The 56,019-nt window shown below is 70.6% G+C and carries 52 protein-coding genes, 2 tRNA genes and 3 pseudogenes (1 of these 57 only partly in view); 27 read left to right on the top strand and 30 right to left on the bottom strand.

Features of this window, described 5'->3' with window-relative positions; translation table 11 throughout:
* Positions 1-346, bottom strand: the start of a protein-coding gene (locus ACZ53N_RS26575) for a flavin-containing monooxygenase (protein WP_469143313.1). The gene continues 1,175 nt to the left of window position 1, outside the view; the window shows 346 of its 1,521 coding nt (coding positions 1-346); the start codon lies at positions 344-346; its stop codon lies off the left edge, out of view.
* Between the two features lie 313 nt (positions 347-659).
* On the opposite strand from ACZ53N_RS26575, the gene ACZ53N_RS26570 reads away from it, so the two are divergent.
* The gene (locus tag ACZ53N_RS26570) at positions 660-1,445 is read left to right on the top strand and encodes a MerR family transcriptional regulator (protein ID WP_469143312.1); all 786 of its coding nucleotides are present in this window, start codon (positions 660-662) and stop codon (positions 1,443-1,445) included.
* Between the two features lie 80 nt (positions 1,446-1,525).
* Positions 1,526-2,347, top strand: a complete 822-nt coding sequence (locus ACZ53N_RS26565) for a MerR family transcriptional regulator (RefSeq protein WP_469143311.1) — start codon at positions 1,526-1,528, stop codon at positions 2,345-2,347.
* Between the two features lie 51 nt (positions 2,348-2,398).
* Here the strand turns inward: ACZ53N_RS26565 and ACZ53N_RS26560 are convergent, their stop codons facing one another.
* Positions 2,399-2,572 (bottom strand): hypothetical protein, encoded by a 174-nt coding sequence (locus ACZ53N_RS26560; protein ID WP_469143310.1) that lies wholly within the window; start codon positions 2,570-2,572, stop codon positions 2,399-2,401.
* Positions 2,569-2,865 (bottom strand): hypothetical protein, encoded by a 297-nt coding sequence (locus ACZ53N_RS26555; RefSeq protein WP_469143309.1) that lies wholly within the window; start codon positions 2,863-2,865, stop codon positions 2,569-2,571. The genes ACZ53N_RS26560 and ACZ53N_RS26555 overlap by 4 nt, the downstream gene beginning before the upstream one ends.
* A 486-nt stretch (positions 2,866-3,351) precedes the next feature.
* Between ACZ53N_RS26555 and ACZ53N_RS26550 the strand changes: the two genes are divergently transcribed.
* Entirely contained in the window at positions 3,352-3,945 is a 594-nt protein-coding gene (locus ACZ53N_RS26550) for a phospholipase D-like domain-containing protein (RefSeq protein ID WP_469143339.1), read from the top strand.
* A 10-nt stretch (positions 3,946-3,955) separates the two neighbouring features.
* Positions 3,956-4,075 (top strand): annotated as a pseudogene (locus tag ACZ53N_RS26545) (DUF6879 family protein); the annotation flags it as partial.
* 66 nt (positions 4,076-4,141) lie between these two features.
* Here ACZ53N_RS26545 and ACZ53N_RS26540 read toward each other — a convergent pair.
* On the bottom strand, positions 4,142-5,353 hold the full coding sequence (locus ACZ53N_RS26540; RefSeq protein WP_469143308.1) for a helix-turn-helix transcriptional regulator: 1,212 nt from the start codon (positions 5,351-5,353) through the stop codon (positions 4,142-4,144).
* A 334-nt stretch (positions 5,354-5,687) separates the two neighbouring features.
* On the opposite strand from ACZ53N_RS26540, the pseudogene ACZ53N_RS26535 reads away from it, so the two are divergent.
* Positions 5,688-5,882, top strand: a pseudogene (locus ACZ53N_RS26535) (DUF7848 domain-containing protein); the annotation flags it as partial.
* Between the two features lie 259 nt (positions 5,883-6,141).
* Complete coding sequence (locus ACZ53N_RS26530; RefSeq protein WP_469143307.1) at positions 6,142-6,351, top strand: DUF397 domain-containing protein; 210 nt, start codon at positions 6,142-6,144, stop codon at positions 6,349-6,351.
* A gap of 248 nt (positions 6,352-6,599) precedes the next feature.
* On the opposite strand, the gene ACZ53N_RS26525 is transcribed toward ACZ53N_RS26530, so the two are convergent.
* On the bottom strand, positions 6,600-7,391 hold the full coding sequence (locus ACZ53N_RS26525) for an exodeoxyribonuclease III (protein WP_469143306.1): 792 nt from the start codon (positions 7,389-7,391) through the stop codon (positions 6,600-6,602).
* Between the two features lie 67 nt (positions 7,392-7,458).
* Between ACZ53N_RS26525 and ACZ53N_RS26520 the strand changes: the two are divergent.
* A pseudogene (locus ACZ53N_RS26520) lies at positions 7,459-7,949 on the top strand (GNAT family N-acetyltransferase).
* A gap of 8 nt (positions 7,950-7,957) precedes the next feature.
* Here the strand turns inward: ACZ53N_RS26520 and ACZ53N_RS26515 are convergent.
* The 3 genes from ACZ53N_RS26515 to ACZ53N_RS26505 all read right to left on the bottom strand — a co-directional run bounded on the left by ACZ53N_RS26515 (position 7,958) and on the right by ACZ53N_RS26505 (position 10,381).
* A complete protein-coding gene (locus ACZ53N_RS26515; RefSeq protein WP_469143305.1) occupies positions 7,958-8,458 on the bottom strand; it encodes a DUF1269 domain-containing protein in 501 nt (166 codons plus the stop codon).
* A 92-nt stretch (positions 8,459-8,550) separates the two neighbouring features.
* Positions 8,551-9,789: an ATP-binding protein gene (locus ACZ53N_RS26510; protein WP_469143304.1), complete on the bottom strand. Its 1,239-nt coding sequence runs from the start codon at positions 9,787-9,789 to the stop codon at positions 8,551-8,553.
* 136 nt (positions 9,790-9,925) lie between these two features.
* Positions 9,926-10,381, bottom strand: a complete 456-nt coding sequence (locus tag ACZ53N_RS26505; RefSeq protein WP_469143303.1) for a hypothetical protein — start codon at positions 10,379-10,381, stop codon at positions 9,926-9,928.
* A 231-nt stretch (positions 10,382-10,612) separates the two neighbouring features.
* Here ACZ53N_RS26505 and ACZ53N_RS26500 point away from each other — a divergent pair, with 231 nt between their 5' ends.
* The 3 genes from ACZ53N_RS26500 to ACZ53N_RS26490 all read left to right on the top strand — a co-directional run bounded on the left by ACZ53N_RS26500 (position 10,613) and on the right by ACZ53N_RS26490 (position 14,720).
* Positions 10,613-12,862, top strand: coding sequence for an alpha-N-acetylglucosaminidase (locus ACZ53N_RS26500; protein ID WP_469143302.1), 2,250 nt, complete (start codon positions 10,613-10,615; stop codon positions 12,860-12,862).
* Between the two features lie 275 nt (positions 12,863-13,137).
* Positions 13,138-14,109, top strand: coding sequence for a GlxA family transcriptional regulator (locus ACZ53N_RS26495; protein ID WP_469143301.1), 972 nt, complete (start codon positions 13,138-13,140; stop codon positions 14,107-14,109).
* Positions 14,106-14,720 carry a DJ-1/PfpI family protein gene (locus ACZ53N_RS26490; RefSeq protein WP_469143300.1) on the top strand — a complete coding sequence of 205 codons (615 nt, stop codon included), beginning with the start codon at positions 14,106-14,108 and terminating at the stop codon, positions 14,718-14,720. Before ACZ53N_RS26495 ends, ACZ53N_RS26490 begins: the two co-directional genes overlap by 4 nt.
* A 54-nt stretch (positions 14,721-14,774) precedes the next feature.
* On the opposite strand, the gene ACZ53N_RS26485 is transcribed toward ACZ53N_RS26490, so the two are convergent.
* Positions 14,775-15,200, bottom strand: coding sequence for a GlcG/HbpS family heme-binding protein (locus ACZ53N_RS26485; RefSeq protein WP_469143299.1), 426 nt, complete (start codon positions 15,198-15,200; stop codon positions 14,775-14,777).
* Positions 15,201-15,332: 132 nt separating this feature from the next.
* Here ACZ53N_RS26485 and ACZ53N_RS26480 point away from each other — a divergent pair, with 132 nt between their 5' ends.
* Entirely contained in the window at positions 15,333-16,142 is an 810-nt protein-coding gene (locus ACZ53N_RS26480) for an IclR family transcriptional regulator (RefSeq protein WP_469143298.1), read from the top strand.
* 291 nt (positions 16,143-16,433) lie between these two features.
* Here ACZ53N_RS26480 and ACZ53N_RS26475 read toward each other — a convergent pair.
* The 7 genes from ACZ53N_RS26475 to galU all read right to left on the bottom strand — a co-directional run bounded on the left by ACZ53N_RS26475 (position 16,434) and on the right by galU (position 21,818).
* A tRNA-Ala gene (locus tag ACZ53N_RS26475) sits at positions 16,434-16,507 on the bottom strand.
* A gap of 101 nt (positions 16,508-16,608) precedes the next feature.
* Positions 16,609-17,634, bottom strand: coding sequence for a divisome protein SepX/GlpR (sepX, locus tag ACZ53N_RS26470; protein WP_469143297.1), 1,026 nt, complete (start codon positions 17,632-17,634; stop codon positions 16,609-16,611).
* Positions 17,635-17,784: 150 nt separating this feature from the next.
* Complete coding sequence (locus ACZ53N_RS26465; RefSeq protein WP_469143338.1) at positions 17,785-18,462, bottom strand: GNAT family N-acetyltransferase; 678 nt, start codon at positions 18,460-18,462, stop codon at positions 17,785-17,787.
* On the bottom strand, positions 18,459-18,971 hold the full coding sequence (locus ACZ53N_RS26460; RefSeq protein ID WP_469143296.1) for a MogA/MoaB family molybdenum cofactor biosynthesis protein: 513 nt from the start codon (positions 18,969-18,971) through the stop codon (positions 18,459-18,461). The genes ACZ53N_RS26465 and ACZ53N_RS26460 overlap by 4 nt, the downstream gene beginning before the upstream one ends.
* On the bottom strand, positions 18,968-19,495 hold the full coding sequence (gene moaC / locus ACZ53N_RS26455; protein WP_469143295.1) for a cyclic pyranopterin monophosphate synthase MoaC: 528 nt from the start codon (positions 19,493-19,495) through the stop codon (positions 18,968-18,970). The genes ACZ53N_RS26460 and moaC overlap by 4 nt, the downstream gene beginning before the upstream one ends.
* 106 nt (positions 19,496-19,601) lie before the next feature.
* Positions 19,602-20,912: a molybdotransferase-like divisome protein Glp gene (gene glp / locus ACZ53N_RS26450; protein WP_469143294.1), complete on the bottom strand. Its 1,311-nt coding sequence runs from the start codon at positions 20,910-20,912 to the stop codon at positions 19,602-19,604.
* 3 nt (positions 20,913-20,915) lie between these two features.
* Positions 20,916-21,818: a UTP--glucose-1-phosphate uridylyltransferase GalU gene (gene galU, locus ACZ53N_RS26445; protein WP_469143293.1), complete on the bottom strand. Its 903-nt coding sequence runs from the start codon at positions 21,816-21,818 to the stop codon at positions 20,916-20,918.
* A 93-nt stretch (positions 21,819-21,911) separates the two neighbouring features.
* Between galU and ACZ53N_RS26440 the strand changes: the two genes are divergently transcribed.
* Positions 21,912-22,502: a 5-formyltetrahydrofolate cyclo-ligase gene (locus ACZ53N_RS26440; protein ID WP_469143292.1), complete on the top strand. Its 591-nt coding sequence runs from the start codon at positions 21,912-21,914 to the stop codon at positions 22,500-22,502.
* Between the two features lie 162 nt (positions 22,503-22,664).
* Here the strand turns inward: ACZ53N_RS26440 and ACZ53N_RS26435 are convergent, their stop codons facing one another.
* Complete coding sequence (locus tag ACZ53N_RS26435) at positions 22,665-25,577, bottom strand: penicillin acylase family protein (protein WP_469143291.1); 2,913 nt, start codon at positions 25,575-25,577, stop codon at positions 22,665-22,667.
* A 301-nt stretch (positions 25,578-25,878) separates the two neighbouring features.
* Between ACZ53N_RS26435 and ACZ53N_RS26430 the strand changes: the two genes are divergently transcribed.
* The 5 genes from ACZ53N_RS26430 (at position 25,879) to mscL (ending at position 31,414) form a co-directional block, all read left to right on the top strand.
* Positions 25,879-27,348, top strand: coding sequence for a potassium/proton antiporter (locus ACZ53N_RS26430; RefSeq protein WP_469143290.1), 1,470 nt, complete (start codon positions 25,879-25,881; stop codon positions 27,346-27,348).
* A 311-nt stretch (positions 27,349-27,659) separates the two neighbouring features.
* A complete protein-coding gene (locus ACZ53N_RS26425; RefSeq protein ID WP_469143289.1) occupies positions 27,660-28,937 on the top strand; it encodes an MFS transporter in 1,278 nt (425 codons plus the stop codon).
* A 66-nt stretch (positions 28,938-29,003) separates the two neighbouring features.
* The gene (locus tag ACZ53N_RS26420; protein ID WP_469143288.1) at positions 29,004-29,345 is read left to right on the top strand and encodes an FmdB family zinc ribbon protein; all 342 of its coding nucleotides are present in this window, start codon (positions 29,004-29,006) and stop codon (positions 29,343-29,345) included.
* Between the two features lie 218 nt (positions 29,346-29,563).
* Complete coding sequence (locus tag ACZ53N_RS26415) at positions 29,564-30,415, top strand: S-methyl-5'-thioadenosine phosphorylase (RefSeq protein ID WP_469143287.1); 852 nt, start codon at positions 29,564-29,566, stop codon at positions 30,413-30,415.
* Positions 30,416-30,934: 519 nt separating this feature from the next.
* Positions 30,935-31,414, top strand: a complete 480-nt coding sequence (mscL, locus tag ACZ53N_RS26410) for a large conductance mechanosensitive channel protein MscL (RefSeq protein WP_469143286.1) — start codon at positions 30,935-30,937, stop codon at positions 31,412-31,414.
* A gap of 23 nt (positions 31,415-31,437) precedes the next feature.
* On the opposite strand, the gene ACZ53N_RS26405 is transcribed toward mscL, so the two are convergent.
* Entirely contained in the window at positions 31,438-31,620 is a 183-nt protein-coding gene (locus tag ACZ53N_RS26405) for a hypothetical protein (protein ID WP_130879109.1), read from the bottom strand.
* A 266-nt stretch (positions 31,621-31,886) separates the two neighbouring features.
* Here ACZ53N_RS26405 and ACZ53N_RS26400 point away from each other — a divergent pair, with 266 nt between their 5' ends.
* A complete protein-coding gene (locus tag ACZ53N_RS26400; RefSeq protein ID WP_469143285.1) occupies positions 31,887-33,116 on the top strand; it encodes a low temperature requirement protein A in 1,230 nt (409 codons plus the stop codon).
* 39 nt (positions 33,117-33,155) lie between these two features.
* Entirely contained in the window at positions 33,156-34,340 is a 1,185-nt protein-coding gene (locus tag ACZ53N_RS26395) for a P1 family peptidase (protein ID WP_469143284.1), read from the top strand.
* Positions 34,341-34,365: 25 nt separating this feature from the next.
* On the opposite strand, the gene ACZ53N_RS26390 is transcribed toward ACZ53N_RS26395, so the two are convergent.
* The 4 genes from ACZ53N_RS26390 to ACZ53N_RS26375 all read right to left on the bottom strand — a co-directional run bounded on the left by ACZ53N_RS26390 (position 34,366) and on the right by ACZ53N_RS26375 (position 39,978).
* A complete protein-coding gene (locus ACZ53N_RS26390) occupies positions 34,366-36,396 on the bottom strand; it encodes a PTS fructose transporter subunit IIABC (protein WP_469143283.1) in 2,031 nt (676 codons plus the stop codon).
* A gap of 170 nt (positions 36,397-36,566) precedes the next feature.
* Positions 36,567-37,514 (bottom strand): 1-phosphofructokinase, encoded by a 948-nt coding sequence (gene pfkB, locus ACZ53N_RS26385; protein ID WP_469143282.1) that lies wholly within the window; start codon positions 37,512-37,514, stop codon positions 36,567-36,569.
* Positions 37,511-38,272: a DeoR/GlpR family DNA-binding transcription regulator gene (locus ACZ53N_RS26380; protein ID WP_469143281.1), complete on the bottom strand. Its 762-nt coding sequence runs from the start codon at positions 38,270-38,272 to the stop codon at positions 37,511-37,513. Before ACZ53N_RS26380 ends, pfkB begins: the two co-directional genes overlap by 4 nt.
* Before the next feature lie 167 nt (positions 38,273-38,439).
* The gene (locus tag ACZ53N_RS26375; protein WP_469143280.1) at positions 38,440-39,978 is read right to left on the bottom strand and encodes an MFS transporter; all 1,539 of its coding nucleotides are present in this window, start codon (positions 39,976-39,978) and stop codon (positions 38,440-38,442) included.
* A gap of 101 nt (positions 39,979-40,079) precedes the next feature.
* On the opposite strand from ACZ53N_RS26375, the gene ACZ53N_RS26370 reads away from it, so the two are divergent.
* Positions 40,080-41,054, top strand: a complete 975-nt coding sequence (locus ACZ53N_RS26370) for a helix-turn-helix transcriptional regulator (protein ID WP_469143279.1) — start codon at positions 40,080-40,082, stop codon at positions 41,052-41,054.
* A 263-nt stretch (positions 41,055-41,317) separates the two neighbouring features.
* Here ACZ53N_RS26370 and ACZ53N_RS26365 read toward each other — a convergent pair whose 3' ends face one another.
* The gene (locus ACZ53N_RS26365; RefSeq protein WP_184733994.1) at positions 41,318-42,331 is read right to left on the bottom strand and encodes a sigma-70 family RNA polymerase sigma factor; all 1,014 of its coding nucleotides are present in this window, start codon (positions 42,329-42,331) and stop codon (positions 41,318-41,320) included.
* Positions 42,332-42,960: 629 nt separating this feature from the next.
* Here ACZ53N_RS26365 and ACZ53N_RS26360 point away from each other — a divergent pair.
* On the top strand, positions 42,961-43,380 hold the full coding sequence (locus tag ACZ53N_RS26360; protein WP_469143278.1) for a hypothetical protein: 420 nt from the start codon (positions 42,961-42,963) through the stop codon (positions 43,378-43,380).
* A 211-nt stretch (positions 43,381-43,591) separates the two neighbouring features.
* Here the strand turns inward: ACZ53N_RS26360 and ACZ53N_RS26355 are convergent, their stop codons facing one another.
* On the bottom strand, positions 43,592-44,386 hold the full coding sequence (locus tag ACZ53N_RS26355; protein ID WP_469143277.1) for a dioxygenase family protein: 795 nt from the start codon (positions 44,384-44,386) through the stop codon (positions 43,592-43,594).
* Between the two features lie 117 nt (positions 44,387-44,503).
* Between ACZ53N_RS26355 and ACZ53N_RS26350 the strand changes: the two genes are divergently transcribed.
* Complete coding sequence (locus ACZ53N_RS26350; RefSeq protein WP_469143276.1) at positions 44,504-45,010, top strand: MarR family winged helix-turn-helix transcriptional regulator; 507 nt, start codon at positions 44,504-44,506, stop codon at positions 45,008-45,010.
* A 159-nt stretch (positions 45,011-45,169) separates the two neighbouring features.
* Here ACZ53N_RS26350 and ACZ53N_RS26345 read toward each other — a convergent pair whose 3' ends face one another.
* Together ACZ53N_RS26345 and ACZ53N_RS26340 are read right to left on the bottom strand one after the other, a co-directional pair.
* Positions 45,170-46,690 carry an MFS transporter gene (locus tag ACZ53N_RS26345; RefSeq protein ID WP_469143275.1) on the bottom strand — a complete coding sequence of 507 codons (1,521 nt, stop codon included), beginning with the start codon at positions 46,688-46,690 and terminating at the stop codon, positions 45,170-45,172.
* 192 nt (positions 46,691-46,882) lie between these two features.
* Positions 46,883-47,509 carry a TetR/AcrR family transcriptional regulator gene (locus ACZ53N_RS26340; protein ID WP_469143274.1) on the bottom strand — a complete coding sequence of 209 codons (627 nt, stop codon included), beginning with the start codon at positions 47,507-47,509 and terminating at the stop codon, positions 46,883-46,885.
* A 260-nt stretch (positions 47,510-47,769) separates the two neighbouring features.
* Here ACZ53N_RS26340 and ACZ53N_RS26335 point away from each other — a divergent pair, with 260 nt between their 5' ends.
* Together ACZ53N_RS26335 and ACZ53N_RS26330 are read left to right on the top strand one after the other, a co-directional pair.
* The gene (locus tag ACZ53N_RS26335) at positions 47,770-49,047 is read left to right on the top strand and encodes a M6 family metalloprotease domain-containing protein (protein WP_469143273.1); all 1,278 of its coding nucleotides are present in this window, start codon (positions 47,770-47,772) and stop codon (positions 49,045-49,047) included.
* A gap of 68 nt (positions 49,048-49,115) precedes the next feature.
* Positions 49,116-49,188, top strand: a tRNA-Arg gene (locus ACZ53N_RS26330).
* A 96-nt stretch (positions 49,189-49,284) separates the two neighbouring features.
* Here ACZ53N_RS26330 and ACZ53N_RS26325 read toward each other — a convergent pair.
* The gene (locus ACZ53N_RS26325) at positions 49,285-50,883 is read right to left on the bottom strand and encodes a tyrosine-type recombinase/integrase (RefSeq protein ID WP_469143272.1); all 1,599 of its coding nucleotides are present in this window, start codon (positions 50,881-50,883) and stop codon (positions 49,285-49,287) included.
* Positions 50,884-51,057: 174 nt separating this feature from the next.
* On the opposite strand from ACZ53N_RS26325, the gene ACZ53N_RS26320 reads away from it, so the two are divergent.
* Both ACZ53N_RS26320 and ACZ53N_RS26315 read left to right on the top strand, forming a co-directional pair.
* Entirely contained in the window at positions 51,058-51,252 is a 195-nt protein-coding gene (locus tag ACZ53N_RS26320; protein WP_469143271.1) for a helix-turn-helix domain-containing protein, read from the top strand.
* A 262-nt stretch (positions 51,253-51,514) separates the two neighbouring features.
* Positions 51,515-52,531: a recombinase zinc ribbon domain-containing protein gene (locus ACZ53N_RS26315; RefSeq protein WP_469143270.1), complete on the top strand. Its 1,017-nt coding sequence runs from the start codon at positions 51,515-51,517 to the stop codon at positions 52,529-52,531.
* Between the two features lie 56 nt (positions 52,532-52,587).
* Here ACZ53N_RS26315 and ACZ53N_RS26310 read toward each other — a convergent pair whose 3' ends face one another.
* A complete protein-coding gene (locus ACZ53N_RS26310; protein ID WP_469143269.1) occupies positions 52,588-53,406 on the bottom strand; it encodes an IclR family transcriptional regulator domain-containing protein in 819 nt (272 codons plus the stop codon).
* A 117-nt stretch (positions 53,407-53,523) separates the two neighbouring features.
* On the bottom strand, positions 53,524-54,468 hold the full coding sequence (locus ACZ53N_RS26305) for a quinone oxidoreductase family protein (RefSeq protein WP_469143268.1): 945 nt from the start codon (positions 54,466-54,468) through the stop codon (positions 53,524-53,526).
* Positions 54,469-54,792: 324 nt separating this feature from the next.
* On the opposite strand from ACZ53N_RS26305, the gene ACZ53N_RS26300 reads away from it, so the two are divergent.
* Positions 54,793-55,101, top strand: coding sequence for a WhiB family transcriptional regulator (locus tag ACZ53N_RS26300; protein WP_469143267.1), 309 nt, complete (start codon positions 54,793-54,795; stop codon positions 55,099-55,101).
* Positions 55,102-55,478: 377 nt separating this feature from the next.
* On the opposite strand, the gene ACZ53N_RS26295 is transcribed toward ACZ53N_RS26300, so the two are convergent.
* Entirely contained in the window at positions 55,479-55,772 is a 294-nt protein-coding gene (locus ACZ53N_RS26295) for a hypothetical protein (RefSeq protein WP_469143266.1), read from the bottom strand.
* Positions 55,773-56,019: the final 247 nt, after the last annotated feature.

Below are 56,019 nucleotides of genomic sequence, written 5' to 3'. Positions count from 1 at the left end.
CGACGTCCCAGCGCATGGACCGCACCTCGGCGTCGAACCGCAGATGGGGCCGGAGGCCGAAGGTGTCGGCGACCCGCTCCAGATAGGCGCGGATGTGCGGCTGGCCGGAGAAGGCGCGCGGCCACTCGGGGTTGGGGGCGAAGGAGAAGGAGTAGAGATGGGAGGGCACATCGCAGGCGCAGCCCGGGTAGGTGTTGTCCCGCCAGGTCCCGCCGAGGCTGTCGGCCCGCTCCAGGACCACGAAATCGGTGATGCCCTCGCGGCGCAGCCGCACGGCCGCCCCCAGCCCGCCGAACCCGGACCCGATCACCGCCACCCGTACGTGCTCACCCTTGCCGCCGACCATGCCGCCGCCTCCGGTTCGACTCGACCGTGCCAGCAGTCACTGGCATGGTGGGGAGCGTAGGGCAGACGTCCGGGGAGCGATAGGGGTCGGGAAAAGGGAAGTTACTGACGGTCGCACCCGCCTGCGGCGGTAAGCACCCTACGGACGCGTCCTCAAGCGCCGGACGGGCTGAGATCAGCCCGTCCGGCGCTTGAGGACACAGCACAGCAGCCCGCTGGGGGCACCTCCCAGCGGTAGCTGGGGGAGCTTGAGGACACCGTCGCGCAGCGACGGCGCACCCCATAATCCGCCGGACAGGCCCTACGCTGCGAGGGTGGCGAACGACGAGAGCGGTGGCGCGGACATCCCCGGTGAAGAGCGCGAATACCGTGTGGCGGAGCTGGCCGAGGAGGCCGGCATCACGGTCCGCACGCTGCGCTTCTACCGTGAGCGCAAGCTCGTCCCGCCACCGCGCCGGGAGGGCCGCATCGCCTGGTACAACGGCCACCACCTGGCCCGGCTGCGCACCATCACGGCCCTCCTGGACCGGGGCCACACCCTCGGCGGCATCGCCGAACTCCTCAGCGCCTTCGAATGCGGCCGCGGCGTCGGTGACCTCCTCGGCCTCAGCGGCGCGATGGCCGCCCCCTGGTCCGAGGAATCCCCGGTCCGCCTCACCCCCGACGTCCTGGCCGACCGCTTCTGGGGCGAGGACACCGAGGAGAACCTGGCGGCCGCCCTGGACCTCGGCTTCCTGGCCATGGACGGCGACGACCTCGTCCACATCAGCCGCCGCCTCCTGGACGCGTCAACGACCCTTGTGCGCAACGGCGTTCCGCTGTCGGCCGTCATAGCGGCGGGCCGGGAGGTCCGCATCCACGCGAACGCCCTGGCCGAGACGTTCACGACCCTGGTCCGCCGCCACGTCCTGGCCGACATCCTCACCCACGCGGCCTCGGGCGACCCTCTCCCGCCCACGGAGGTGGCCCGCGTGACGGAAGCCCTGGACCAGTTGCGCCCGATCGTGAAGACGGTGGTCGACGCGGAGGTCTCGATGGCGATGGACCGCCGCGTACGGGCGGAACTGGAGACCTGGCCGACGCCTCCGGCGGCGGACTGAGCCCCGCCCGGGAGCCGCCCCACGCCGGCCCGGTCGCGCTTGACCCTCACACCGTGTCAGGCGCTGAACTCGGAGACATCATGTTCACCATCGGAGACTTCGCCCGGCACGGCCGGGTATCGGTCCGCATGCTGCGTCACTACGACGCCACCGGACTGCTGCCCCCGGCCCACGTCGACCCCGCCACCGGCTACCGGTACTACTCGGCTGTCCAGCTGGCCCGCCTGAACCGCGTCATCGCGCTGAAAGAGCTCGGCCTGACCCTCCAACAGGTCCGACGGATCCTGGACGAGAAGGTCACCACCGAGGAACTGCGCGCCATGCTGCGGCTGCGGCGGGCCGAGCTGGAAGTCGCCGTGACCGCCGCGGCGGCGCGGCTGGTCCAGGTCGAGGCGAGGCTCCGGTCGATCGAGAGCGAGGGGCACATGCCCACGAACGACGTCGTCATCAAGAACGTCCCGGCGATCCGGGTGGCGGAGCTGACCGCGACCGCCGCGAGCTTCGACCCCGAGGACATCGGCCCGGTCATCGGACCGCTCTACGACGAGCTGTTCCGGCGCCTGGAGGCGGCCGGTGTCACGCCGGCGGGGCCCGGCGTCGCCTATTACGAGGACTCCCCGGAGGGCGGCGGCAGGATCAGCGTCCACGCCGGCGTCCAGGTCGCGGCCCCGCTCCAGGACGGCGCCTTCCGGGTGCTCGACCTGCCGCCCGTCGATCAGGCGGCGACCATCGTGCACCGCGGTTCGCTCGACACCGTGCTGCCCACGGCCCAGGCCCTGGCCGTCTGGATCGACGACAACGGCTACCGGTCGGCCGGCTACCCGCGGGAGATCAACCTGGAGTGCCCGGACAACCGCGACGACTGGGTGACCGAACTGCAGGCACCGGTGACCAAGCCCTGACGCTCGAAGCGGGCGGGCGTCACGGCTGAGCCGACCTCGCCCGCACGACGCTCACGCATGCGCGGCGCGCTGGTGCCGGCCCATGGCCACGATCACCGCTTCGGCCTGCGGACGGTCACCGGCGCCCAGGGCACGGACCCACGTGCGCTTGATGTCCCGGCACTCCGCACACGGAGGACGCCGGCCCCCGGAGGCCGCCCACCGGCGCACGATCACTTCGCTCATACCCGGTCCACCGCCCCCCACATGCTGCGATGGTTGGCATCGGCCACGCGCGCACTGAGCCGCTCCACCTGGCTCAGGAGCCGGATACTCCCGGGAGTCGCCTCCCACTCGACGCCGCCGCCGAGCGGGCGGAGCTGGAGCCGGGGCCCTTCGTGGCCCATGACGACGCCTGCGCGATCCCTGACGGTGTCGTGCACGAGGTCCCCGGGCTCGGGCTCGTGGGCTTTCCCGGGCGGAGCCACCCGCCCCTCGCAGTTCCGGCGCGGCCGGACGTCGATACCGTGCGGGGTCACCCACAGGTGGTACGAGGAGCTGGGATCCGGCTGCGGGGCGGCGGGGGCAGGGCCAGGAGATTCACCGGCCCCGGACAGCACTCCAAGGGCCGCCCCCACTTTCACCCATCCGAACCAGCGGGCCATAAGGTCTCGCATATCGACGCTCCTTTGTCAGCGGTTCCCGGCCGGTCGGCCCCTGCACAAGGCAGGAACTCGCGCGGTGGCGTCCCACTGTCGATCCCCCTACGTGACGTATCAGCGCCATTCCACAGACAGTTCGGCCGTGACGGCGCTAGCGTGAAAACGTCCCAAACGTCCGGAGGGGAGCCCTTGAACACTGCCCTGCGATCGGCTATGGCCGATGTCGGCCTCTCTCCTCGGCAACTGGCCGTACGGGTAGGGGTGTCGGGGAAGACGGTCGAGCGTTGGATCAGTGATGCCGAGCTGATCCCCCATCCCAGAAACCGCCAGGATGCCTGCGACGCGTTGGGAGTTGACGAAGCGATGTTGTGGCCCAAGGCCGTCAAAGACCGCATCAAGACGGGAACGGACAGGGAGATCGTCCACAGCTACCCCTACCGGTCGGCCTGCCCGTCGACGGTCTGGGGCGAGCTGATCGAGAACGCGGCCGAGGAACTGCTCTTCGCGGGGTTCACGAATTACTTCCTCTGGCTGGACCAGCCCGACTTCGTCGGCACCCTGCGCCGCAAGGCGGAACAGGGGTGCCGGATCCGCTTCCTTCTGGGTGACCCGGAGGGAGAGGTCGCCCGGCAGCGCGAACAGATCGAGGATGTCGCCCTGACCGTCTCGACACGGATCAGGGTCACCCTGGAGCACCTCGGGAAACTCGGGCCGGTCGAGGGGCTGGAAACGCGGTTCTCCGCACCGGCGGACGCGATCAACCATGTGTCCCTGTCAGTGTTCCGCTTCGATGACCAGGCACTGGTCACGCCACACCTGGCCCGGCTGGTCGGGCACGACTCCCCGCTGTTGCACCTGCACGGTAAAGGGCGCGCCGGAATGTTCTCCCGCTTCGCGGAACACACGGAGGAACTCTGGTCCAGGGGCGTGTCCACGCCGTGCCGACCGCCGGTGTGATCACGGCCGTGACGGGCGGTTCACTGGTGAGGAAGTCGCCACTGAGCCCGCGTTGGTCAAGCTGTGCACATCAGCGTTCGAAGCTGTATGGGAACGAGCGACGCCGCACGAGAAGTACCGGCCGGGCTGATCGACACATGCCCTCGTCATCCAGCGGCACTCCTGTCTCTGTACGAGTTTCAGGGCCGGGGGCGCCTCACGCGACGCTATCGAGTAGGGCGCGAACTTCGGGCACGTCCCGGAACTCCCCGAGGCGCGCAAGGACGACCCCGACCCGTTCCGCTGTCCTCTCGCTGGCCACGTCGGCGGACAGGGTGATCACGCGTTCCGCCGTTGCCGCCGCTTCCTCTGGCTCATTGGCGTCCGCCAGGGCGACAGCAAGCCAGGACAGGTAGAGCGCGAGTTCTCGAGTGTGCGTCGCGTCGTACCGGCTCAGCACGCCCCGCAGCAACGGGACCGCCCTGAGCGGGCGGCGCAGCTCCGTATAGACGCGCGACTCCATGACTTGGAGTTCCCCGGCATCCACCCAATACAGGTAACCCGGTGACTCTGTACCGGCGCTGTCCTGCGCCAGTGCCTCACTGGCTTCCCCGAGCGCCCGCATCGCTGCCTGAGCCTGGGCATGTCCCCCCACCTTCGTCTCTGCCCACGCCACGCGATCCAGGTACAGAGCCCGCGCCTTGGGGGGTGCGCCCGGGCCTGCAACGTTCAGGGCGGCACAGGCAAGGCTCAGCCCCTCAGCTTCCCGGCCGGTGTTGCTGAACTGGTACGCGAGCGACCCGGCAAGATTCCCGGCTAGCGTCATGTCGCCTGCCTGCCTGGCAGCGCTCATCCCTAGCCGATAGATCGACTCCGCCTCTTCATGTTGTCCGGCATCACTGGCGATCCATCCGGCAATCTGCGCCAACTCCCCGATCTGGCGAAGCAGTTCGCGCCCAACATCCTCGCTGTGACTGGCTTCGCGGTAGAGCTTCACAGCGGAACGGAGTTCACGCAGGGCGGGCCGGATGAGATCTCCCCCTGCAATCACGTCGTCGGCAAGCCTGAGCCCGTGTACGCGCTGCCGCAGGTCCCCAACGGCCCCCATGCCGATACGGCGCCCCGTACGGGCGCTCAGAGACGCTAGGGGATCAACGGCGGGCAGATAGTCAGCGAGGGTCGGCAATGGGGGCTCAGCGGGCTTCTGCGACGCTGCGAGCACGTCCACGGGCACGCCGAGAGCGACAGCAATGAACGGCAGCCACTCGCGGGGCGTGCGCTTCCCTGTCTCGTACCGGCTGATCTCTTGCCGGCCGATCGGTTCGCCAGTAACCCCAGCGGCACGGCAGGTCTCGCGCGCTAAGCGCGCCTGACTCCACCCGCGCTGTTCTCGTAGGCGCCTGATGTTGGCCCCGACGCTGCCTGCCATAACCACAGTCTGGCCGACAGTTGGCCTACACGAGGCCGCTAGTCAGAGATCACGGCCGCGCGGACGCTGGAGCCACATCAGTACGAGCCGGTGGAGAAGGCAGGCGAAGCGAGATGAGAAGCGCCACGCGGGCACGACTGGCCCGCTTGATCGCGGAGCGTGGTAACGGCGGCAGGCTCTTGATCCTTCGGACGCAACGTGCGCTGGGGGAAACGGCGGACGGTTCGGACCTGCCACCCGGCAGCATGAGCCTCCCCGATTGCATGTGTGCGCTCCACCGTGTGGGACGGGGACGGCCTGATTCCTCCGTGAAGCTGAGCGCCGGGGCGCAGCCATGAGCCGGATCTTTCGGTACGTGCCGTTCACGATCGCTCAGGATTCGTCGGCTTGGCCTGAGTACAGCGCCGTATGCGTGTCGGGCGACGAGTCCGAATGCGGTGCGGAGTCCCTCGTGCGCGAATCCCCGGAGGCCGTCGAAGAGTGGATGCGCGTTCACACCCAAGCCACCAAACACCTGCGGTACCGACGGAACTTCGGGGACTACTGCCAGCTTGATCCCCCACACGACATCGACGTGTCGCGGGTGATCGTCGGCGAAGTGGTGGAGCAGCACTCACGAGCGATTGAGCCGGGTAGCCCGCTCGCGCTCGAACCGGCGCAAGCCACCCCCTGGACACCTGCTCCGGCTCCCTCTGAGCGATCGGTGAGGACGGCAGCCGGGGCGGGGCAGCAAGCGCACGACGGCGCGGGGAACGTCTCTCCGCAGTTCCGCGAAGGGATCGAGCACCATGATCGAACAGCCGGAGTTCGAGTTCGTCAGCGCGGCGGCCTGCCGCGACAAGAAGGTCAACAACTGTCCGCAGGTGGCCGTGAACGTGCCGGGCGTGGTGGCGTTGCGGGACAGTGAGCGACCCGAGACCATCGTCACCATGACGGCGGACTCGTGGGCGACACTCACGGGCGCCGTGAAGGCCGGAGAGTTCGACCTGAGCGCCTGAGAGTAGGTCCCGTGGTGAAGTGCCCCCGCTGCGCAGTCGAGTGCCGCACCGACCCCGAGAACGGGTTGCCCTGGTGCGCACAGTGCGGGGGCTTCTTCGGCCTCTCGCTCCCCGCCTGCCGGGGCTTGTGGTGGTGGCGCCAAGCAGCGACCCGCACCCCCGTCCGGCCACGCGAGCACTGATCGGAGCCCTCTACCGGCCCCGCCCGCGTTCCTCTCCCGGGGCACGCGGACGGGGCAGCGGCGGCCTCAGCGGTCGAAGACCGCCGTGACCGGCGCGTGGTCGCTCCACCGCAGGTCGTGCGTCGCCGCCCGCTCCACGACCGCCTTGAGCGCCCGCTCCGCCAGGCCCGGCGTCGCGACGAGGTAGTCGATGCGCCAGCCGGAGTCGTTGTCGAAGGCGCGGCCCCGGTAGGACCACCAGGAGTACGGGCCTTCGACGCCCGGGTGCAGGGCGCGGACGACGTCCGTGTACTCCTCGAAGACCTTCGTCAGCCACTCCCGCTCCTCGGGGAGGAAGCCCGCGCTCTTGCGGTTGGCCTTCCAGTTCTTGAGGTCCGCCTCGGTGTGGGCGATGTTCCAGTCGCCGCAGACCAGCACCTCGCGGCCCTCCGCCGCCGCCCGCGCCTTCAGGCCCACCAGGTACGGAAGGAACTCCGCCATGAAGCGTTCCTTCTCGTCCTGCCGGTCCGTGCCGACCTCGCCCGAGGGGAGGTAGAGGCTGGCGACCGTGACGCCGGGCAGGTCGATCTCCGCATAGCGGCCGCTGCCGTCGAACTCCGCCGAGCCGAAGCCGACCCGTACCGCGTCCGGCTCGCGCCGGGAGTAGAGGGAGACGCCCGCTCGGCCCTTGGCCGCCGCCGGGGCGTGCACGGTGTGCCAGCCTGCGGGCTCGCGCACCTCGTCGGGGAGCTGGTGCGGCTCGGCGCGCACTTCCTGGAGGCAGACGACATCGGCTTCGGTCTGCGCCAGCCAGTCGACGAAGCCCTTCTTGGCGGCGGCGCGGAGGCCATTGACGTTCACGGTGGTCACGGTGAGCATTCCGGCACGATACCGACCTCTGAGACACCCCTGCCGCACTCCACCGGTACGACCGTACGATTTCCGGATGCAGATCGTGACCGCCGCGTACGACCACCCTGACGCCATAAAGCTCAATGACCAGGTGCAATTGGAGTACGTCGAGCGATACGGCGACGGTGATCTCACCCCGCTGGACCCCTCGCAGTTCGCCCCGCCGCGTGGCCTGTATCTCATCGCGTACGACTCCGACGGCTCCCCGTCGCCACCGGCGGCTGGCGGGCGCAGGAGCGCAACGAGGAGGGGTACGCGGACGGCGACGCCGAGCTGAAGCGGATGTACGTGGTCCCCGAGGCGCGCGGCCTCGGGCTGGCCCGGCGGATCCTGGCGGCGCTGGAGGACAGCGCCCGGGATGCGGGGCGTACGCGCATGGTGCTGGAGACCGGCGACCAGCAGCCCGAGGCGATCGCCCTGTACCTGTCCAGCGGCTACGCCCCGGAGGTGCCGAAGTTCGGGCTGTACCGCGAGTACGACAGCAGCCGCTGCTTCGCCAAGCCGCTCGCGCCCCGCAACCGCTGACGCCCGTCCTACGAGCGCCCCTCCGCGATCGCCCGCTCGACCTCCTCGCGCACCCGGTCCGCCGGGTAGCGCGTGGAGACGTCGCCGTACGGTGCGAGGAGGTCGTCGACGATGTCGGGGCCGTTCTCCTCGATCTCGGCGACCAGGACCGTGCTGCCCGGCGGCACCTCGGCGGCGAGCATCTCCAGCGCCGCGTTGTCGGCGGTGGCCTCGCGCGCGTCGCGCATGCCGCCGATCAGACCGCCCGCGCCGAATCCGATCATGATGCCGAGCGGGCCGCCGAGGATGCCGAGGAGCCCGCCGATCAGGCCGCCCACGGCGAAGGCCCGCGCGGAGCCGGTGTTGTCGACCGCGTCGGGGAAGTCGAGGGCGCCGTCCGCGTCACGGGCGATCACCGCCCCCTCGCGCAGCCGGATGTCGTCGTCGGCGTGCGCCTTGCGCAGCGCGTCGAGCGCCCGGTGGCCCACTTCGGGCCCGTCGACGTTCATGAACAGGACGTTCTCGTCCATCTGTCGCTCCCGTCTGCTGAAAGCTTCTGCTGGGTCAGAAGCTTCCCCGTCTCCACGGCTCCACTCTTGGCCCTGCCGCGCCGACGCGCACCTCAGCGCTCGCCCTGGGCTGCCACCGACGCCCGCAGGTCCAGCGTCGCCTCCGCTCCCCCGCCCGCCGGGTTCGCGAAGGCGAGCCGCGCCCCCAGCACCCGTGCCTGTCCCGCCGCGATCGTCAGCCCCAGGCCGAGCCCCGAACCCGAGCCCGTACGGAACCGCTGCGGCCCGCGCGCCAACAGGTCCGGCGGGAACCCCGGGCCCTTGTCCCGCACCCGGACGAGCCCGCCGTCGACCTCCACCACGACCGGCGCGCTGCCGTGCCGGAAGGCGTTGGTGACGAGGTTGGCCAGGATGCGCTCGACGCGCCGGGCGTCGGTCTCGATCACGCAGTCGCGTTCGATGCGCACCTCCGCCGTTTCCCGGCCGTCCATGACGACCGTGCCGACCGCCCGCCGCGTCAGTTCCCCCAGCGCCCGTACGTCCGTCTCGGCGCGCTCGGCGGAGCCGTCAAGGCGGGCCACCTCCAGGACGTCCTCCATCAGGCCGCGCACCCGCTCGGCCCTCTCCCGCACCATCTCCGCCGGCCGGCCCGGCGGCAGCAGCCCGGCGGCGGCGACCAGGCCCGCGACGGGGGTGCGCAGCTCGTGCGCGATGTTGGCGGTGACCTCGCGCTCGGCCTCCAGACGGGCGGAGAGGGCGTCGGCCATGGTGTTGACGGCGATGGTCAGCCGCGCGATCTCGTCCTTGCCGCCGCGCGGGCGGAGCCGGGCGCTGTGGTCGCCCCGGGCTATCCGTTCGGCGATGCGGGCGGAGGCGTTGAGGCGGCGGCCGGCCACGGTCGCCAGCGTCACCCCGACGACGCCCGCGAAGGCGGTGCCGAGGCCGCCGGCCAGCCAGAGGACCTCGTCGAGGTCACGGAGATTGCGGGTCTGGCGCTCGTAGGGGTGTCTGAGCGCGATGATGTCGTCGCCGACGCGGCTGGCGGCCCACAGCACCGGGCGGCCGCCGCTGCGGTCCAGGTAGGTGGCGCGTTTGCCGCGCTCGGCGGCCTCGCGCAGCGGCGCGGGCAGGCGCTCGGGGTTCAGGAGCGCGCGACGCCGGTCGGGGGCGCGGTGCCGGTCGACGCCGGTGGCGTGGTCCTCGACGGCCGTGCCGAGCCGGGCGTCGATGGTCTCGCGAGCGGTCTCCAGCTGGTTCACGGCGGTGCGGTGGTGCACGACCAGGCCCATGATGACGGCGACCAGGGCAGCGGTGGCGGTGATCACCACGCCGATCTTCGTGCGCAGTCCCATGGGGTCGGGCTCCTCGGCGGTCGGCTGGGCAGTCGTCTCGGGGATCAGCTCGGGGTTCGGGCTCCGGAGTCAGCCCTGGGTTCGGTGCTGAGGTCGGCGCCGGGGTCGGTCCTGGGGTCAGCCGGTCAGCCCCGGTTCAGCCCTGGGGCACGAAAAGCCGCAGGTCGCGCAGCTCCTCGCGCTGCCGGGGCGGCAGTCCCTCCGCGGTGACCGTGGCCCGGCTGTAGTAGCCGACGCGGTCGTGCCGGACGAGCCCGGTGAAGGTGACCTCGGCCCTGGCCGGCTTGTCGCGGCAGGCGGGCGCGCATCGGGCGCCGGACACCTCGCCGGTCGCCTCCGCCGTCGGCCCGCCCCAGCTCCGCCAGCGCAGTCCGGAGAGCGTGACGTCCTTGCCGATGTCCAAGGACTCCGGCCGCCGCAGCCGCGGCTTCGGCACGGTCTGAGCGACGAAGACCGGGCCGCTGGTGACCGAGGGGCTCTGCGCGGGACCGGACACCTTCAGCCCTCCGGGATCGGCGCACCCGCACAGCGACATGCCCAGCAGCCCGCCGACCAGTGCCAGGGCGCCGATGGTCGCGGTGAGTGGTCGCACGGGGTTCCTCATACCGATGGGACGGAGCGGGCTGATGCGAGCGATCTGAACTGCGGTGCGTCGGTCACGCCCCGCAGGTTGGTCACGTCCCGTGGGGCCATTCGTGCCAAATGTAACCGGCGTGGCTGGATTGCCACCCGTGCCCTTACCCCTGTTCGATCGTTTGCTCATAGGATCTTCGCGCTCAAGTGGTCCAGTCCAGTCGCCGCAGTGCCATGGTGGAGGTCACTCATGCACATCGCCCGACGTTCGATCCTCGGCGCTCTCGCGGGAACCGCCGCCCTCACCGCGGCGGGCGCGCCCGCCGCCGCGTCCGGAGCCAAGGGATCCGCAGCGGCGAGCACGACGTCCGGCCGCAAGGCGGCCGGGCCCGCGACCACGCCCTCGGCCACCGCGAGCGACGCGGCAGCCGCGGCGCTGGCCCGGCTGCTGCCCCGCCACCACGGCCAGGTCACCTTCCGCACCGTCCCGCCCAGGAACGGCACGGACGCCTTCCGGGTCTCGGGGGAGGAAGGCGCGATCGTCGTGGAGGGAAGCACTCCGGCCGTCCAGCTGACCGGCTTCCACTGGTACCTCAGACATGTGGCGCACGCCCACTTCTCCTGGACCGGCGCGCAGACCGACCTCCCCGACCGCCTCCCCGGCGTGCGTACCCCTCTCGTCCGGGCTTCGAACGTCACGCACCGGTTCGTCCTCAACGACACCAACGACGGCTACACCGGCCCGTACCAGGGCTGGGCGTACTGGGAACGCGAACTCGACGTCCTGGCGCTGCACGGCTTCAACGAGGTTCTGGTCTACGCCGGCGCCGACGCCGTCTACCACCGCACATTTATCGAACACGGTTACAGCGACGCCGAGGTCCGCCGGTGGGTTCCCGGGCCCGCGCACCAGCCGTGGTGGCTGTTGCAGAACATGTCGGACTTCGGCGGCCCGGTCTCCCGCGGCCTCCTCGACCGGCGCACCGCGCTCGCGCAGAAGATCGTGCGGCGGCTGCGCGAGCTGGGCATGACCCCGGTCCTCCCCGGCTACTTCGGCACCGTGCCGCCCGGCTTCGCGAGCCGCGAGCCCGGCGCGCGGGTCATCCCCCAGGGCGACTGGGGCGGTTTCCCCCGCCCCGACTGGCTCGACCCCCGGACGGCCGCCTTCGGTCGGGTCGCGCGGACCTTCTACAAGGTGCAGCAGGAGCTGTACGGCGCGACGTCGATGTACAAGATGGATCTGCTGCACGAGGGCGGCAAACCCGGGAACGTGCCCGTCGGCGACGCCGCCCGAGCCGTGGAGAAGGCCCTGCGGGCCGCGCACCCCGACGCCACGTGGGTCATCCTCGGCTGGCAGGACAACCCCCGGCGCGAGATCATCGAGGCCGTCGACCGCTCCCGGATGCTCATCCTCGACGGGATCTCCGACCACTACCCCAACGTCACCGACCGCGAGGCGGACTGGTCCGGCACCCCGTACGCCTTCGGGTCGATCTGGAACTTCGGCGGCCACACCGCGCTGGGCGCCAACACCCGCGACTGGGCCGACCTCTACGAACGGTGGCGCACGAAGGACGGCAGCGCCCTGAAGGGCATCGCGCTGATGCCCGAGGCCGCCGACAACAACCCCGCCGCTCTCGCCCTCTTCAGCGACCTGCCCTGGACGGAGGGCCGGGTCGGGCTGACGGACTGGTTCCGGCAGTGGCCGCACTACCGCTACGGTGCCGCCGACCCCCAGGCCGTCCGCGCCTGGGACGTGCTGCGCCGCACCGCCTACGGCACCACCCGCGCCGACGGCTGGGGCGAGCCGGCCGACGGCCTCTTCGGCGCCCGCCCGGACCTGGCCGTCAACCGGGCGGCCAGCTGGTCGCCCAAGCAGTTGCGCTACGACGCCAAGGAGTTCGACAAGGCCCTCCCCCAACTCCTCGCCGTGGCACCGGCGCTGCGACGGAGCACGGCCTATCGCTACGACCTGCTCGACGTCACCCGGCAGACCGTCTCCAACCGCAGTCGCCTGCTGCTGCCACGCGTCAAGGCCGCCTACGACGCCCGCGACAAGTCCCGCTTCCGCGATCTCACCCGCCAGTGGCTGGACTGGATGACCCTCCTGGAACAGGCCGTCGCCACCGACGAGCGCCATCTGCTGGGCCGCTGGATCGCCGACGCCCGCGCCTGGGGTTCCTCCGCCGCCGAGCGCGACCAGCTCGAATACGACGCCGTGTCCCTGCTGACGACCTGGGGCGCGCGCGACTCGGCGAACCGCGGCAAGCTGCACGACTACGCCAACCGCGAGTGGTCCGGGCTGGTCGGCGGGCTCTACCGGCTGCGCTGGAAGACGTACTTCGACGAACTGGACGCGGCGATGGCGGCGCGCCGTAAGCCGAAGGCCATCGACTGGTTCGCACTGGAGGACCGCTGGACCCGGCGTCACCCCGGCTACTCCGCGAAGCCCACGGGCGACATCGTCCGCGTCGCGCGCAAGGTGGCGAACAAGCTGTAGCCGCGCCCGGCGGCGGTACTTCAAGCGCCGGACAGGCTGCTGTTTTCTGTCCTCAATCGCCGGACAGGCTGAGGTCGAGCTCAGCCACATCCAGCCCGTCCGGCGCTTGAGGACGCGCCCGCAGGGCGCTCGCCGCCGCAGGCGGCAAGACGGGCCGCAGCCGAGAATCCGCCGGACCGGTGACAGGCGGCACGGGGACAGCCCCGCAGGGCCATGGCGCAAACCGTGGGGTCACCGTCGTTGACGCCACCTCACGGCAGCCGCAGGCTGAAACCGTGGATCAGCAACGCATCGTTTTCGTCGCTTTCGAGGGATTTCAGCTCCTCGATCTCACCGGGCCGTTCGAGGTGTTCCAACAGGCCGCCCGGCTCCGTCCCGGCTACTCCTGCGAGACCGTCGGACCCGCCGCGGGGCTGGTGCGGTCGAACAGCGGGCTGCGGGTGCACGCCGACCACGGGATCGACGATCTGGACCCGCGCGGCATCGACACCCTGGTGGTGGCCGGTGGCAGCGGGGTCGACGAGGCCCGGACCGATCCGGCGCTGGTGGCGTGGATCGCCGCCGCCGGCGCCACGGCCCGCCGGGTGACCTCGGTGTGCAGTGGCGTGTTCCTGCTCGCCGCCGCCGGGCTGGTGGCGGACCACCGGGTCACCAGCCACTGGAGCCGCGACGGCCAACTCCGACGGGAGCACCCGGAGCTGGCCGTCGACACCCATCCGATCTTCATCCGCGACGGCCGGGTCTGGACCTCGGCGGGGGTGACCGCCGGGATGGACCTGGCGCTCGCCCTGGTCGAGGACGACCACGGGCGGGAAGTCGCCCACGCGATCGCCCAGGAACTGGTGCTCTTCCTGCGCCGCCCGGGCAGCCAGGCGCAGTTCAGCGTGCCCCTGTGGTCGGCCCAGCCGTCCACCGACCCGATCCGGGCCGCGGTCTCGGCGGTCCACGCCGACCCCGGCGGCCCGCACTCGATCGGCGATCTGGCCGCCCGCGCCGGGCTCAGCCCCCGCCATCTGCAGCGGAGGTTCACCGCCGAACTCGGCGTCCCGCCAGCCGAGTACGTCGAGCGGGTCCGCATCGAGGCCGCCCGGCGCGCCTTGGCCGAGGGTGACGCCCCCGTCGCGACCATCGCCCGCCGTTGCGGCCTCGGCAGCGCCGAGACCCTGCGGCGCGCGTTCCACCGCCATCTCGGCGTCCCGCCGTCCGACTACCGCGACCGGTTCCGGTCGTCGAAGGAGCACGCATGACCACCTACGGCCTATTGATCTTCGAGGGCGTCGAGGAGCTGGACTTCACCGGGCCGTGGGAGGTGTTCACGGCCTCCTCGATGCTGCGCGACCACACCGACACCGTGGTGCTGATAGCCGAGCAGCCCGGGCCCGTCCGCTGCAACAAGGGCATGCGGGTGCTCCCGGACCACACCTTCGACGACCACCCACCGCTGGACGTGCTCCTGGTTCCCGGCGGCAACGGCACCCGCCACCAGGTGGACAACCCGGCGCTGATCGAGTGGATCACCGAGGCGTCCGGCACCGTCTCCTGGGTCACCGGCGTGTGCACGGGCGCGCTCCTCCTGCACGAAGCCGGCCCGGCCCGCGGCCGACGGGTGGCCACCCACCACGCCTTCGAGGACACCCTGGAATCCCGCGGCGACATCACCGTGATCCGCGACGCGCGCTATGTCGTGGACGGCAACCTGGTGACCAGCCAGGGAGTGTCGGCCGGGATCGACATGGCCCTGTGGCTGATCGGCCGGATCCACGGCCGCGACCACGCCCGCGCGGTCCGCCGCTACATCCAGTACGAACCCGCCCCGCCCTACCTCGCCGACGAACCTCTCCTCACCCAAGGGGCGTGAGGCCCGAACCCTGACGGCCGTCTCCCAACGACCCCCACAGCGATCCCGGTTCGGTCAGCCGATGACGGCGAGGGCCGCTTCAGCGATCTTGATGTCGTCCGACCAGTGGCCCCCGGAGACCCCGATTCCCCCGACGACGACACCATCGACGGTGATGGGGAGTCCGCCGCCGAAGGCGATCAGACGGTCGATGCCGGCGGTCGCTCCCATGGCGAGGGGGGCATCGTCCTTGATGAACCCGTGCCACTGGTCGGTGGTCATGCGGGAGGCGGCCGAGGTGTACGCCTTGTCCTGGGCTATCTGAGCGCTCATCAGGTAGGCGCCGTCCATCCGGGCGAAAGCCACCAGGTGCCCGGCGCCGTCCGCGACGGCGATGCTGAACCGCTGGTCGGTCTGCTCGGCCGCCTTGATCGCGGCGCCGACGAGGTCGCGGGCCATGGCGCTGGTGATGCTGGGCGCGTGCAGAACGGTGGTGCTCACGGAGACGCTCCTCGAAAGCTGTTCACTCACAATGTGACTTCGCGACTCAGAATGTAAGAGATAGATTGAGGTGTCAACCTGCTGGAGGCCGACAGGGCGTCCAGGGGCCAGAAGGAAGAAGTCGAGGTTCGGGTGGCGACTGAGCGCGGCGGGGGCACTCCTCCGCTCCTGGTACTTGAGAAGATCAAGCGGATCCTGGCCTGCTTCACCGTGGAGGACCCCGAGCCCAGCCTCGGCGAGATCACCCGGCTGAGCGGGCTGCCGCAGAGCACCTGCCAACGCCTGGTCCACAATCTCGTCCGCGAGGGATTCCTGGACCGCAAGGGAGACCACTACCGCATCGGCCTGGAGCTGGTGCAGCTGGCCGCACCCGGCACCTTCGGCCTCGACCTGGTGCAGCTGACCACGCCGGCGCTGGAGCGACTGCGGGACAGGACCGGCGAGACCGCCTGCCTGTACGTGCGCGACGATGCGTTCCGCACGGTCATCGCGGTCGCCGAGACCCGCCACATCGTGATGCGGCTGTTCAAGGTCGGCATGGTCATGCCCTTGCACGCCGGCGCACCGGGGAAGATCTTCATGGCCTACGACCCGGCCGCGCGCACCGACGCCATCCGGCACGGCCTGACCCGATTCACCCCGCACACCCAGGTCGACGTCGAGGCCCTGGACCAGCAGGTGGAGCAGGCGCGCCGCCAGGGCTGGGCAGCGGCCTTCGACGAGCGGCACGAGGGGGTCGGCTCGATCAGCGCACCGGTGTTCGACCACCGCGGCGAGCTGGCGGCCGTACTCGGCATCGGTGCGCCGACTCAGCGGGTCGGCCCCGATGACGTGGACCGCATCGCGCCCGTCGTCGCCGAGGCCGCGCACGAGGCAAGCAGGGCTCTCGGGCACCAGCCCGACAAGGCGCTCCCGCACTCCACACGATCACGGAGGCCGTAACCGCGTCGTGCCGCTCGGGGCACGGACCGGACCGGGGAGTGAATACCCGTCACCCTTGCCCCTGTTGTGGCCACGGGTTTCAACGTCGTTGACGGCCAATAGCCCTGGGACATCGCCCACCGCGCCCGAACGAGGGCGGAACCTCGCAGGCCAACCCCCGGAGGTTCCGCCCACGTTCGGGCATCATCTCCGGCACCCCCCGGAAACGCCGAGATCCCGCCCGGTCTATGCGACCTGACGGGATCTCGTGACGATTCCCGAGAAATACTCGGGAACTGCCGTGCTGCGTTGTGGACCTGAGGGGATTCGAACCCCTGACCCCCTCGATGCGAACGAGGTGCGCTACCGGACTGCGCCACAGGCCCTTGCAACGAGTGAAACTCTAGCACCTCCATCCGGGTGCTCGGAAATCCGCTCCCCGGCCGCTCCCTCGCTGGTCAGCGGAGGTGGCGGGAGGTGACCGCCGTCACTCGTTGGCCGCGCGCGGGCGGTCGTCGTCGGCGTACTGGTCGAAGAGCGGGGTGCGGCCGCGCTCGCGGGGGCGGCGGCGGGAGCGGCCGCCGCGGCGCTCCTCGGCGGGCTTGCGGCCGGCGGCCGGCTCCGCGGTGCTGGAGCGGGCGGAGCTCCAGGTGTCCGGGGCGCCGAGGTCGACCGAGTCGCTCGCGCGGGGGGCGACCGGCGCGGTGACGTACGTCGGCAGCGGTACGGGCACGGGCTCCCAGCCCTCGCCCGTGCCGCGGTCGCGGTCACGCTGCTGGTCGACCCACTCGGCGTGGTCGGTCTGCTCGACGAGCGCGCGACGGCCCGCGCTGTGCGCCGAGGGCTCGGGCTGTGCCGCCGGCGCGGGCGGGGCGGCGACGTCGGGGTCAGCGGGGGCGGCGGCGGGCGCGGGATCCGACGCCGCCGGGCGAGGGCGGGGTCGGCCCTCGCGGAGCCGCTGCGCGGCGAGTTCGGCACGGCGCTGGTCCATGGTGAAGGCGAACCGCCGCTTCTCCTGGACGCGCAGATAGACGATGTACGCGCTCAGCAGCGCCGCCGGTACGGCCGGCGCCCACAGGAAGGCCAGGCCGCCGACGCCCGCGACGATCGCACCGAGGGTGAAGGCGAGGAAGAGCAGCACGGTGGTGCGCCGCCGCCGCGCGAGGACCTTCGAACGCCGGGCGCGCTCGGCCGCCGACGGCACCGGGGTGGCCGAGGGCGCGCTGAAGGGCCGGACGTCGACCATTTCGGTCGCCGCGTCCGGCGCGGGCGCGCGAAACTCCGGCTCCGCCGGGTCGGCGGAGGCCGGCGCGTCGTCGGTCGCGCGCACTTCCAGGTCCTTGGCGTAACGGCGCTCCATGCCCGCCCGTCCGGACAGCAGCCGGATGGCTGTGCTGAAGCGTTCCGTCGGACGGGCTTCATTGAGCTCGTCCTGCCTACGGAGCCACATCGGCACCAAGTAGGCGGCCCAGGCCCCGACGATGACTGCGTAGATGAGGCCGCTGCTGCTCACACTTCACACCGTAGAGGGGACCGCACAAGGGATTCCGCCAATTGGCCCGGTGTGTCGCACGATCCGGCTGATATCTCGAACTTTTTTTGTGATTGTTGGGCCCGAAGAACGTCGAATACCGTCAATTGACAGTCAAATTCGAACGTTCATTCAATTACTGGGGAGCTGCCGACTCCCGGAGCCGCCCGTGCCGCCCGTGCCGCGCGAGTCGCCGTGCTCGGCCGGCCGGACCCGGTGCCAGCGGGCCAGCAGTCCCTCCCCGGGCTCCTCGGCGGTCAGGACATAGACGAGATGGTCGCGCCAGGCGCCGTCGATGTGCAGATAGCGCGGGCGCAGTCCCTCCTCGCGGAATCCGAGTTTCTCCACGACCCGGCGGCTGGGCAGGTTCTCCGGCCGGATGCACACCTCGACCCGGTGCAGCCCGACCGTACGGAAGCAGTGGTCGACGGCCAGGGCCACGGCCGTGGGCATGACGCCCCGGCCCGCGACGGCCCGGTCCACCCAGTAGCCGACGTGGGCCGAGCACATCGAGCCCCAGGTGATGCCGGCGACGGTCAGCTGCCCGGCCAGCTGCCCCCGGTATTCGATGACGAACGGCAGCATCCGCCCCGCCTGGGCCTCCGACCGCAGATGGCGGACCATCTGCCGGTAGGTGGGGCGCCGGGCGACCGTCCCGCCGGGCGGTGGCGGCGGGATGGTCGCCTCCCAGGGGCGCAGCCAGTCGCGGTTGCGTGCGTTGACCTCCCGCCAGGCCCGCTGGTCACGCAGCTTTATGGGGCGCAGGACGACATCGCCGTCCGCCAGCCGGGCGGGCCACCCGGCGCTCAGCTGGGGCCCCCGGCCGGTCTCGGGTGGTCGCCGCCGTGGAGCTGGTCGACGGCGTGGACCAGCAGCCGCTCCAGTACGGCGAGCCCGTCGCGGACCCCGCCCGTCGAACCGGGCAGGTTCACGATCAGGGTGTGGCCCGCCACCCCGGCGAGGCCCCGGGAGAGGGCGGCCGTGGGGACCTTCTCGCGGCCCTCGGCCCGGATGGCCTCGGGGATGCCGGGGATCTCGTAGTCGAGGACGCGGCGGGTGGCGTCGGGGGTGCGGTCGGTGGGCGAGATGCCCGTGCCGCCGGTGGTCAGGACGACGTCGTACGAGCCGGCCACCGCGTCCCGCAGGGCGGCCTCGACGGGGTCACCGTCGGGCACCACGCGCGGGCCGTCGACGGTGAAGCCCATCCGGGCCAGGCCCTCGGCGAGCAGCGGGCCGCCCTTGTCCTCGTACACCCCGGCGGCGGCGCGGTTGGAGGCGGTGACGACGAGCGCGCGGCGCGCTCCGAGGATCCCGCTCATGCCGTCGTCTCCCCCGCCGGGGCCCGCAGGTAGGTGCCGGACTTCCCGCCGGTCTTCTCCTCGACGCGGACGTCCGTGATGACGGCGTCCTTGTCGACGGCCTTGATCATGTCGACGACGGTCAGGGCGGCGACGGTGACGGCGGTCAGCGCCTCCATCTCCACGCCCGTGCGGTCGGTGGTCTTCACGGTGGCGAGGATCTCGACCGCGTCGTCGGCGACCGACAGGTCGACCTTCACCCCGGAGACCGCGAGCGGGTGGCACAGCGGGATCAGATCGGGGGTGCGCTTGGCGCCCATGATGCCCGCGATGCGTGCGGTGGCGAGGGCGTCGCCCTTGGGAACGCCCTCGCCGCGCAGGAGTTCCACAACGCGCGGGGAGACCCGCACCCGGCCGCTCGCCCGGGCGGTGCGGGTGGTGACGGCCTTCTCCGAGACGTCGACCATGCGGGCCGCCCCCGCGTCGTCGAGATGGGTGAGGCTCTGGGGGATGGCGGGGGGCAAAGGGTCCTGGGCGCTGCTCATCGTTCTCCCGGTCCGGTCCTTGTGGGCAGACACCGTACCGGGCGGAACGGGCGGCCGGTCGGGAAGGACCACGTCAGGGGCCACGCGTGGGCTGACCTCGGCCGGGTCAGCCGAGGAGTATGACGTCCACCTCGGCCCCCGCCTCGACCGATGTGGTCTCCTCGGGGACGACGATCAGGGCGTTGGCCTCCGCGAGGGCCTTGACGAGGTGGGACCCCGGGCCGCCGACGGTGGTGACCTTCCCGTCCGCGTAGCGCGCCCGCAGGAACTGACGGCGGCCCTCGGGCGAGGAGGCGATCGCCTCGGCGCACACCGCGCGGACCTGCTCGCGGTCGTGCGGCTCCAGTCCCATCAGGGCGCGGATGGCGGGACGGACGAAGAGTTCGAAGGAGACGTAGGCGCTGACCGGATTGCCGGGCAGGGCGAGCAGCGGGGTGCGGTCGGGGCCGACGCGGCCGAAGCCCTGGGGCTTGCCGGGCTGCATGGCCAGCTTCCGGAAGTCGACGCTCCCCTCATCGCCCGCGAGCTCCGAGAGGGTCTCCTTGACCACGTCGTACGCGCCGACGCTGACACCGCCGCTGGTGACGACGGCGTCGGCGCGCACGAGCTGGTCCTCCAGGGTGGAGCGCAGCGTCTCGGCGTCGTCGGCGACCGCGCCGACGCGGTAGGCGATGGCCCCGGCGTCGCGGGCGCAGGCGGTGAGCACGTAGCTGTTGGAGTCGTGGATCAGGCCGGGGCCGAGGCTCTCGCCGGGGGCGACCAGCTCACTGCCGGTCGACATGACCACGACGCGCGGGCGGGGGCGGACCCGGACCGTGGCGCGGCCGATCGCCGCGAGCAGGCCGATCTGGGGCGGGCCGAGGACCGTGCCGCTCCGCAGGGCAAGGGCGCCCGCGGTGACGTCACTGCCGGCCGCGCGGACATGGGCGCGGGCGGTGGCGGGTCGGTGGATCCGGACCTCTCCCGAGGCGCCGTCCGGGGCGGCGCTGCGGGCGGCCATGCCGGCGGCGGGGCCGCCGCCCGTGCCCCCGTCGGTCCACTCGACGGGCACGACGGCCTCGGCGCCGGGCGGCAGCGGCGCGCCGGTCATGATGCGGGCGGCCTCGCCGGGGCCGACGGTGGGCAGCTCGCCGCTGCCCGCGGCGACGTCGCCGATGACGGTGAGCACCGCCGGGAACTCCTCGCTCGCACCCTCGACGTCCGTCGTGCGGACCGCGTAGCCGTCCATCGAGCTGTTGTCGAAGCCCGGCAGGTCGGCGGGGACGGTGACGTCCTCGACGAGCACACAGCCCTGGGCGTCCAGGAGTTGCAGCTCGATCGGCTCCAAGGGGCGGATCTTCCCGAGGATGTCGTCGAGGTGCTCGTCCACCGACCAGAAGCGGTCCGGTGCGGCGGCCTTGTCGGCGGTGCTGCTCAAGGGCTACATCTCCTCGGTGACATACCTTCGAAGCCAGGCTCGGAAGTCCGGTCCCAGATCTTCACGTTCGCACGCCAGTCTGACAATGGCACGCAGATAGTCACCACGGTCCCCGGTGTCATAACGGCGGCCCTTGAAGACCACGCCGTGCACCGGACCACCGAGACCGGGCGCTGCGGCGAGCGACTGGAGGGCGTCGGTGAGCTGGATCTCGCCACCGCGGCCGGGCTGGGTCTCGCGCAGCACGTCGAAGACGGCGGGGTCGAGGACGTAGCGGCCGATGACGGCGTAGTTGCTGGGGGCGTCGGCGGGGTCGGGCTTCTCGATCAGCCCGGTGACCTCGACGACGTCCTCGGTGTCGGTGGGCTTGACGTCCGCGCAGCCGTAGAGGTGGATCTGGGAGTGGTCGACCTCCATGAGGGCGATGACGCTGCCGCCGTGCTTGCGCTGGATGTCGACCATGCGCGAGAGCAGCGGGTCGCGGGCGTCGATGAGGTCGTCGCCGAGCAGCACGGCGAAGGGCTCGTCGCCCACGTGGGGCGCGGCGCACAGGACCGCGTGGCCGAGACCGCGCGGGTCGCCCTGGCGGACGTAGTGCATGGTGGCCAGGTCGCTGGACTCCTGGACGCGGGCGAGCCGGGACTCGTCGCCCTTGCGGCGCAGGGCCTCCTCCAGCTCGTAGTTCCGGTCGAAGTGGTCCTCCAGGGGGCGCTTGTTCCGCCCGGTGATCATGAGGACGTCCGACAGCCCGGCGTGCACCGCTTCTTCGACCACGTACTGGATCGCCGGCTTGTCGACGACCGGCAGCATCTCCTTGGGAGTGGCCTTGGTCGCCGGGAGAAAGCGGGTCCCGAGTCCGGCGGCAGGGATGACAGCCTTGCTGATCCGAGGACGCGATTGAGTCATACAGGGAACCCTAGCCGCTGGGATTGTCGGGAAGATGAGGCTCCACCGAGAGGCTCCGCCGATAGGACCCGAGTCGAGGAGTACGCGGAAACAGTGATCAAGTACGACGGTAATAAGGGTGAGTTGCGACAGGCCCTCCTGGCGGTGAGAGCGGGGTTGACCTCGGATGACGTAAAGGTGGCCGAGGACGCGCTCGGGCGCCGGGCGCTGGAGCTGCCGGAGCTCACGCGGGCGCGGACGGTGGCGGCCTATGTCTCGGTGGGGCGCGAACCCGGCACGCGCGCGTTGCTCGAGGCGCTGCGCGCCCGGGGCGTGCGCGTACTGCTGCCGGTGCTGCTTCCGGACAACGATCTGGACTGGGGTCTCTACCGGGGTGCCGGCCATCTGGTGCGGGCGTCGCGGGGGCTGCTGGAGCCCGACGGCGAGCGGCTCGGCCCGGACGCCGTGACCGGGGCGGACACCGTGCTGCTGCCGGGCCTGGCCGTGGACGGCCGCGGGATGCGGCTCGGCCGGGGCGGCGGCTCGTACGACCGGGTGCTGGCCCGGCTGGAGCGGGCGGGCGCCACGCCCGCGCGGGTGGTGCTCCTCTACGACGACGAGGTGGTCACGCGGGTCCCGGAGGAACCGCACGACCACCCCGTGCACGCGGTGGTCACCCCTGGCGGGGTGCGTAGGTTCGGCTAGCGGTTTGTCCTGCCGACGGCGGGTCGTCCTGCCGCCTGCGGCGGCGGGCGCCCGCTTGAGGACACAGCACAGCAAGCCCGTCCGGCGCTTGAGGACACCGCCGCGCAGCGGTGGTGCGGAGGCCACGGCGCCCGCCGTGCCCACCCGCCCAACCGCCGGAGGCTACGGCTTGAGCGTCAGCGTGTCGTCCGTGGCTTCCTTCACGGCCGCCGCGCTGTACGCCCAGGGAAGCAGCTCGCCCTTGGCCCACTTGTCGGTCTGGTCGTAGTAGTGGGCGTTGTAGGCGTGCCCGGAGGCGCCGGTGAGGTTGATCCAACGGGACTTGTCGAGGTCCCCGAGGTTGACGACCATCCGCATCGACGGGACCCAGATCACGTCGTAGCCGCCCGCCGCGTTCCAGCCGGCCGCGTTGACCGCGGCCTCGCCGCCGGCCAGGTTCCAGGGACCCCGGTTGAGCATCCAGCGGACGATGCCGGGGCCCTCCTTGCCGAGGGTCTGGTTCTTCAGCGTCAGCTGGTGCAGCCGGCCCCAGCTCCAGGAATTGACGTCCTTGCCGAGCTTGGAGGTCAGCTCCCAGCGGGCGTCCTTCATGGCGCGCTGGAGCAGCTCGTCACGGTTGCCGGCGCCGCGGTTGGCGCGGGTGCCGCTGGTCTTCCACCAGTCGTCGTTCGGCTTGTCCAGGATGCTGCGGACGACCTCGAACCAGCGGTCGCCGCCGTCGGGCTGCGCGTTGTCCGGGTCGCGCTCGCCGCACTCCTGGACGAGCCGGGAGTTGCCGTCGAGGTCCTCCTTCGGCCCGGAGTCGTTGGCCGGGCGGACCCGCAGGCACTGACCCTTGACGCGCAGCTCCTTGGGGAGCTTGTTGCCGAAGGCGAGCTTGAGGGTGTTGCGCCACACCGCGTTGAAGTACGCGGCGGCGGCGGAGTCGGCCTCCTGGGTGTAGTCCCAGTCCTTCAGGAGGTTCTGCGCCTCGCGGACGTACTTCGTCTCGCGTTCGTTGGAGCCCTTGACGTCGATCTTGAGCAGGTAGGGCGTCAGCAGCTTGGCGATCTCGCTGGTGTTGTCCAGCTGCATCTTCTGCATGTCATCCGTCGAGATCTTCCCGCCGTCCTTGATCTTCGACTGGATGAGGTCGTTGATCCGCTGGCTGCGGGCGCCGTAGCCCCAGTCGCCGGTGAGCGGGTAGGGGTACTTCTTGTCGACGACCGCCTGGTTGGCGGTGACGATGTAGCCGCGCTTGGGGTTGAAGTCCCAGGGCAGCTCGCCCTGCGGGATCCAGCCGGTCCACCGGTAGGCGGGGTCCCAGCCGGGCGCGGGGTAGCGGCCGTCGGGCACGACGGCCTTGGCGTCGGCGTTCGCACCGGTGCTTCCGTCCGCGTTCGTCCCCGCGTTGCCGCCGGTGTTCGCACCGGCGCTGCCGTCCGCGTTCGCGCCGGTGGCCGGGTCGGGCTTGCCGTCGCCCTTGGCGGCGGCCTTGCCGCGGACCGGGATCCGGCCCGGGGCCTGGTAGCCGATGTTGCCCTTGGTGTCGGCGTAGATCAGGTTCTGCGAGGGGACCTCGAAGTCGGCGGCGGCCTTGCGGAAGGACTTCCAGTCCGTGGCCGCGTTGATCCCGAAGACGGCGTCCATGGTCTTGCCGGCGTCGAGGGCCGTCCAGCGCAGCGCGATCGCGTAGCCGTCGGCGCGGTCGGGCGCGGGGTCCTTGACCGGTGCGCTCTCACCTACCTTGACCAGCTCGTCGTTGCGGTCGGAGACGATCGGGCCGTTGTTGGTGGAGCGGACGGTGAAGTCCCGGGACGTGCCGCCCGCGACCTTGATGGTCTCCTTGCGGGTGGTGAAGGGGACCTGCTTGCCGTCGTAGAGGTAGCTGTTGGCGGTGACCTTCTCCAGGTAGAGGTCGGAGACGTCCGCGCCGAGGTTGGTCATGCCCCAGGCGATGTCCTGGTTGTGGCCGATGACGACGCCCGGCAGGCCGGAGAAGGTGTAGCCGGCCACGTCGAACGGGCACGAGGGGCCGACCTTGTTGCAGTGCAGGCCCATCTGGTACCAGAGCGAGGGCATCTGCGGCGCGAGGTGCGGGTCGTTGGCGAGCAGCGGCTTGCCGGTGGTCGTGTACTGGCCGGAGACCACCCACGAGTTCGAGCCGATGCCGTTGCCGCTCGGGCCCAGCAGCGCCGGGATCTTGTCGAGGGTGTTGGACAGCGAGGTCAGCCCGGTGCGCAAGCCCCCGGCGGCGGCACCCGAGCCGACGGGCGTCCGGCCCGTGCCGTTCTGCGGGGCGGCCGGGGTGCCCTTGGGGTCGAACTGCTTGGTGGCGGGGTCGACGGCGCCGCCCTCGACGATCGGCTTGTTCCGGTTGTACGGATAGGCCGGGTACAGCTGTTCGATCTGTTTCGGGCTCAGCCGCGTCGCGGCGAGCGAGCGGTCGATCTCGTCCTCCATGTTGCCGCGGAGGTCCCAGGCCATGGCCTTGAGCCAGGCCACCGAGTCGACCGGGGTCCACTTCTCGGGCCGGTAGTCGTTCTCGAACTCCAGGGCCGCGTACTCGACGGACAGCGACTTGCCCTTGCGGTCCTTGAGGTAGGCGTTGACACCGTCGGAGTACGCCTGGAGGTATTTCTTGGCGGTCGCCGAGAGCTTGGTGTCGTACTCCTCCTGCGCGACCTTCCGCCAGCCCATGGTCCGCAGGAAGGCGTCGGTCTCCACCTGCCCGGAGCCGAACATCTCGGAGAGACGGCCCGCGGTCAGATGCCGGCGGACGTCCATCTCCCAGAACCGGTCCTGCGCCTGCACGAAGCCCTGGGCGCGGAAGAGGTCCTCGGCGTTGTCCGCGTAGACCTGCGGGATACCGTTTCCGTCGCGCTGGACCTTCACGTCCGCGGACAGGCCCTTCAGCTGCAGGGTGCCGTTCGTCTCCGGGAAGGAGGCGCGGACGGTACTGACGCTCCAGTACGCGCCGAAGCCGACGCCCGCCACGATCAGCAGCACGAGAGTGATCACGAGCAGCCGGGCGCGTCGGCCTTTCTTCTTACCGGACTTCTTCTTGCCGGAAGGGCCGGTCTTGTTGGCGGGCATCGCTGTCCTTAGAGGGGCAGGGTGGTCCTGGGGTGCTGGAGCAACCATAGGCGCAGGGCACCGGGCGACCGGACGCGGTGTCACCACCAGCCCCCTGAAACGGCCGCGGGCCCCTCGCCGCACCGCCGCCGAAGGGTCATGGCACGGTCACCGCCGTCACGAGCTCGCGTCAAGAACCCGTAAAAGATTAGATTAGGAAATGAAGTTCTGATCGGACGGCAGAACGTTCCGGTCGATAGTGCATGAAAGACCTCGTGAAGGGACCTGGCCCCTGACTGTCCACCACCTCAACGAACTCCTGTTGATCTGCTCGCTCGTCCTGCTCATCGCGGTGGCGGCAGTCCGGATCTCCTCCCGCAGCGGGCTTCCCAGCCTGCTCATCTACCTCGGCATAGGCGTCGCGATAGGCCAGGACGGCATCGGCGTCTCCTTCAACGATGTCGGCCTGACCCAGATCATCGGCTACGCCGCACTCGTGGTGATCCTCGCCGAGGGCGGTCTCGGCACGAAGTGGCACGAGATCAAACCGGCGCTGCCCGCCGCGGCGGCGCTCTCCACCGTGGGCGTGGCGCTGAGCGTCGGCGTCACCGCGGCCGCCGCGCACTACCTGGCGGGCGTCGAGTGGCGGCAGGCCCTGATCATCGGCGCGGTGGTCTCCTCCACGGACGCCGCGGCGGTCTTCTCCGTCCTGCGAAACGTTCCGCTCCCCTCCCGGCTCACGGGTGTCCTGGAGGCCGAGTCCGGCTTCAACGACGCCCCGGTCGTCATCCTCGTCGTCGCCTTCTCGACCGCCGGCCCGGTCGAGCACTGGTACCTGCTCATCGGCGAGATCGCCCTGGAACTCGCGATCGGCGCCGCCATCGGCATCGCGGTGGGCATGCTCGGCTCGTACGGTCTGCGGCACGTGGCCCTGCCCGCCTCCGGCCTCTACCCGATCGCCGTCATGGCCATCGCGACCGTCGCCTACGCGGGCGGCGCGCTCGCGCACGGCTCCGGCTTCCTCGCCGTCTATCTCGCGGCCCTGGTCCTCGGCAACGCCAAGCTGCCGCACTGGCCCGCCACCCGCGGCTTCGCCGAGGGGCTCGGCTGGATAGCGCAGATCGGCATGTTCGTCCTGCTCGGCCTGCTGGTCACCCCGCACGAGCTGGGCGACGACATCCTGCCCGCGCTCGTCGTCGGACTGGTGCTGACGATGGTGGCGCGGCCGGTGTCGGTCTTCCTCAGCACCGCGCCCTTCCGGATGACCTGGCAGGAGAAGACCCTGCTGTCCTGGGCCGGGCTGCGCGGCGCCGTGCCCATCGTGCTGGCCACCATCCCCATGGTGGCCGCGGTCCCCGACAGCCGCCGGATCTTCAACATCGTCTTCGTGCTGGTGATCGTCTACACCCTGGTCCAGGGCCCGACGCTGCCCTGGCTGGCCCGGCATCTGAAGCTCCGCGAGACCGAGCCGGAGGACCTGGGCATCGAGTCCGCGCCTCTGGAGCGGCTGCGCGGCCATCTGCTGTCCGTCGCGATCCCCGACGGCTCGAAGATGCACGGCGTGGAGGTCGGCGAGCTGCGGCTGCCCCCCGGAGCCGCCGTCACGCTGGTCGTACGGGACGGCTCCAGCTTCGTCCCGGCGCCCACGACCGTGCTGCAGCACGGCGACGAGCTTCTCGTGGTGGCCACCGACCCGGTGCGCGACGCCGCGGAGAAGCGGCTGCGGGCGGTCTCCGAGGGCGGAAAGCTTGCGGGATGGCTGGGTGCTACAGGTACGATAAAGGGGAAGTAGTGCATTCAATTGACTCGGTCTGCTCAGTGTTGCCTACGGGATCATCTGCGCGGACGCCTGAGTGAGCGGCTGGATCACGCCTTGTTCCCCGGGCTGATCCACCGCTTTCGCACTGCTTCGGCACCATCACTCCCAACCGAACCAACTCTGCCTGATGCAGGGCTGGCGCGACCGCACGGCGGCCGCGGTCGCGCGTCACAAGGCGGCCGGCACGGCATCTACCACGGTCCTGCGCGAGAGGACAGCTCTCGGCGCGCTCCGTGCGGCGACCCCGTCTGGAGTGCGCTACCAGGCGGCGGAAAGGCCCGGCCGTGGCATCCACGGTCAACGACGTCACCGAGGCACGCCCCGGATACGGCCAGCTGTTGCGCACCCCCGGCGCCTGGACGTTCCTGCTGCCCGGCTTCCTGGCCCGGCAGCCGTTCGCGATGCTGACCATCGGCATCCTGCTGCTGGTCGAGCACACCACGGACTCGTACGGCATCGCGGGCGCCGTCTCGGCGACCGCGGGCGTCTCCATGGCGCTCTTCGCGCCGCAGAGCGGCAAGCTCGCGGACCGCTTCGGGCAGGGCAGGGTGCTGGTTCCCGGCGTCGTCGTGCACGCCGCCGCGATCTCGCTGCTGATCACGCTGGCGCTGGCGGACGCACCGCTGTGGGCGCTCTTCGCCGCGGCCGTGCCCGCCGGTGCCTCGACCCCGCAGATCGGCCCCATGGTGCGGGCCCGCTGGGCCGCGAAGCTGGACGGCTCGCCGCTGATGTCCACGGCGGCGGCCTTCGAGTCGGTCACCGACGAGTTCACCTTCGTGATCGGCCCGGTGCTGGCCACCGCGCTGTGCACCGGCGTCCACCCGGCGGCCGGTCTGGTCACCGAGGCCGTGCTCACCCTCGTCGGCGGCCTGCTCTTCGCCGCCCAGCGGCGCACGCAGCCGGAGCCGAGCCGCTCCGCCGCCGGTCCGGTGGTGAAGAGCGCGTCGGCGCTGTCCGTTCCGGGCGTCCGCGTCCTCGCGATCTCCTTCCTCGGCATCGGTTCCGTCTTCGGCGGCATGCAGGTGTCGATGACGGCCTTCACCAAGGAGATCGGCGACCCGGGCCTGAACGGTCTGCTGTACGGCACGTTCGCGGCCGGAAACATGATCGCGGGCCTCGTCTGCGGTGCCATCGCCTGGAAGGTCACGCCCCAGCGCCGACTGCTGGTCGCCTACCCGCTGCTGGTCCTGGCCACCACCCCGCTGTGGGCGGCGCACGCGCTGCCCGTGCTGGGCGGCGTCGGCCTGCTCGTCGGCCTCTGCATCGCCCCGGCGCTGATCACCGGCTACACGCTGGTCGAGTCGCTGGTGCCGCCGACCGCCCGTACGGAGGCGTTCACCTGGCTGACCGGCGCGGTAGGCCTCGGCCAGGCGGCCGGTGCCAGCATCGGCGGCAAGCTGATCGACGGACACTCCGCGAGCACCGGGTTCCTGGTGCCGCTGGCCGGTACCGCACTGGCCCTGGCGGTCCTGCTCACGCTGCGCAAGGCGCTCACCCCGAAGGGCGAGTCGCGGATCGCAGCACGTGGGGTGGGTCACCGCGAGCCTGTTTCGGTGGACTGACGCGCCGGAATACTGCACTATGGATCGTCGTTAGCACTCATCGAGTGAGAGTGCCAGGAGGAGCAAGTGCCGACGTACCAGTACCAGTGCACCGAGTGCGGCGAGGGCCTCGAGGCGGTGCAGAAATTCACCGACGACGCCCTGACCGTGTGCCCGAGCTGCGACGGACGCCTGAAGAAGGTGTTCTCCGCCGTCGGCATCGTCTTCAAGGGCTCCGGCTTCTACCGGAACGACAGCCGTGGCGCGTCGTCCAGCAGCAGCCCGGCGAAGTCCACGACCGCCAAGAGCGGCTCTGACTCGTCCTCGTCGGCGAGCTCGTCCGCGGCCTCCGGGTCGGGCTCGAGCAGCACCTCCACGAGCACCGCGTCGGCTCCGGCCTCGTCGAGCAGCAGCTCTTCGGCCGCCTGACGCGCTTCCCGCACCTGTCTTCGCGCTATTTCGCGTAGCGCTTCGCGCGAGTTTCGCGCACGACGAAGCCCGTCGCCTCGCACCGAGGCGGCGGGCTTCGTCGCGTGCGGGCGGCTCGGACGGGTCACGGCGGGGCACACGGCTGGCTCACGGCGGGTATGGACGCGCGCGGCGAACGGACCCTGGGGTCGACGCGGGCGCGCCGCTAGGCTGATCTCATGATCGACACGAGCGCGACACGGGCGGACATAGGCGTGATCGGCGGGTCGGGGTTCTACTCCTTCCTCGACGACGTGACCGAGGTCACGGTGGAGACGCCGTACGGGAATCCGAGCGACTCCCTCTTCGTCGGCGAGCTGGCCGGGCGGACGGTCGCCTTTCTTCCCCGGCACGGTCGTGACCACCGCCTGCCGCCGAACCGCATCAACTACCGGGCCAATCTGTGGGCCCTGCGCTCGCTCGGCGTACGGCAGGTGCTGGCCCCCTGCGCGGTGGGCGGACTGCGGCCGGAGTACGGGCCGGGGACCCTGCTCGTACCGGACCAGCTGGTGGACCGCACGAAGGCACGCGCGCAGACCTTCTTCGACGGGGAGCCGCTGCCCGACGGGTCGGTCCCCAACGTGGTGCACACGACCTTCGCCGACCCCTACTGCCCCACGGGGCGCGCGGTCGCGGTCGCGGTGGCACGCGGGCACGGCTGGGACCCGGTGGTGGACGGCGGGACGATGGTCGTCGTCGAGGGACCGCGCTTCTCGACCCGGGCGGAGTCCCGCTGGCACGCCGCGCAGGGCTGGTCGGTGGTCGGCATGACCGGGCACCCGGAAGCGGTGCTCGCCCGCGAGCTGGAGCTCTGCTACACCTCGATGGCGCTGGTCACGGACCTGGACGCGGGGGCCGAGACGGGCGACGGCGTGTCGCACGCCGAGGTGATGCGGGTCTTCGCCGAGAACGTGGGGCGGCTGCGCGAGGTGATCTTCGCGGCGGTCTGCGCCCTGCCGGAGACGGATGAACGGACCTGCCTGTGCACCCGGGTGCACGAGGGCTGGGACCTGGGGATCGCGCTGCCGTAGGTGGCTGATTTGGGGCGGTGGGACTCGTGAGGGTGACGAGGTTGTCCACAACCGGGCGGTAGTCCACAGGGCCCAGCGGAATCGAGCGGTTGCCGGGATCGTGGGGAGCGTCCGGTTGGCGCTCCTCACGGCAGGCGGTGGTCGCTCGTGTCCCCTTTTGGCCCGCTCTCTTCGTCTTCGTCGCCCTCCTCGCCCTCACCCCTCTCCTTCTCTCCGCCGTCATCGGTTTCGGGTGCGTACGCCTACACACCGCCACCGAGGCGCGGGGTGCCGCATTTCGCGCCGGTGCGGGTGGGCCCGGGGCGGTCGTCCCGGACGGGCCGGGCCGGGCGGCGCGGAAGGCGGCTGCTGGGCGCCGGGGCCGTGATGGCCGCCGGGGCGGTGATCCTGTGCGCCCCCGCGCTGACGCAGCTCCGGTTCGCCTGATCGAGCCTGCGGATTGGACAGGACTGCCAGACTTTCTCGTAGGTTATGGAACCAACCATTCCGCCACAGGTGCGTACAGAGAGAGGCTTTTCGGTGAGCGAGAAGAAGACAGGGGTCCTTGGAGGATTCAAGGCATTCCTGATGCGGGGCAACGTGGTAGACCTCGCGGTCGCCGTTGTCATCGGCGCGGCGTTCACCAACATCGTGAACTCGGTGGTCAAGGGTGTCATCAACCCGATCGTCGGCGCCTTCGGCACCAAGGACCTCACCAGCTACGCCTCGTGCCTCAAGGGCCCCTGCGCCATGAACAAGGCGGGCGAGGTGACCAGCGGCGTCTTCATCCAGTGGGGCTCGGTGCTCAGCGCCGCGCTGACGTTCCTGATCACCGCCGCGGTCGTCTACTTCCTGATGCTGCTGCCGATGAAGCGCTGGCAGGACCGCCAGGCCGCCAAGGCACCGGTGGACGCCACCCCGGCCCAGGTGACGGAGATCGAACTGCTCCAGCAGATCCGGGACGCGCTCGTCGAGCAGCGCCGCGGCCCGGCCTCGGAGTCCGTGCCGATCCAGCGATAACGGCGGGGCCGGGCGGGCGGGCGTCAGATGTGGTGCGGCGGCTTCTCGTCCAGGAACCGGGCCAGGTCACCCGCGCTGTCGCCGCCGCTCGGCCGGTCGCCCCAGCCGCGGTCGGTGTCGTCCGAGGACTGCTGCGACAGCGGGTCGTCGAAGATCAGGGCGGCGGGGTTGCGCGGCTTGGGAGTGGGCTCGGGGGCGGTACTCATGCTCCCAGGGTACGGTCGCCCCCGCCCTGCGGGCTGATTTCAGCCCGTCCGGCGATTGAGGACGCGCCCGCAGGGAGCCAGCCGCCGCAGGCGGCACGGACGGCCGGACGGCACGCGACACGGACAACACCGGACCGGAACGGCCGCCGCGCGGCGGACCCCGGCAGCGGCGACAATCGCCGCATGAGCCATGTGACACCGCCCACACCCGTTCAGCGAGCCGCCGCAAGCGGGAGCCACGGACCGGCACGCGGCGACCGTCGGCGATGAGCGGGCGCCCGCACGCGCGGCACACCTCGCTGATACGTCGGATGACCGCGCGCGGTCGCGAGGAGGAGCACCGCGCCGCGACCCCGCTGGAGCTGTTCTTCGACCTGTGCTTCGTGGCGGCGGTGGCGCAGGCGGGCAGACAGCTGGTGCACGCGCTCGCCGAGGGGCACCCGGGCACGGGCATTCCTGGCTACCTGATGGCGTTTTTTGCGATTTGGTGGGCTTGGGTGAATTTCACCTGGTTCTCTTCCGCGTATGACACGGACGACGTTCCGTACCGACTGGTGACGCTGGTCCAGATGGCCGGGGTGCTGATCCTGGCGGCGGGCATCCCCCGGGCCCTCGACGGCAACGACTTCACGGTGGTCTGGTTCGGCTACCTGGTGATGCGGTTGGCGCTGGTCACCCAGTGGCTGCGGGCCGCGAACTCGACGCGCGGCGAGGAGCGGCGCACGGCGCTGAAGTACGCGGTGGGGGTGAGTCTGTGCCAGGTCGGCTGGCTGGGCCTGCTGTTCCTTCCCGACGACGGCAAGCCGTGGCTCTTCCTGGGGATGGCCGTCGCCGAGATGTCGGTGCCGGCGATCGCCGAGCGCCGGCATACGACGGGCTGGCACCCGCACCACATCGCGGAGCGGTACGGCCTGTTCACGATCATCGTGCTGGGCGAGACCGTCCTCGCGGCCACGGTGGCCGTCCAGTCGGCCCTGGACGACGACGAGGCGCTGGACACCCTGCTGCCGATCGCGGGCGGCGGCCTGCTGATCATTTTCGCCGCCTACTGGATCTATTTCGCCGTGCCCATCCATCTCCATCTGGTCTCCAACCGGCAGGCGTTCGCCTGGGGTTACGGGCACTATCTGGTCTTCGGTTCGGCGGCGGCGATCGGGGCGGGCATCGAGGTGGCGATCGAGGAGACCATCGGCAAGGCGCACATCTCGGCGTTCGCGGCGGCCGCCGCGGTCACGCTGCCCACGGCGTTGTTCATGTTCTCGGTGTGGCTGATCCATTCCCGGCACCACAAACGGGGCCTGGCCCAGCAGTTGGTGCTGCCCGCCTCGGCCGTGCTCGTGCTGGCCTGCACGTTCGCGGGCCGGACGGCGGTGCTGTTCACCGGACTGGTGGCGGCCCTGACGGTCGCGATGGGGGTCACGCTGATGGTACGGACGGCGGAACCGGCGGAGGGACGGACGGCGGAGGCGAACGAGCGTACGCGGGAAGCAGGGTGAGGACCTGACGGGAAATCAGCGCGTGATACGCATGGCCCCATGACTGACGACCGGACCGCGCAGACCGCCGGCAGCACCGACGCCCTCTTCTTCCCCTCCCCCGCCGCCGGCCCACGCCCCGGCCCCTTGGACGCCCTGACCGATGTGGCCGGACTGCGGGTCGGACACGCGCAGCGCACCGAAGGCGGGGCGCTGACCGGGACCACCGTGGTGCTCACCGAGGAGGGCGGCGCGGTCGCGGCCGTGGACGTACGGGGCGGCGGCCCCGGGACGCGGGAGACCGACGCGCTCGACCCGCGCAACCTCGTCCAGCGCGTCGAAGCGGTCGTGCTCACCGGCGGCAGCGCCTTCGGACTGGACGCCGCCTCCGGCGTGGTGGGCTGGCTGGAGGACGCGGGCCGTGGCTTCCGCGTCGGCCCGGACCCCGCCCAGGTGGTGCCCGTCGTGCCCGCGGCGGCCCTGTTCGACCTGGGCCGCGGCGGTGACTGGCGCGCCCGCCCCGACGCGGCGCTCGGCCGACGGGCCGCCGAGGCGGCGGCCCGCACGGAGACGGGGGCGCCCGTCGCGCAGGGCAACGTCGGCGCGGGCACGGGTGCGGTGGTCGGCGGTCTCAAGGGCGGCGTCGGCACGGCGAGCGTGGTGCTGCCGTCGGGTGTGACGGTCGCGGCCCTCGCGGCGGTCAACGCGGTGGGTTCGGCGGTCGATCCGCAGACGGGGGTGCTGTACGGGCGGCTCTTCGAGGGCCGGGTCGAGTACCCCGCCGCCGATCGCCACGCCGCCGCCCAGCAGGCCCTGGACGCCGCCCGGCGGGAGTCGGCGAAGCGCTCGGCCGCGTCCGTGCGACCACCGCTCAACACCACGATCGCCGTCGTCGCCACGGACGCCGTCCTGACCCGCGCCCAGGCCCAGAAGCTGGCGGGCACGTCCCACGACGGCCTCGCCCGCGCTGTTCGGCCCGTGCACCTGCTGACCGACGGTGACACGGTCTTCACGCTGGCCACGGGTGAGCGGCCCATGATCGGCGGGAGCGCACCGGGACAGCTCGATGTTCGCGAACTCAGTGATCTCGGACGCGATGTTCTCGAACTCGGCGTTCTCAACGAGATCCTGGCCGCGGGCGCGGACGTCCTCACCCGGGCCGTGGTGAAGGCCGTGCTCGCGGCGGAGGGGGTGGACGGCCCGGGCGGCGTCTTCCCCTCCTACCGCGAGGTGTACGGCGACTGATCGGGCCCGGACAGGGCCCGTCAGGTCAGACGGCCACGGCGACCGGGGCCCCGTCCTCGCCCGGCACGGCGGCCTGCGGCGGGGCGGGCTTGCGAAGGCCCTTGAGCAGGAGCACCACGGCGGCGCTGACCGCCGTGCCCACCGCGACAGCCAGCAGATAGAGCAACGGCGAGCCGATCAGCGGCACCACGAAGACACCGCCGTGCGGGGCGCGCAGCGTGCAACCGAAGGCCATGGACAGGGCGCCGGTGACCGCGCCGCCCGCCATCGCCGAAGGGATCACGCGCAGTGGGTCCGCCGCCGCGAAGGGGATCGCGCCCTCGGTGATGAAGGACGCCCCGAGCACCCAGGCCGCCTTGCCGTTCTCCCGCTCGGAGGCGGTGAAGAGCCGCCCGCGCACGGTCGTGGCCAGCGCCATCGCCAGCGGCGGGACCATACCGGCCGCCATGACCGCCGCCATCACCTTCAGGCTGCCCTCGTTGGGGTCGGCGAGCCCGCCGACGGCGAAGGCGTACGCGACCTTGTTGAGCGGCCCGCCGAGGTCGGCGGCCATGAGCAGACCGAGGAGGGCGCCCAGGATGACGGCGTTGGTCCCGGACAGCCCGCCCAGCCAGTCGGTCAGCGCCTTCTGCAGCGCGGCGACGGGCTTGCCGACCACCAGGAACATCAGGAAGCCCACCACCGCCGAGGACAGCAGCGGAATCACCACGACCGGCATGATGCCGCGCAGCACCGCCGGTATGTTCAGCCGCTGTACGGCCATGACGACCGTGCCCGCGAGGAGACCGGCGATCAGGCCGCCGAGGAAGCCCGCGTCGACCGTCAGCGCGATCGAGCCGCCGACGAACCCGGGTACGAGACCGGGCCGGTCGGCCATCCCGTACGCGATGAACCCGGCCAGGACCGGCACGAGGAACGCGAACGCGACGCCGCCGGTCTGGAACAGCAGCGCAGCCCAGCTCGCGGACTCGGTCCACGCGAAGTGGTCGGCCACGGAGGGCGCCTTGTTGATCCCGTACCCGCCGATGGCGAAGGCGAGCGCGATCAGCAGCCCGCCCGCCGCGACGAAGGGGACCATGTAACTGACCCCGGTCATCAACCACGCGCGCAGTCGGGTCGCGAAGCCGTCCCCGGCGTCGGCTCCCGCGTCCATGGGGGCGGTGGGAGCCGCCCGTTCGCCGCGCATGGCCTTCGCCCGCACCTCGGCGATCAGCTCGCCGGGCCGGTTGATCCCGGCCTTGACCCCGACATCCACGGTCGGCAGTCCCGCGAAGCGGTCCTTGTCCCGTACCTCGACGTCGTGCGCGAAGATCACCCCGTCCGCCGCGGCGACGACCGCGGGGTCCAGCTTCACGAACCCGGCGGACCCCTGCGTCTCGACCACCACCTCCACCCCGGCGGCCCGCCCGGCCGACTCCAGGGCCTCGGCGGCCATATAGGTGTGCGCGATGCCGGTGGGACAGGAGGTCACGGCGACGATACGGAAGGGGTGGGCGTCGGCTTTCGGCGCCTCGGCGGCCGCACGCGCGGGCACGTCACCGGCCTCCGGCGCCGCCTCGGCTTCGCCATCCACCGACGGCTCCGGCTCCGACTCCGGCTCCGGCTCCGACTCCGGCTCGTCACCACGGATCAAGGCAGCCGCCGCACCCGGTGTCCCCGTCGCGCGCAGCGCGGACGTGAACTCCGGGTCCATCAAGTGGCGGGCCAGTGCGGACAGGATCGACAGGTGGTCGGCGTCGCCGCCCGCAGGGGCCGCGATGAGGAAGATCAGGTCCGCCGGGCCGTCCGGGGCACCGAAGTCGATGCCCGCGGCCGAGCGGCCGAAGGCGAGAGTCGGTTCGGTGACATGTGCGCTGCGGCAGTGGGGTATGCCGATGCCCCCGTCGAGACCGGTGGGCATCTGGGCCTCGCGCGCGGCGACATCGGCGAGGAAGCCGTCGAGGTCGGTGACGCGGCCCAGCTCCCGCATGCGTTCGGCGAGCGATCTCGCCGCCGCTTCCTTGGTCTCGGCGGACAGGTCGAGATCGACCAGGTCAGCCGTGATCAGCTCACTCATCGCGGGCTCCTTTGCTCGCGGTAGCGCCCTGCGGGCGATGTGGGGGGGAAGTCAGGGGACGACGGCGGGTGAGACCTCCCACGTCGGTACCGGGAGGCCCCTCGGCGTTAATCGGCGGCGGCGCCGGAGCGTTCGGTAGCCGCCCGCACCGCAGGCCACCGCACCGCAGATCACCGCACCGGCTCCGTCAGGGCGCGGGCGGAGGGGACCTCGGAGGTCACCGTCACCGACGACGGGTCGAGGTCCGCCGGTGTCGGCATGGCGCTGCCCGGCAGCTGTACCGCCGCCGCGCCGTGGGCGAGGGCGGCGGCGAGCGCCTCGGGGCCCGTGCCGCCCGCGGTGAGGAAGCCGGCCAGTGACGCGTCGCCCGCGCCGACGTTGCTGCGCACGGACCGGACGCGCGCGGTGCCGAAGTACGTACCGGAGTCGTCGACCAGCAGTTGGCCGTCCGCGCCGAGGCTGGCCAGGACCGCCCGCGCGCCCAGGCCGCGCAGTTCGCCCGCCGCCTCGGCCGCGTCGCCGACCGTGGCGAGCGGGCGGCCGACGGCCAGCGACAGTTCCTCCGCGTTGGGCTTGACGACGTCCGGGCGCATCCGCAGCGCGGCGGTCAGGGACGGGCCGGAGGTGTCGAGGGCGATGCGGGCACCGGCCTCGTGGGCGCGGGCCACCAGGCGCCCGTACCACTCGGGGGCGAGCCCGCGCGGGAGGCTGCCGCAGCAGGCGATCCAGTCGGCACCCGCCGACCGGTCCCGGACGGCCGCCAGCAGCGACTCCGCCTCCGCACGGCCCAGTTCGGGCCCGGCCGCGTTGATCTTCGTGAGGGTGCCGTCCGGTTCGGCGACCGCCATGTTGACCCGGGTCGAGCCCCGCACGGGCACGCCCGCCACGTCGATGCCGAGGTCGCCGAGCAGCCGTGCCAGCAGGGCGCCCTCCGGCCCGCCGAGCGGCAGAACCGCCACCGTGCGGTGCCCGGCGGCGGCCACCGCGCGCGAGACGTTGACGCCCTTGCCGCCGGGGTCGACGCGGTCGGCGGCGGCGCGCAGCACCGCGCCGCGCTCCAGCCGGGGGATCTCGTACGTACGGTCCAGGCTCGGGTTGGGGGTGACGGTGAGGATCACGCGCGTACCGTCCGGGTGCCGGCGCGCTCGATGGCGAGGGCGTCCTCGGGGGCGAGGCCGGTGTCGGTGATCAGCACGTCCACGTCGGCGAGGTCCCCGAAGCGCGCGAAGTGCCGTCGGCCGAACTTGCCGGAGTCGGCGAGGAGCACCACCCGCCGCGCGGCCCCGACGGTCGCCCGCTTGACGGCGGCTTCGGCCAGGTCCGGGGTGGTGAGTCCGTCATCGACGGAGAAGCCGTTGGTCGCGAGGAAGACGACATCGGCGCTGATCTCGGCGTACGCGCGCAGCGCCCACGCGTCGACGGCCGCACGGGTGCGATGCCGCACCCGTCCGCCGACGAGGTGGAGGGAGATGCCCGGGTGGTCGGCGAGGCGGGCGGCGACGGGGAGGGCGTGGGTGACGACGGTGAGTTCGCACTCCAGCGGGAGGAGGCCCGCGAACCGCGCGGCCGTCGTACCGGCGTCGATGATCACGCTGCCGCCGGCGGGCAGTTCGGCGAGCGCGGCCCGGGCGATGGCGTCCTTCTCGTCCGCCGCCGTGCTCTCGCGCTCGGCGAGGTCCGGCTCGAAGTCGAGCCGTCCGACGGGAATCGCGCCGCCGTGCACCCGGCGCAGCAGCCCGGCCCGGTCCAGGGCCTTGAGGTCACGCCGGACGGTCTCGGAGGTGACCTGGAACTCCTCGGCGAGCGACAGCACGTCCACCCGGCCGCTCTCGCGGGCGAGGCGAAGGATCTCCTGCTGGCGCTCCGGTGCGTACATGTGGTTTTACGTCCGTTCCCTGCCCGAGTCTGTGGTTTCGCCGTCAGATTACGACCACGGTTCCGGAAAGTAAACAGACTCGGGCATCAAGCAGACGCAAACGGGCCCGGTCGGATCACCGACCGGGCCCGTGCCCTCCCCGGGGTCCCGGAGCGTGCTCGAGGGCGTTACCGCTTGAGCAGTTCCTTCTCGGCCTCCTGGGCCGGGACGGCGACATGGGGCACCACCGTCTCTTCGACGGCGCCCTCGGGCTCCCCCTCGGCCGCCTCGTGGTGCTTCGACCGCTTCGGTAGCAGGAACATCAGCGCGAAGACCGCGAGCAGGCCGCCCGCGACCCACCACATGGCGTGCGTGAACGCTCCCCCGAAGATGTCCGACGGCGTCTCGCGGCGCGGGTCGGCGTCGTCCACGACACCGAAGAACGCCACGGAGACCAGGCCCAGACCGATGGCGTTGCCGAGCTGCTGGGTCGTGTTGATCAGGCCGGAGGCCGAACCCGCGTGCGCGCGGGGCACCTCGGACAGCACGGCGTCCGTGATCGGGGCGACGATCAGGCCCATGCCCAGGCCCATCACGGCCAGCGGCAGCGCCATCTGCCAGGAGTGGATGTCCGCGCCGTAGCGGTCGGCCTCCCAGATGTAGGTCAGCACGCCCGCCGCCATCACCAGCGCACCCGCCTGCAGCACCTTGCGCCCGAACTTCGGCACCAGCTTCTGCACGGACAGCCCCGCCGCCACGGAGATCGCCAGCGAGAACGGAATGCCCGTCAGGCCCGACCGCAGCGCCGACCAGCCCAGGCCGAGCTGCATGTACAGCGTCCAGACCAGGAAGAAGATGCCGGACGCGACACCGAAGGTGAGCTGCACGCCGATGCCCGCCGCGAAGCTCTTGACCTTGAACAGCGACAGCTCGACGAGCGGCGAGCCGTCCTTGCGCGTCTTGTGCCGCTCGTACGCGATGAACGCCGCGAGCATCGGCACCGACCCGGCCATGGAGACGAAGCCCCACAGCGGCCAGTCGTGCTCCCGGCCCTGGGTCAGCGGGTAGAGCAGCATCAGCAGCGCGACGCTGGCCAGGGCCACGCCGACGAGGTCCAGGCGCAGCGCCTTGGGGGCCTTGGACTCCGTGATGAAGTGACGGCCCAGGAGCAGTCCGGCGATGCCGACGGGCACGTTGATCAGGAAGATCGGCCGCCACTCCAGGCCGAAGAGGTTCCACTGGGTCAGCAGCGCGCCGAGCAGCGGGCCGGAGACCGCGCCGAGGCCCATGATCGCGCCGAACATCCCGAAGACCTTGCCGCGCTCGTGGGCGGGGAAGGTCACGTGCACGATGGACAGCACCTGAGGCACCATCAGCGCGCCCATGGCGCCCTGGAGCACCCGCGAGGCCACCAGGATCTGCGGGTCGGCCGCGACACCGCAGAGCATCGAGGCGAGGGTGAACCCGCCCATGCCCAACAGGAAGACCTTCTTGCGGCCGTAGATGTCACCGAGCCGGCCGCCCGTGATCAGGCCTATGGCGAACGCGAGCGCGTATCCCTCACTGAGCCACTGCAAGGCGCTGAAGGAGGCGTCGATGTCGCGCTTGATGCTGGGCATCGCGATATTGACGATGGTGACGTCGACCAGGTCCATGAAGGACGCGGTCATCACCACCGCGAGTGCCAGCCAGCGGCGGCGGTCGACGGGCGGCGAATCGGTGGTCATTGCTGTACGGCCTTTCCTGGCACTTCTCTTCCGGGGACGTCGAGGACGCTAACTTCCATGTAGGACATCTTGTGTCCCACATCCCTGCGAAGCTGAGTGTCATGAGCGACACACCGGCACGGTTGCTGAATCTCCTCTCCTTGCTCCAGACGCCCCGCGAATGGCCGGGCAGCGAGCTCGCCGAGCGGCTCGGGGTCAGCTCACGGACGATCCGCCGGGACATCGAGCGGCTGCGGGACCTCGGATATCCGGTACAGGCGTCGATGGGCGCGGAGGGCGGCTACCGGCTGGCCGCCGGGGCCGCCATGCCGCCCCTCGTCCTGGACGACGAGGAGGCCGTCGCCATCGCCGTGGGCCTGCGGGCCGGTGCCGGCCATGCCGTGGACGGCATCGAGGAGGCGTCCGTACGGGCCCTCGCCAAGCTGGAGCAGGTCCTGCCGTCCCGGCTGCGGCACCGCGTCGCCGCCCTCCAGGCCGCGACGGTGCCGCTCGTGGGCGGTGACGGTGCGAGCGTCGACCCGCGCACGCTGACGGTGATGGCCTCGGCCGCCACCGGGCACGAGCGGCTGCGCTTCGCCTACCGCAAGGGCGACGGGACCGGGACCCGGCGGCTGGTGGAGCCGCACCAGCTGGTCAGCACCGGGCGCCGCTGGTACCTCGTCGCGTACGACATCGACCGTGACGACTGGCGGACCTTCCGCGTCGACCGGGTCAGCGAGCCGCTCGCCACCGGGGCGCGTTTCACACCGCGCGAGCTGCCGGCGGCGAACGCCGCCGAGTTCATGAGCCGGTCCCTCTCCCGCCTCCAGCCGACCTACCGGGTGGTGGCGACGCTGCACGCGCCCGCCGCGTTCGTCGCGGCCCGGTTGCAGTCGTCCCTCGGCACGCCGGTGCCGATCGACGAGAACACCTGCCGACTGGACGCCACGGTCGCGGACACGCTGGAGTGGGTGGCCTTCCGGCTCGCTCTGATCGACTGCGAGTTCGAGGCACACGAGCCGCCCGAGCTGGTGGACCATCTGCGTGACCTGGGCGCCCGCATCAGCCGCGCGGCGGCGGGTGCGACAGGGCCATGACCCGTGCGCCCCGGCGGGGCACCCCGCCCGGCTTCGCGAACCCGCCGTCGGACCCGCCGTCATGCCCGTAGACCGTAGAACGGCGGACACGGCCGCGCACACCGCCGTACGGGCGCTGTGGCGCGGGGCCCCGAAAAGACACAGGCCGCAAGGGAGGGGACGAGGCCGGATGGGCAGGGACGAGAAAGACAAGGGAAGGGCCCCGACGCAGGGGGGGTAGCGCCGGGGCCCGGTCTATGGGGTTATGCCCAGGATATGCCCTTTTAGGCCGCCGCGTCGAAACCAGTGTCGTGAGCCATCTTCTTCAGCTCCAGCAGCGCGTGCTTCTCGATCTGCCGGATCCGCTCACGGGTGAGGCCGTGCTGCTTGCCGACCTCGGTCAGCGTGCGCTCCCGCCCGTCCTCGATGCCGTAGCGCGCCTTGATGATCGACGCGGTGCGGTGGTCGAGACGGCTGATGAGATCCTCCAGCTCCTCGCTGCGCAGCAGCGTGAGCACCGACTGCTCCGGGGACACGGCGGAGGTGTCCTCCAGCAGGTCACCGAACTGGGTCTCGCCCTCGTCGTCCACGTGCATGTTGAGGCTGACGGGGTCGCGGGCCCAGTCCAGCACGTCACCGACGCGCTCGGGCGTGGAGCCCAGCTCGGCGGCGATCTCCGCGTGCTCGGGGTCCCGGCCGTTCTCCCGGTTGAACTCGCGCTGCACCCGGCGGATGCGGCCCAGCTCCTCGACCAGGTGGACGGGCAGCCGGATCGTCCGGGACTGGTCGGCGATGGACCGCGTGATGGCCTGGCGGATCCACCACGTGGCGTACGTGGAGAACTTGAACCCCTTGGCGTAGTCGAACTTCTCCACCGCGCGCACCAGGCCGGCGTTGCCTTCCTGGATCAGATCCAGGAGCGGCAACCCGCTGCGCGGGTAGCGACGGGCGACGGCCACGACGAGGCGCAGGTTCGACTTGATGAAGACGTCCTTGGCGCGGGCACCCTCGGCGGCTATCGCCTCGAGCTCCTCGCGGGACGCGGACGCGGCCGCGGAATCGCCGTCGGGGCTCTCCACGAGGCCGTCGAGGAGCTGCTGGGCGTAGACGCCCGCCTCGATGGTCTGGGACAGCTCCACTTCCTTGGCGGCGTCGAGCAGGGGTGTACGCGCGATCTCGTCGAGGTACATGCCGACCAGGTCGCGGTCGGCGATCTCCCCGCCTACGGCGCGAACACTGCTTGCCCTGTCAGGCCCCTTGTCGGCGGTCTGACGGCGGGCGACGGCACGGGTTGCCATGCGTGCTCCCTTGCGATGAGTCGGTCGCGGGACGGTGGGACCCCCGGAGAGCGCCCCGGAAAACCGGGGAGGGCCCGGGAGACCCGAGAGATACAGCCTCTTCTCGGGTGCCCCATCCGATGGAAAGAACGACTGGAATCCGGACAGAATTCCCGCGAGTCTTCTTCATTTTTCTGATCATGCAGTACCCTGTCCGGCCGCAGAGGGTGGGCAGCCGCTGCCGGAGCCAACGGAAGCGCAGGTCAGACCCGGTCCCGAGGCCGACCCCACCGCTGTCACCGCCCCCCGCGAACCGCTGTCACCGCCGGGTCCGTGAGACGGCCGTCACCTTCGACACCACTCCGTTTAACCGGATCTCACGGGCTCACGCCGATCAACACCGACACCGGAGCCGATCAACACCGACTGACGCCGGAGGAGTGCCGCCACTGGCGGCTCTCCTACCCCACAAGACGGCCCGTACCGCGCTCCGGTTGCCCAGGAAGTCCCGGAAAGCCGGATTCTTCACCGCGACCGCTCGACGCCGGGGCCCCGTCGGCCACCCGTGATCGAGTTGCCGCCGCCCGAACGCGGGTGTGCCCTGGTGGGAAGGGGTGGGGCGAGAGAGACAAGAAGCAAAGGAGCCCGCCATGCCGACGCACCCGGCCCTGCCAGGCCACCACCGTCACGAAGGCCCGGGTCCGGTCACCGGGATTTCGCACCGCACATCCCGGTCCGCCTGGGCGGTACCCGTCACCGGCGGCGTCGTCCTCGGTCTGTACACCGTCTTCCTCGCCGACGACAACGGCGCCTCCACATTGCGCGCCTGGATGATCGGCCTCGTCGCGGGGCTGGTCGCCATGGGCGCCGGATACGTACTGATCAAGGAACGGGCCAAGATGATCGCCGAGGTCAGGGCCGCGGCGTTCGGCGCACTGTTCGGCATCAGCCTCGGCTTCCTCTACAGCCTCACCCAGGTCTCGGTGCTGCGCGCCTCGCTGTTCGGGTTCTTCCTGGGCGGGGCGATGGCCGTGGTCTCGTACTACGTCTTCTACATGCACGAGCACTGAGGCCTGGCCGGCAGGCAGCGGGTCCGCCTGCGGTGGCGAGCACCCTGCGGGCGCGCCCTCAAACGCCGGCCGGGCTGGTTGGCCGAGCTCAGCCGACCAGCCCGTCCGGCGCTTGAGGACACAGCAGCCCGTCCGGCGTTTGAGGACACCGCCGCGCAGCGGTGGTGCGGACGACGCGGCCCGCAGCCGAAGACCCGCCGCCGGACGGGCTCTACCCGAACTGCACCGAGCGCTTCGCGAGCCCCATCCAGAATCCGTCGATGACGGCGCGCTGCCGGTCGAGTTCGTCCTCGGCGGCGCCCAACGTGACGAAGAGCGGGGCGAAGTGCTCGGTGCGCGGGTGCGCCAGGCGCCCTGCCGGGGACTTGTTCTCGAAGTCCAGCAGCGCGTCGACGTCCTGCCCGTCCAGGGCCTCGCGCCCCCACGCGTCGAACTCCGCCGACCAAGCGGGCGGTTCGGACCCCGCGTGTCGCAGCGCCGCCAGGTTGTGGGTGAAGAACCCGCTGCCGACGATCAGCACCCCCTCGTCCCGCAGCGGTGCCAGCTTGCGTCCGATCTCCATCAGCCGCCGCGGGTCGAGCGTCGGCATGGACACCTGGAGCACGGGGATGTCGGCGCCCGGGTACATCTCCACCAGTGGCACATACGCGCCGTGGTCGAGACCCCGGTCCGGGATGTCCTGCACGGGCGTACCGGCGCCGCGCAGCGTCTTGCGCACCCGCTCGGCCAGCTCCGGGGCGCCCGGGGCGGCGTACCGGACGCGGTAGTAGTGCTCCGGGAAGCCCCAGAAGTCGTAAACGAGCGGCACCGTCTCCGTCGCACCGAGGGCGAGCGGGGCCTCTTCCCAGTGAGCGGAGATCATCAGTATGGCGGTGGGCCGGGGCAGCCCGGCGGACCAGGCGGCGAGCTGGCCGGTCCACAGCTCGTCGTCGGCGAGAGGTGGCGCGCCGTGGGACAGGTAGAGCGCGGGCATCCGCCCGCCGGTCGGGGTCGCGGTGGCCGGCATGGACCCTCCAGAGTGCTCATACTTGAACTATCAACCTCTACCCCTGAACCCTAGACCCACATCATTGAAACTTCAAGCATTCGCTTCGGAGGAAGCACGGATGACACAGTGGATGGCATGACCAACCAATCTGCGGGGGGCCCGCCCGAGCCCCGCTGGCTCAGCGACCAGGAGCAGGCCGTCTGGCGGGCGTACCTGCACGCCACGACGCTCCTCGAGGATCATCTCGACCGTCAGCTCCAGCGCGACGCCGGAATGCCGCACGTCTACTACGGCCTGCTGGTGCACCTCTCCCAGGCGCCCCGCCACCGGCTCCGGATGACCGAGCTCGCCCAGGACGCCAAGATCACCCGCTCCCGGCTCTCGCACGCGGTCGCCCGCCTGGAGAAGAACGGCTGGGTCCGGCGCGAGGACTGCCCCTCCGACAAGCGCGGCCAGCTGGCCGTTCTGACGGACGAGGGGTACGAGATGCTGAAGAGGTCGGCCCCCGGCCATGTCGCCGCCGTCCGGGCGGCCATCTTCGACCGTCTCACGCCGCAGCAGGTGGCCCAGCTCGGCGACATCTGCCGGACCATCCAGGCAGGCCTCCAGCCCGAGGGCGGCGACCTCCCGTGGACCCGCTGATGCGCTTAGCCACCCCGGCCCGTCGCAGGACCGCCGGGCAACGCGAAGGCCCCCCGCCGTGACGGCGAGGGGCCTTGCCTGTGCCCGGGGCCCTGCGGGGTGGGGATCAACCGATGCCCACCCGGTAGGACTCAGTCGGACACTCAGTGCGTCAGGGACTCAGTGCGCCATGACCGGGATCTTCTCGACGCTCTCGCCGACACCGTCGCCCGCACCCGCACCGGAGGAGGCCGACGGGCCGCCCTGGTGACCGGCGTTGACGAAGGCGACCGCGACGGCCGCGGCCAGCGTGAGGAGACCGGCGGCCCACCAGATCGCGGTGGAGTAGCCGTGCACCATCGAGTTCAGCTGGAGCAGCTTCGGGTTGTCCGCGCCCGCCTTGTGCGACGTGATGTAGGCGGTGGTGGCGCTGGCGGCGATGGTGTTGAGCAGCGCGGTACCGATGGCGCCACCGACCTGCTGCGAGGTGTTGACCATCGCGGAGGCGACACCGGCGTCACGGGCCTGGACGCCGTGCGTGGACAGGCTCATGGCCGGCATGAAAGCCGTACCCATGCCGAGGCCCATCATGAGCAGACCGGGCAGGACGACGAAGGTGTACGAGCTGTCCAGGCTGATCCGCGTGAGCAGCACCATGCCGATGGCCGCGAGCAGGAAGCCCGGGCCCATCAGCCAGCGCGCCGGGACGCGGGTCATCAGCCGGGCACCGATCTGCGTGGAACCGGCGATCATCGTGGCGATCATCGGCAGGAACGCGAGACCGGTCTTGACCGGCGAGTAGCCTCGGACGACCTGCAGGTAGTAGGTCAGGAAGAGGAACAGGCCGAACATCGCGATGGCGGCGAGACCGAGGGAGACGTAGACGCCGCCCCGGTTGCGGTCGGTGAGCACGCGCAGCGGCAGCAGCGGGGCCTTGACCTTCTTCTCCACGACCAGGAAGGCGGACAGCAGCACCGCCGAGGCGACGAAGAGGCCGATGGTGATGCCGGACGTCCAGCCGTCGGACTCGGCGCGGGTGAAGCCGTAGACGAGCGAGACCAGGCCGAGGGTGGCCAGGATGACGCCGGGGACGTCGAGCTTCGAGGGGTTGCGGCTGCCGGCGGGCTCGTGGATCACGGCGATCGCGCCGAGCGCGGCGACGACGGCGAAGGGGATGTTCACGAAGAACGTCCAGCGCCAGTTCAGGTACTCGGTGAACAGACCGCCGAGGATGAGGCCGACGCCACCACCGGCACCGGCGATGGCACCGAAGATGCCGAACGCCTTGGCGCGCTCCTTCGCCTCGGTGAACAGCACGGCGAGCAGCGACAGCGCCGCCGGCGCGAGCAGCGCGCCGAAGACACCCTGCAGTGCGCGGGCGCCCAGCAGCATCCCGGTGTTGACCGCGGCACCACCGAGGGCGGAGGCGGCCGCGAAGCCGATCAGACCGACGACGAACGCGCGCTTACGGCCCCACAGGTCGGAGACCCGGCCGCCGAAGAGCAGCAGTCCGCCGAAGGCGAGGGCGTAGGCCGTGATGACCCACTGCCGGTTGCCGTCCGAGATCCCGAGGTCGTCCTGGGCGGAGGGCAGCGCGATGTTCACGATGGTCGCGTCGAGGACGACCATCAGCTGGGCGAGGGCGATGAATATGAGCGCTTTCCAGCGCCTGGGGTCAGGAGTGGTGGCGGAGTCTTGCATGGAACGGCCTGCCTAAACGGTGCGAAGGGCGGTACGAGGAGGGGGGTGAGGCGAAGTCAAAGGCGGTCGTGGCTGCCAAAGGTGGTCGTGGCTGCGGACGGCACGGTCCGGAGAGACACGGCCATAAGGGGCACGGTCCGGCTGCCGTACCGGACGGAACCAGCCATGACGCGGGTGCTTACTTGCGGGTGCTTACTTATGGCGCAGGTCCTGCAAGGTCGCGGCGCAGCCGGGAAGGCGGGAACGCGCCGGTGCCATCAACCCGTCCAGGAACAGCTGGAGATGCCGGTGCACGAACTGATCGAAGTTCACACAGCCGCTACCGGGCAACGGCCTGGTGAGCTGAGTGAGCGCCACCATCAGGTCGCCGACCGCGATGTCGTCGCGCAACTGCCCGGCAGCGCGGGCCGCGGCCATCAACGCCTCGGTGTCACGCTCGAGTCGGTCACGGGCCTCGACCAGGTCCGGGTGCTCATGGTCGACGCCGTCGGCGAGCAACGGACAGAGCGCACCGATGCGCTCGTCGGCCGCGGCATGGACGAAGCGCCTCAACGCGAGGAAAGCATCGGGCTCCTCAGCTCGTGCAGTCTCGGCCTGTTCCGCGATGCGGGCCATCACCGAGAGGGTGACATGGTGGATCAGCTCATAGCGATCCGTGAAGTGCCGGTACAGCGTGGCATTGCCGACCCCGGCCCGTCGAGCGATTTCATCGAGGTGGACATCGGCCCCGTGCTCGACGAGCGTCTCGCGGGCGGCGGCGATGATCCGCTCCCGGTTGCGCAGGGCGTCGGCACGGAGGCGGGGCTGCGGTGCTGCCACGGCGGGCACTCCTTTCGATTCGGGTTCCGATCCGGTTCAGGTAACCGGGGAGAAGTTCCCCGTTTCACGGGAACGCTTCGTTAAACGGGGAGATCCTCCCCGGATATTTCACCTCCGGTTGTGACGTGCACCTCACCCGGCCCGGTGGCCACCCATGCCCCATCTGCCGCACTCCAGCGGGCGGCCGAACACGCAGCGGCACAGGGTGGACACAGAGAGCACCCGGGTCGCGGGTCGCATGCGCCACGGAGGTGACCGACATGAAATCCCTGGCCATGGTGGTCATGGTGATCACCGCACTGGCGCTCACCTCACCCGTGCCCTCCCAGGCGGACGCGCCCCCGGCCGTCTCCGGGGCGGACACCGCCGAACACGCCCCGGACATGACGGGCCGGCTCCCCTCCGGCCCCTGCGCGCTCACCACGGTCACCGACGACGTGTCCGAGGGCTCCCACACGCCCCGCGGCTACGCGCGGTCCAGCGGCACGGTCCGGGCCGTCACCTTCCTGATCGACTTCCCCGACGCCCCCGCCCAGGTGCCCCCGCAGCAGCGTTACGCCGAGTTCTTCCCGGCCGTCACCGACTACTACCGCGCCAGCTCCTACGGCCGGCTCGACTACCGCTCCACCCCGGTCCTGCGCTGGATCCGCATGTCACACCCCTACGAGTCGTACGGCCTGGAACGCGGCGCCCCCTTCGACGTGGACCGCGACGACGGCTACCACGCCATCTCGCGCGAGATCCTGGCCGCCGTCGACCACACCGTCGATTTCCGGCACTTCGACCTCATCAACGTCCTGGCCACGGCCAACGCCGGCCCGCCCGCCATCGAGGACGTCCGGTCCGTGACCTTCGCCGGAACCCCCACCGGGCTGCGCGCGGACGACGGCGCCCACTTCAAGAACGTCTCCTTCATCTGGAGCAGCCAGACCGGCAACAGCCCCTACCGCGTCCTCAACCACGAGAACGCCCACAGCTTCGGCCTCCCCGACCTCTACTACGCCCGCAACAACAACCCGCTGGACACCCCCGTCGGCCACTGGGACCTCATGGACGAGGACTGGGGCCCGTCCAACGACTTCCTGGCCTGGCACAAGTGGAAGCTCGGCTGGCTGGCCCCCGACCAGGTCCACTGCGTCGACACCCCCGGCACCCGCACCCTGACCCTCACCCCCACCTCGGTCGACGGCGGCCCCAAACTGGTCGTCGTCCCCCTCTCCCCCACCCGCGCCATCACCCTCGAAGCCCGCACCCCCGGCCTCCTGGACCACACGGTCTGCCGCCCCGGCGTCCTCGTCACCACCATCGCCTCGGACATCCGCACCGGCTCCGGCCCGATCCGCACCTCGGACGCCACCCCGCACAGCCCCGGCTGCTACACCGAGGACCCCAACGTGAACGCGTCCCTGAGCGACGCGACCTACGTGGCGGGCCAGCGCTGCGCGGCGGCCGGCGTCACCGTCGAGGTCCTGGGCCAGGACGAGGCGGGCAACTGGCAGGTAACCCTGACGACCACCCCTCGCCCCCGCCGGGTATGACCCCACCGCCAAGATGCCCGGCACCCTGACCCGCCCACCCCACCACCCGCTACACTGACGGCGGCCCCGCCTCCGTAGCTCAGGGGATAGAGCACCGCTCTCCTAAAGCGGGTGTCGGCAGTTCGAATCTGCCCGGGGGCACATTGCCTGACCAGGCAAAAGGTATTGAGAAGGACCCCCGGACTCAGTCCGGGGGTCCTTTTTGTCCCCCGATGGGGACAGGGTGGGGACACGCTGTCAGGCTGCTGCCGCAGTGGGGACGGCGGCCTCCTCGGTGGGGACAGCGAGCGGCCCAGTGGGGACAGGCTCGGGATCGGTGGGGACAAGCATCAGCAAAGGCTTGGGCGGCTCGGGGCTCTGGGCGGACACAGCCTGCCGGGGCACAAGTTCCAGGGGGGCATCGGCTGCGGCCTGCTCGAACTGGGGCATCAGCGAGGTGTACGTGTCGGCGGTCAGGCTGTAGGAGCTGTGGCCGAGTAGCACCTGGATGGCCTTCATGGACAGGCCAGCCGCGAGGCTGAGCGAGGCGGCGCAGTGGCGCAGGTCGTGGAGGCGGATGGGTGGGAGGCCCAGGCGCTTGAGGATCCGGTCGAAGACCTGGGAGACGTAGTCGGGGTGGTACGGCGCGCCGTTGTCCTGGGTGAAGACGAGACCACTGTTGACCCAGGTGCCCGCCTTCTCGTGTTCGATACGGCGGGCCTGTTGGTGCTCGCGTACGGCGATGAGCAGTTGGTGGGTGGCGGTGTCGAGGCGCAGGGTGCGTTTGCCGCTTCGGGATTTGGGGGTGTCTTCCCAGACTTCGTAGCTGGAGTCGGTGACCAGTTGTTCGGCGACGCGGATGATGCCGGTGGTGAGGTCGGTCTCGGTCCAGGGCAGGCCGCAGCTTTCGCCTCTGCGGGTGCCTCGGAAGGTCTGGAGGTGCCACATGGGGTAGAGCGGGTGCTCGACCACCTCGTCGAGGAAGCGGCCGGTCTGCTCGGGGGTCCACACCATGACGGGAGAGGGCTTCTCGCCGGTCTCTTTCCAGCGCGCGACGCGTTCGTCGGTCCATACCAGTGCCTCGGGGCGCTCGTAGGTGGGCAGGACGACGCCGTCGCACCAGTTCTCGGTGATCAGCTTCTCGGCGACGGCGGCCTTGAGGGCTCCGGAGAGGGTCTTGAGGAATTTCAGCTGCCGCCCGGGGCCAGTGTCCTGGCGCGGCTTGGTGCGGGCTTCCTTGAGGGCGGCGCGGGCTGCGTTCCAGCGTTCGCGGAGCTCTGGCGGCCGGGGCCGGCCAGCGTTGCGCCACGCTTTGTGTGCGGCGTCGCAGGCGGCTTTGGCCTGCTGGGCGGCGAGGCGGTTTTTCTCCCGTATCTCGTTCTCGGCCCAGATGGCTGCGAAGACCTCTTGGATGTGCCGGGTGCGGAGGTCGCGCATCAGCATGTGGCCGAGGGCGGGGATGAAGACCTTTTCCAGGATGTCCTCGTAGTCGCTGCGGGTGCTGCGCTTGAGGTCGACTCGCTTGTTGAACCAGCGGCGCAGGTACTGGGCGACGGTCTCCTTGGAGTCGACGTCCTGGCCGGCTCTGTCTTCATCCCAGAGCTTCTGGCCTGCCTTTTTGGCCTCGTCCTGGGTGTTGAAGCCGCCCTTGCGGGGGCGGCGGCGCTTGCCGCCGGGGCCGTCGGGGAGTTTGACGTAGTAGTACCAGGTGCCGTGGTTGCTGCGTTTGAGGAGCTTGCAGTCGGAGCCGATCTGCCGGGTCTTCGGTTTGCCGTCGGCGCCGAGGACCGGTGTGCCGGTCGTGTCCAGGACTGGCTCTTTGCAGGCGCACCGCTTGTAGGTACTTCCGTCGAACACGCATCCCCCTGGGGTAGCTGGGTTTGTCTTGCGTGTCGGCATCTTGCTGTAACGAACGTTTTTTGCCGTTCGAGGCCGTATCCTTCCGGTCAGGTGGCGCGGGGAAGAGGGATGTGACCACCTTTGTCGTCTTCTGTGGGCCAGGCTGCTGTGCTTGTTAGTGAGCGTGGCGGGATGTCGCTGGAGGAGCTTCGGGGACTGCCGACTGCGGTGAGCGTGGTGACGGCGGCACGGGCGTTGGGCGTGAGCCGGGATACGGCGTACAAGCTGGTGCGGGCGGGGAAGTTTCCTGCCCAGACGTTCATGGTCGGAGAGATACGGAAGGTAGCCACGGCTTCGCTGTGGAAGGTGTTGGGCGTGCATCCGTAGCCAATTGGACGATCACCTATTCGCAGCACGGAGGGGCCTGACACCCCCGGCCCCTCCCAGGTCTGACGCCTTTCGGCGGAACTGGATCACTGTTGCTGCGAGATACGTCACACCCCACGGGGTACATGTGGCCTGACGTGCACCTTTCACCCCATCTGCATGGCTGGCGCCCCAGGTATGGAAAGGTTGGCAATCCAATCCAGGTAGATTACCTATTCGGAGCTGGAGAGCCGCCTGGCAGGAGGTGGCTGGCTCCTGCTGGATGGAGAAGTACATGGGCGCGCGGCTGTATGGGTTCAAAGCTGGCGCGGTGATCCCTGCGGAAGCTCGGGCTCTCCGCTTGGCCGCCTCACGTCTGTTTGCTGGTGAGAAGCCCGCCGACGTGAACGCCTGGGTGAACAGTCAGGGCTACCGCACGACCCTGGGAAACCCGTGGCGCACCGAGGGTCTGATCAAGGCGCTCTCCCACCCTCAGCTGGCGGGCCTCGACAAGGATGGCGAGCCGATCGAGGGGGCGGAGATCATTCTCTCCGTCGCGGAGCGCCGCAAGCTCCTGGCGCTGTTCGCCGCGCTCAAGAGGCCTGCGCCGGAGGAACCGGCCGACCCGTATGAATACCTCCTGACCGGCGAGGCGGCCTCGTGTGACCGGTGCGGCCACGCGATGGTCTCCAACCGGGTGAAGGTGGGAGGTCCGCCCCAGTACCGCTGTCCGGCTCCGGGACCCAACGGCACGTCGTGCGGCGGGGTTTCCATCACCGCCGAGCGGCTTGAGGAGCCGGTGACAGAGCAGGTCCTCGCTGAGCTGTTGCGGCCCAAGGCCCAGGAGCGGATTGCGGCTCTGCTGGGCGACGTTAAGGACGAGTTGGGAAGGCTTGAGGCGTTCGTCAAGGACGCCGAGGCCGAAGGTGTGCGCTTGCGGGAGCTGCGCCAGGAGAAGGTGTTGAGCGCGGCGGCGCATGAGGCGGCGCGGAAGGCTCTGCAGAAGCAGGTGAAGGACGCGCAGACGCGCATCTGGTTCCTGGATCAGATGGTGGTAAGCGTGCCCTCGGGCGGAGTGGATGATTTGATCAGGTGGTGGGAGACAGCGCCGATCGCGTCCCGCCGGGCTCTGATCCGCCTGGAGATGGAGACGATTCGGGTGCTCCCTGGTCGTCGCGGCCGCGGCTCGGCACCTGGCGACCGCATCAATATCGTCTGGCGCAAGCCTGCGAAGACCGTGCGCGCCACGAAGGCCAGGCTGCCAAAGCGGAGAGCAGTGCGGTCTGACGCGGCCGTCTGATCGCGTGTTCGCAAAAGGCCGTTCCCCGCTGCGGGGAACGGCCTTTTGCGAACACGCTAGGCGCAGAGCAGGGAGAGTTCGGCGGCTGCGGTCAAGGTCGCACGGATCAAGGGCGTCAGGTCGGTCGGCATGGCCTTCGAGGGAAGGCGCAGGAGTGCTGCGCCGCAGATGAGTTGGCCGCTCAGGACGGGTGCGGCTATGGAGTCCCAGTCCTCTACGCACTCTTCGCGGCCAATGGCATAGCCCCGTTTCCGTACGTCTTCCAAGGAGGCTTCCAGTGCGGCTGAGTCGAGCGTTCCGGGGCTGGCCCCGTCGGGGATCGGCTCCGTGAGGACTTTGGTGCGGATGTAGAGCGGGGAATGGGCGAGGATGACCCGCCCTGAGGCGCAGGTGCGCAGCGATCGGCTGCGGTGCACCATCTCCAGCCAGTCGCGTTCCATCTTGTGCTGCTGGCTGGGGACAAAAGCCAAACAGAAGCGGTGGTTGCCGGCTGCTGAGTAGTAGCTCGCCAGGCCGCCTGTCTCCTGGCTCAGGGACTTCAGGACCGAGTCGACGGCGATGGGGTCGGGGGTGTGAGCCGTCGTCGACTGCATGCCCAGCATGGCGAGGGCCGCTCCGAGTCGGTATCGGCCGTGGCCGACCTTCTCGAAGACGCCGCGTTTGCGACCGGCTTTCATCGCTCGAAGTACCGTGTACCTGTCGAGGCCGGATTCCTTGGTGATTTCGGCGAGCTTGTGGGCTTCGCCGGGGAGCCTGCCAAAGGCGCAAAGGACAGTGAAGACTTTGTCTTGTGCTGTGATCTCGTCTTCAGCCTCTGCGGGCTCTTCACCGGTCTCTGCGAGCTCTTCTTCAGAGCTGGTGGCGATGCTGCTCAAAATCGTCCTCAGGCACGAGCTGCGTCACACTCCCGAGGCCACAGCATTCTTTCTCTTCCGTTCCCGCCGGTCTCCCGACATCCTGCACAGATTACTACGCGGTAGCTTGATCGACTTTCAGTAGTAGTACTTGATGGCTGCTACATCGAGAAATACCTTGCCGGGCATGCGGGCGTCCAGGGCCTCGTGGGCGAGGTTCGCGTGCTCAAGCATGTAGCGACGGCTGGTGGGGGTCTTCACGGCACCCGACTCGACCGCGTCGAAGAGCATCTGCATGGTCTGCTCGACGGCGAAGAGGTTGCGCAGAAGGTCAGGGAGCCAGAAGCCGTTGAGCTGCTTGGTCCCGAACATCAGCTTGCTCTTGACGTTTTCCTGCTCACGCGAGGAACAGCCGTCGATGACCATGCGCCCGCGGAATGACAGAGCGTCCAGGGTGGCGGTGAACAGCCGCCCGCCTACCAACTCCAGAGCAGCATCGACTGGCCCGTCGGCTGCGGCGCGGATGCGGTCCGCGAGGCCCTCGATCTTGGAGGAGTCCACTACAGCGTCGGCGCCGAGGTCGCGGGCGATCTGGAGCCTCTCCTCGTCGTCGTCCATGGCCACGACCAGGCAGCCGTGCAGCTTGGCGAACTGAATGGCGAAGGTGCCCAGCGGGCTCGCGGCGCACGGGATGAGTACCTTTTCGTAGGACTGGATCTTGAGCACGGTGGTCAGCATGTGCCAGGCCGACTGGCCGTCTACCACCAGCGCCAGGGCTTGTTCGTCCGTTACTCCGTCCGGGATTTCCCAGCGAAGCCCCTGGTGCACCAGGGCCTTTTCCGCGTAGGCACCCTCGCTCGTGAGCGCCACGATCCTCTGGCCGTCGCGCGTGTACCCGACCAGTTCCCTGCCGGGCACGAAGGGGAACTTGAGGGGGGAGACGTAGGAGTCCTCCCTCATGAGGACGTCGGCGGAGTTGACGCCCGCCAGCACGACGCTGACCAGCTCGTGCGCCGCGAGCGGCTCAGGTTCAACGTAGTCGTGAGGCTCTAGCACCTCCGGCCCGCCGGCGTTCCGCGCCATGATTGCTCGCACCTGTACTCCGCCTCTCGCTTGCTTGCTTCGCGGCAAACATTAAGCGGTCTCCGGGGGCGTCTTTCTCAAATTGCGCGTGGCGCACTTCGATCATGATCGGCCTCCCCATAGTTGCGCCTGACGCACTTTGATCTTGTTCGCCACGCCCCATATTGCGCCTGGTGAAATATGGGATTCCAGCCTTGCGGGATGACGTATACATAGTCACCGGCGGTGCCGCCGGAAAGTAGCGCACGGCTAATTACTTGCGCGAAGCAAGATTGGGTTTCCGGTGCTGCCCGGCGCAGCGCCGACTGGGGACGAAGAGGCAACGTGATAGACCGGCAGCGCATTATTGCGCTCGCGCAGCAACCTCGCGATTGGGAGGCGGACGACCTCGCGGCCGGGCAGCGGGTTATGGGGTTGGGCCTGTGGCATCACGAGGGCAACTCGCTCGCGCGCCCGATCATGTGGAGTGAGGCGGCCTGCTGCGGCCTTCCGGAAGACCACGAGCCGCTGTCGCAGAGGGATGCCCGGCGCCTGTGCATGTTGTGCCCGATCGAAGAGGACTGTCGCGCAGCCCTGACCGTGGGGGCGCCCGCGGGCGTGCGGGAATGGCGGGAGCTGGTGGACGCCGCGTGACGTGCCGCCCGCCCGGATGCGGGCGCCCGGGCCGCACCGTGCGTCCGAGAAGCTGGCGAGCCCGGGTGGGCTTCAGCCCGAGCTGAGCGCCCCCCCCTCGGGCCGGCGGCAGGCACCTGAAGGCGGGAGCGGCCTGCGGCTACCGGCGCTCCCTCACGACTGGGGCCCGGAGCCGGAAGAGCGGTCGGCGATCACCTCGAGTCAGCGGGAGCGATCGGGGTGTCTTTCGCGCAGCCCTCCGAGATGACTCGGCCGGGCGGTCCCCGGCCGAGGGGCGAGGCCGGAGCAGGTCACCCATCTCCCCCGTAGCGCGGGCGCGTTCAGACCCTGTTCGTAGCTCACTGCCGCCACTGACGCCCCAGGCTGATACGGAATGCCTAGTCCTCGTAGTCGTGGCCGATCAGGGTAGCGAGCAGTGCCTCCACTACCTCCTCCTGTTGTGGGTGCGTCACCTCCCTGACCACACCGTTCACCCACGGGCCGGTGCCGTTCGGCTTGATGCTGACGACATTGATGTCGTCAGCACTGGTATTGCCCGAGGAGAGGGCGGATACGGGGATGCGCTTGGCGTCGACCAGGTCCAAAACGTCGGCGGCGTGAGCCGGTGCAGTCACCGCCAGCAGAATGCCGGTTCCGGCGGCCAGAACGAGACTGCGCGAGATCATCTTCATGGGCTGTGTAACGACCGGATTATCCGTTCGTCACCGTTGGCACCTACCCGGGAAGTCTCCCGTGCGGGCGGTGCCATTCAGCGCGTGGCGCGCTCGACGGCCAGGATTTCCGACACGCCCTCATCGTGATCGGGGTCACTCGCCCACGGCGGCGCCCTAGACGAGTCATTCCGATGTGATCAGTGGTCATAAGCGATCAAGGAGCGTATGACGGGCTGGCCGGTCTTGTGGTTGTGCCAGATCGCGG

The sequence above is a fragment of the Streptomyces sp. NPDC033229 genome, assembly GCF_055576875.1.
The sequence above is the reverse complement of the archived record's forward strand: the minus strand, read 5'-3'. Positions and strand labels throughout refer to the sequence as shown.

Coding starts and splice junctions, on each gene's coding strand:
- ACZ53N_RS26540 (WP_469143308.1), bottom strand. CDS start 5,353: ATGGCAGGCAGCGTCGGGGCCAACATCAGGCGCCTACGAGAACAGCGC.
- ACZ53N_RS26315 (WP_469143270.1), top strand. CDS start 51,515: ATGGAGAAGTACATGGGCGCGCGGCTGTATGGGTTCAAAGCTGGCGCG.
- ACZ53N_RS26305 (WP_469143268.1), bottom strand. CDS start 54,468: ATGGCGCGGAACGCCGGCGGGCCGGAGGTGCTAGAGCCTCACGACTAC.
- ACZ53N_RS26500 (WP_469143302.1), top strand. CDS start 10,613: ATGCACATCGCCCGACGTTCGATCCTCGGCGCTCTCGCGGGAACCGCC.
- ACZ53N_RS26355 (WP_469143277.1), bottom strand. CDS start 44,386: ATGCCGGCCACCGCGACCCCGACCGGCGGGCGGATGCCCGCGCTCTAC.
- galU (WP_469143293.1), bottom strand. CDS start 21,818: ATGACTCAATCGCGTCCTCGGATCAGCAAGGCTGTCATCCCTGCCGCC.
- ACZ53N_RS26335 (WP_469143273.1), top strand. CDS start 47,770: ATGAAATCCCTGGCCATGGTGGTCATGGTGATCACCGCACTGGCGCTC.
- ACZ53N_RS26435 (WP_469143291.1), bottom strand. CDS start 25,577: ATGCCCGCCAACAAGACCGGCCCTTCCGGCAAGAAGAAGTCCGGTAAG.
- ACZ53N_RS26560 (WP_469143310.1), bottom strand. CDS start 2,572: ATGAGCGAAGTGATCGTGCGCCGGTGGGCGGCCTCCGGGGGCCGGCGT.
- ACZ53N_RS26525 (WP_469143306.1), bottom strand. CDS start 7,391: ATGCTCACCGTGACCACCGTGAACGTCAATGGCCTCCGCGCCGCCGCC.
- ACZ53N_RS26365 (WP_184733994.1), bottom strand. CDS start 42,331: ATGGCAACCCGTGCCGTCGCCCGCCGTCAGACCGCCGACAAGGGGCCT.
- ACZ53N_RS26510 (WP_469143304.1), bottom strand. CDS start 9,789: ATGGGACTGCGCACGAAGATCGGCGTGGTGATCACCGCCACCGCTGCC.
- ACZ53N_RS26415 (WP_469143287.1), top strand. CDS start 29,564: ATGATCGACACGAGCGCGACACGGGCGGACATAGGCGTGATCGGCGGG.
- ACZ53N_RS26460 (WP_469143296.1), bottom strand. CDS start 18,971: ATGAGCGGGATCCTCGGAGCGCGCCGCGCGCTCGTCGTCACCGCCTCC.
- ACZ53N_RS26295 (WP_469143266.1), bottom strand. CDS start 55,772: ATGAAGATGATCTCGCGCAGTCTCGTTCTGGCCGCCGGAACCGGCATT.
- ACZ53N_RS26390 (WP_469143283.1), bottom strand. CDS start 36,396: ATGAGTGAGCTGATCACGGCTGACCTGGTCGATCTCGACCTGTCCGCC.
- ACZ53N_RS26405 (WP_130879109.1), bottom strand. CDS start 31,620: ATGAGTACCGCCCCCGAGCCCACTCCCAAGCCGCGCAACCCCGCCGCC.
- ACZ53N_RS26530 (WP_469143307.1), top strand. CDS start 6,142: ATGATCGAACAGCCGGAGTTCGAGTTCGTCAGCGCGGCGGCCTGCCGC.
- ACZ53N_RS26375 (WP_469143280.1), bottom strand. CDS start 39,978: ATGACCACCGATTCGCCGCCCGTCGACCGCCGCCGCTGGCTGGCACTC.
- moaC (WP_469143295.1), bottom strand. CDS start 19,495: ATGAGCAGCGCCCAGGACCCTTTGCCCCCCGCCATCCCCCAGAGCCTC.
- ACZ53N_RS26550 (WP_469143339.1), top strand. CDS start 3,352: ATGTTGTGGCCCAAGGCCGTCAAAGACCGCATCAAGACGGGAACGGAC.
- ACZ53N_RS26370 (WP_469143279.1), top strand. CDS start 40,080: ATGAGCGACACACCGGCACGGTTGCTGAATCTCCTCTCCTTGCTCCAG.
- ACZ53N_RS26565 (WP_469143311.1), top strand. CDS start 1,526: ATGTTCACCATCGGAGACTTCGCCCGGCACGGCCGGGTATCGGTCCGC.
- ACZ53N_RS26490 (WP_469143300.1), top strand. CDS start 14,106: ATGACCACCTACGGCCTATTGATCTTCGAGGGCGTCGAGGAGCTGGAC.
- ACZ53N_RS26515 (WP_469143305.1), bottom strand. CDS start 8,458: ATGGACGAGAACGTCCTGTTCATGAACGTCGACGGGCCCGAAGTGGGC.
- ACZ53N_RS26320 (WP_469143271.1), top strand. CDS start 51,058: ATGTCGCTGGAGGAGCTTCGGGGACTGCCGACTGCGGTGAGCGTGGTG.
- ACZ53N_RS26345 (WP_469143275.1), bottom strand. CDS start 46,690: ATGCAAGACTCCGCCACCACTCCTGACCCCAGGCGCTGGAAAGCGCTC.
- ACZ53N_RS26400 (WP_469143285.1), top strand. CDS start 31,887: ATGAGCGGGCGCCCGCACGCGCGGCACACCTCGCTGATACGTCGGATG.
- ACZ53N_RS26395 (WP_469143284.1), top strand. CDS start 33,156: ATGACTGACGACCGGACCGCGCAGACCGCCGGCAGCACCGACGCCCTC.
- ACZ53N_RS26350 (WP_469143276.1), top strand. CDS start 44,504: ATGACCAACCAATCTGCGGGGGGCCCGCCCGAGCCCCGCTGGCTCAGC.
- ACZ53N_RS26360 (WP_469143278.1), top strand. CDS start 42,961: ATGCCGACGCACCCGGCCCTGCCAGGCCACCACCGTCACGAAGGCCCG.
- ACZ53N_RS26380 (WP_469143281.1), bottom strand. CDS start 38,272: ATGTACGCACCGGAGCGCCAGCAGGAGATCCTTCGCCTCGCCCGCGAG.